Annotated in this window: 53 protein-coding genes, 2 tRNA genes and 2 pseudogenes (1 of these 57 only partly in view); 20 read left to right on the top strand and 37 right to left on the bottom strand. The window is 63.9% G+C overall.

Features of this window, described 5'->3' with window-relative positions; translation table 11 throughout:
- Positions 1 to 789: the 5' portion of a YihY family inner membrane protein gene (locus FUT88_RS07935; protein WP_147214512.1), read on the bottom strand. The gene continues 543 nt to the left of window position 1, outside the view; 789 of the gene's 1,332 nt are visible here — the first part of the coding sequence; the start codon lies at positions 787 to 789; the stop codon falls past the left edge of the window.
- 68 nt (positions 790 to 857) lie between these two features.
- On the opposite strand from FUT88_RS07935, the gene wrbA reads away from it, so the two are divergent.
- Genes wrbA through FUT88_RS07920 form a run of 3 tightly spaced genes read left to right on the top strand, consistent with a single transcriptional unit; the run spans position 858 to position 3,259 of the window.
- Positions 858 to 1,451 carry an NAD(P)H:quinone oxidoreductase gene (wrbA, locus tag FUT88_RS07930; RefSeq protein ID WP_147214511.1) on the top strand — a complete coding sequence of 198 codons (594 nt, stop codon included), beginning with the start codon at positions 858 to 860 and terminating at the stop codon, positions 1,449 to 1,451.
- Positions 1,448 to 1,840 carry a DUF2069 domain-containing protein gene (locus FUT88_RS07925; RefSeq protein ID WP_147214510.1) on the top strand — a complete coding sequence of 131 codons (393 nt, stop codon included), beginning with the start codon at positions 1,448 to 1,450 and terminating at the stop codon, positions 1,838 to 1,840. The genes wrbA and FUT88_RS07925 overlap by 4 nt, the downstream gene beginning before the upstream one ends.
- 6 nt (positions 1,841 to 1,846) lie before the next feature.
- Complete coding sequence (locus tag FUT88_RS07920; protein WP_147214509.1) at positions 1,847 to 3,259, top strand: FAD-binding oxidoreductase; 1,413 nt, start codon at positions 1,847 to 1,849, stop codon at positions 3,257 to 3,259.
- 20 nt (positions 3,260 to 3,279) lie between these two features.
- Here FUT88_RS07920 and FUT88_RS07915 read toward each other — a convergent pair whose 3' ends face one another.
- Entirely contained in the window at positions 3,280 to 3,483 is a 204-nt protein-coding gene (locus tag FUT88_RS07915; RefSeq protein ID WP_147214508.1) for a hypothetical protein, read from the bottom strand.
- A gap of 666 nt (positions 3,484 to 4,149) precedes the next feature.
- Here FUT88_RS07915 and FUT88_RS07905 point away from each other — a divergent pair.
- Positions 4,150 to 4,226 (top strand) — tRNA-Arg (locus tag FUT88_RS07905).
- A 176-nt stretch (positions 4,227 to 4,402) separates the two neighbouring features.
- Here the strand turns inward: FUT88_RS07905 and FUT88_RS07900 are convergent.
- From FUT88_RS07900 to FUT88_RS07880, 4 genes and pseudogenes are all read right to left on the bottom strand, one after another.
- Positions 4,403 to 5,662 (bottom strand): DotU family type IV/VI secretion system protein, encoded by a 1,260-nt coding sequence (locus FUT88_RS07900; protein ID WP_147214507.1) that lies wholly within the window; start codon positions 5,660 to 5,662, stop codon positions 4,403 to 4,405.
- Positions 5,611 to 6,303 (bottom strand): type VI secretion IcmF C-terminal domain-containing protein, encoded by a 693-nt coding sequence (locus tag FUT88_RS07895; protein WP_261797071.1) that lies wholly within the window; start codon positions 6,301 to 6,303, stop codon positions 5,611 to 5,613. The genes FUT88_RS07900 and FUT88_RS07895 overlap by 52 nt, the downstream gene beginning before the upstream one ends.
- 7 nt (positions 6,304 to 6,310) lie before the next feature.
- A pseudogene (locus tag FUT88_RS07890) lies at positions 6,311 to 6,460 on the bottom strand (type VI secretion system contractile sheath small subunit); the annotation flags it as partial.
- Between the two features lie 193 nt (positions 6,461 to 6,653).
- Positions 6,654 to 7,124 (bottom strand): Lrp/AsnC family transcriptional regulator, encoded by a 471-nt coding sequence (locus tag FUT88_RS07880; protein WP_147214506.1) that lies wholly within the window; start codon positions 7,122 to 7,124, stop codon positions 6,654 to 6,656.
- Between the two features lie 145 nt (positions 7,125 to 7,269).
- On the opposite strand from FUT88_RS07880, the gene FUT88_RS07875 reads away from it, so the two are divergent.
- Positions 7,270 to 8,748: an aminotransferase class V-fold PLP-dependent enzyme gene (locus FUT88_RS07875; RefSeq protein WP_147214505.1), complete on the top strand. Its 1,479-nt coding sequence runs from the start codon at positions 7,270 to 7,272 to the stop codon at positions 8,746 to 8,748.
- Between the two features lie 16 nt (positions 8,749 to 8,764).
- On the opposite strand, the gene FUT88_RS07870 is transcribed toward FUT88_RS07875, so the two are convergent.
- Positions 8,765 to 9,286, bottom strand: coding sequence for an Lrp/AsnC family transcriptional regulator (locus FUT88_RS07870; protein ID WP_027681186.1), 522 nt, complete (start codon positions 9,284 to 9,286; stop codon positions 8,765 to 8,767).
- Positions 9,287 to 9,431: 145 nt separating this feature from the next.
- Between FUT88_RS07870 and FUT88_RS07865 the strand changes: the two genes are divergently transcribed.
- Together FUT88_RS07865 and mdeB are read left to right on the top strand one after the other, a co-directional pair.
- Positions 9,432 to 10,448 carry a 1-aminocyclopropane-1-carboxylate deaminase gene (locus FUT88_RS07865; RefSeq protein ID WP_027681185.1) on the top strand — a complete coding sequence of 339 codons (1,017 nt, stop codon included), beginning with the start codon at positions 9,432 to 9,434 and terminating at the stop codon, positions 10,446 to 10,448.
- Between the two features lie 91 nt (positions 10,449 to 10,539).
- A complete protein-coding gene (gene mdeB, locus FUT88_RS07860; RefSeq protein ID WP_147214504.1) occupies positions 10,540 to 13,239 on the top strand; it encodes an alpha-ketoglutarate dehydrogenase in 2,700 nt (899 codons plus the stop codon).
- A gap of 82 nt (positions 13,240 to 13,321) precedes the next feature.
- Here the strand turns inward: mdeB and FUT88_RS07855 are convergent, their stop codons facing one another.
- On the bottom strand, positions 13,322 to 13,744 hold the full coding sequence (locus FUT88_RS07855; protein ID WP_147214503.1) for a hypothetical protein: 423 nt from the start codon (positions 13,742 to 13,744) through the stop codon (positions 13,322 to 13,324).
- Between the two features lie 8 nt (positions 13,745 to 13,752).
- On the opposite strand from FUT88_RS07855, the gene FUT88_RS07850 reads away from it, so the two are divergent.
- A complete protein-coding gene (locus FUT88_RS07850) occupies positions 13,753 to 14,172 on the top strand; it encodes a hypothetical protein (RefSeq protein ID WP_147214502.1) in 420 nt (139 codons plus the stop codon).
- Between the two features lie 21 nt (positions 14,173 to 14,193).
- On the opposite strand, the gene FUT88_RS07845 is transcribed toward FUT88_RS07850, so the two are convergent.
- Positions 14,194 to 15,027, bottom strand: coding sequence for an aldo/keto reductase (locus tag FUT88_RS07845; RefSeq protein ID WP_147214501.1), 834 nt, complete (start codon positions 15,025 to 15,027; stop codon positions 14,194 to 14,196).
- 90 nt (positions 15,028 to 15,117) lie between these two features.
- Complete coding sequence (locus FUT88_RS07840) at positions 15,118 to 16,353, bottom strand: NADH:flavin oxidoreductase/NADH oxidase family protein (RefSeq protein ID WP_147214500.1); 1,236 nt, start codon at positions 16,351 to 16,353, stop codon at positions 15,118 to 15,120.
- 88 nt (positions 16,354 to 16,441) lie between these two features.
- Here FUT88_RS07840 and FUT88_RS07835 point away from each other — a divergent pair, with 88 nt between their 5' ends.
- Complete coding sequence (locus FUT88_RS07835) at positions 16,442 to 16,900, top strand: MerR family transcriptional regulator (RefSeq protein WP_147214499.1); 459 nt, start codon at positions 16,442 to 16,444, stop codon at positions 16,898 to 16,900.
- Positions 16,901 to 16,909: 9 nt separating this feature from the next.
- Here the strand turns inward: FUT88_RS07835 and FUT88_RS07830 are convergent, their stop codons facing one another.
- Positions 16,910 to 17,260 carry an avidin/streptavidin family protein gene (locus FUT88_RS07830; protein WP_147214498.1) on the bottom strand — a complete coding sequence of 117 codons (351 nt, stop codon included), beginning with the start codon at positions 17,258 to 17,260 and terminating at the stop codon, positions 16,910 to 16,912.
- Between the two features lie 300 nt (positions 17,261 to 17,560).
- On the opposite strand from FUT88_RS07830, the gene FUT88_RS07825 reads away from it, so the two are divergent.
- The gene (locus FUT88_RS07825) at positions 17,561 to 17,791 is read left to right on the top strand and encodes a hypothetical protein (protein ID WP_147214497.1); all 231 of its coding nucleotides are present in this window, start codon (positions 17,561 to 17,563) and stop codon (positions 17,789 to 17,791) included.
- 37 nt (positions 17,792 to 17,828) lie between these two features.
- On the opposite strand, the gene FUT88_RS07820 is transcribed toward FUT88_RS07825, so the two are convergent.
- Positions 17,829 to 18,470 carry a LysE/ArgO family amino acid transporter gene (locus FUT88_RS07820; protein ID WP_147214496.1) on the bottom strand — a complete coding sequence of 214 codons (642 nt, stop codon included), beginning with the start codon at positions 18,468 to 18,470 and terminating at the stop codon, positions 17,829 to 17,831.
- Positions 18,471 to 18,544: 74 nt separating this feature from the next.
- On the opposite strand from FUT88_RS07820, the gene FUT88_RS07815 reads away from it, so the two are divergent.
- Positions 18,545 to 19,441 (top strand): LysR family transcriptional regulator ArgP, encoded by an 897-nt coding sequence (locus tag FUT88_RS07815; RefSeq protein WP_147214495.1) that lies wholly within the window; start codon positions 18,545 to 18,547, stop codon positions 19,439 to 19,441.
- Positions 19,442 to 19,444: 3 nt separating this feature from the next.
- Here FUT88_RS07815 and FUT88_RS07810 read toward each other — a convergent pair.
- Positions 19,445 to 20,304: pseudogene (locus tag FUT88_RS07810) on the bottom strand (MBL fold metallo-hydrolase).
- 100 nt (positions 20,305 to 20,404) lie between these two features.
- On the opposite strand from FUT88_RS07810, the gene FUT88_RS07805 reads away from it, so the two are divergent.
- From FUT88_RS07805 to FUT88_RS07785, 5 genes are all read left to right on the top strand, one after another.
- Positions 20,405 to 20,770: an ArsR/SmtB family transcription factor gene (locus FUT88_RS07805; RefSeq protein WP_147214494.1), complete on the top strand. Its 366-nt coding sequence runs from the start codon at positions 20,405 to 20,407 to the stop codon at positions 20,768 to 20,770.
- A gap of 2 nt (positions 20,771 to 20,772) precedes the next feature.
- Positions 20,773 to 21,594 (top strand): sulfite exporter TauE/SafE family protein, encoded by an 822-nt coding sequence (locus tag FUT88_RS07800; RefSeq protein ID WP_147214493.1) that lies wholly within the window; start codon positions 20,773 to 20,775, stop codon positions 21,592 to 21,594.
- 35 nt (positions 21,595 to 21,629) lie between these two features.
- Positions 21,630 to 21,706 (top strand) — tRNA-Pro (locus FUT88_RS07795).
- A 125-nt stretch (positions 21,707 to 21,831) separates the two neighbouring features.
- A complete protein-coding gene (sixA, locus tag FUT88_RS07790; protein WP_147214492.1) occupies positions 21,832 to 22,305 on the top strand; it encodes a phosphohistidine phosphatase SixA in 474 nt (157 codons plus the stop codon).
- Between the two features lie 128 nt (positions 22,306 to 22,433).
- Complete coding sequence (locus FUT88_RS07785; protein WP_027681170.1) at positions 22,434 to 23,267, top strand: GNAT family N-acetyltransferase; 834 nt, start codon at positions 22,434 to 22,436, stop codon at positions 23,265 to 23,267.
- Positions 23,268 to 23,346: 79 nt separating this feature from the next.
- Here the strand turns inward: FUT88_RS07785 and ppx are convergent, their stop codons facing one another.
- Positions 23,347 to 24,885: an exopolyphosphatase gene (gene ppx, locus FUT88_RS07780; protein WP_147214491.1), complete on the bottom strand. Its 1,539-nt coding sequence runs from the start codon at positions 24,883 to 24,885 to the stop codon at positions 23,347 to 23,349.
- Between the two features lie 171 nt (positions 24,886 to 25,056).
- Here ppx and ppk1 point away from each other — a divergent pair, with 171 nt between their 5' ends.
- Positions 25,057 to 27,228, top strand: a complete 2,172-nt coding sequence (ppk1, locus tag FUT88_RS07775; RefSeq protein WP_147214490.1) for a polyphosphate kinase 1 — start codon at positions 25,057 to 25,059, stop codon at positions 27,226 to 27,228.
- A gap of 81 nt (positions 27,229 to 27,309) precedes the next feature.
- Here the strand turns inward: ppk1 and phoR are convergent, their stop codons facing one another.
- The 11 genes from phoR to FUT88_RS07720 form a co-directional block, all read right to left on the bottom strand.
- The gene (gene phoR, locus FUT88_RS07770) at positions 27,310 to 28,638 is read right to left on the bottom strand and encodes a phosphate regulon sensor histidine kinase PhoR (RefSeq protein WP_147214489.1); all 1,329 of its coding nucleotides are present in this window, start codon (positions 28,636 to 28,638) and stop codon (positions 27,310 to 27,312) included.
- 86 nt (positions 28,639 to 28,724) lie between these two features.
- Positions 28,725 to 29,438: a phosphate regulon transcriptional regulator PhoB gene (gene phoB, locus FUT88_RS07765; RefSeq protein WP_004634238.1), complete on the bottom strand. Its 714-nt coding sequence runs from the start codon at positions 29,436 to 29,438 to the stop codon at positions 28,725 to 28,727.
- A gap of 24 nt (positions 29,439 to 29,462) precedes the next feature.
- Positions 29,463 to 30,176, bottom strand: coding sequence for a phosphate signaling complex protein PhoU (phoU, locus tag FUT88_RS07760; RefSeq protein WP_147214488.1), 714 nt, complete (start codon positions 30,174 to 30,176; stop codon positions 29,463 to 29,465).
- A gap of 40 nt (positions 30,177 to 30,216) precedes the next feature.
- Complete coding sequence (gene pstB, locus FUT88_RS07755) at positions 30,217 to 31,008, bottom strand: phosphate ABC transporter ATP-binding protein PstB (RefSeq protein ID WP_004634243.1); 792 nt, start codon at positions 31,006 to 31,008, stop codon at positions 30,217 to 30,219.
- On the bottom strand, positions 31,005 to 31,889 hold the full coding sequence (pstA, locus tag FUT88_RS07750) for a phosphate ABC transporter permease PstA (protein WP_027681165.1): 885 nt from the start codon (positions 31,887 to 31,889) through the stop codon (positions 31,005 to 31,007). The genes pstB and pstA overlap by 4 nt, the downstream gene beginning before the upstream one ends.
- A 38-nt stretch (positions 31,890 to 31,927) precedes the next feature.
- The gene (pstC, locus tag FUT88_RS07745) at positions 31,928 to 32,902 is read right to left on the bottom strand and encodes a phosphate ABC transporter permease PstC (RefSeq protein ID WP_027681164.1); all 975 of its coding nucleotides are present in this window, start codon (positions 32,900 to 32,902) and stop codon (positions 31,928 to 31,930) included.
- Positions 32,903 to 33,018: 116 nt separating this feature from the next.
- Positions 33,019 to 34,053 carry a phosphate ABC transporter substrate-binding protein PstS gene (gene pstS, locus FUT88_RS07740; RefSeq protein WP_147214487.1) on the bottom strand — a complete coding sequence of 345 codons (1,035 nt, stop codon included), beginning with the start codon at positions 34,051 to 34,053 and terminating at the stop codon, positions 33,019 to 33,021.
- A gap of 189 nt (positions 34,054 to 34,242) precedes the next feature.
- The gene (gene glmM, locus FUT88_RS07735; protein WP_147214486.1) at positions 34,243 to 35,586 is read right to left on the bottom strand and encodes a phosphoglucosamine mutase; all 1,344 of its coding nucleotides are present in this window, start codon (positions 35,584 to 35,586) and stop codon (positions 34,243 to 34,245) included.
- Between the two features lie 108 nt (positions 35,587 to 35,694).
- Positions 35,695 to 36,558, bottom strand: coding sequence for a dihydropteroate synthase (gene folP, locus FUT88_RS07730; RefSeq protein ID WP_147214554.1), 864 nt, complete (start codon positions 36,556 to 36,558; stop codon positions 35,695 to 35,697).
- Between the two features lie 146 nt (positions 36,559 to 36,704).
- Positions 36,705 to 38,591, bottom strand: a complete 1,887-nt coding sequence (ftsH, locus tag FUT88_RS07725; RefSeq protein ID WP_147214485.1) for an ATP-dependent zinc metalloprotease FtsH — start codon at positions 38,589 to 38,591, stop codon at positions 36,705 to 36,707.
- A gap of 131 nt (positions 38,592 to 38,722) precedes the next feature.
- Positions 38,723 to 39,388: an RlmE family RNA methyltransferase gene (locus FUT88_RS07720; protein ID WP_147214484.1), complete on the bottom strand. Its 666-nt coding sequence runs from the start codon at positions 39,386 to 39,388 to the stop codon at positions 38,723 to 38,725.
- Positions 39,389 to 39,496: 108 nt separating this feature from the next.
- On the opposite strand from FUT88_RS07720, the gene FUT88_RS07715 reads away from it, so the two are divergent.
- Positions 39,497 to 39,997 carry a YhbY family RNA-binding protein gene (locus FUT88_RS07715; protein WP_024972561.1) on the top strand — a complete coding sequence of 167 codons (501 nt, stop codon included), beginning with the start codon at positions 39,497 to 39,499 and terminating at the stop codon, positions 39,995 to 39,997.
- A 55-nt stretch (positions 39,998 to 40,052) separates the two neighbouring features.
- On the opposite strand, the gene FUT88_RS07710 is transcribed toward FUT88_RS07715, so the two are convergent.
- The 8 genes from FUT88_RS07710 to gloB form a co-directional block, all read right to left on the bottom strand.
- The gene (locus tag FUT88_RS07710) at positions 40,053 to 40,520 is read right to left on the bottom strand and encodes a DUF4149 domain-containing protein (protein WP_147214483.1); all 468 of its coding nucleotides are present in this window, start codon (positions 40,518 to 40,520) and stop codon (positions 40,053 to 40,055) included.
- A 20-nt stretch (positions 40,521 to 40,540) separates the two neighbouring features.
- Complete coding sequence (gene greA, locus FUT88_RS07705) at positions 40,541 to 41,017, bottom strand: transcription elongation factor GreA (protein ID WP_027681156.1); 477 nt, start codon at positions 41,015 to 41,017, stop codon at positions 40,541 to 40,543.
- Between the two features lie 195 nt (positions 41,018 to 41,212).
- Positions 41,213 to 44,458 carry a carbamoyl-phosphate synthase large subunit gene (gene carB / locus FUT88_RS07700; RefSeq protein ID WP_147214482.1) on the bottom strand — a complete coding sequence of 1,082 codons (3,246 nt, stop codon included), beginning with the start codon at positions 44,456 to 44,458 and terminating at the stop codon, positions 41,213 to 41,215.
- A gap of 16 nt (positions 44,459 to 44,474) precedes the next feature.
- Positions 44,475 to 45,149 carry a leucine efflux protein LeuE gene (gene leuE / locus FUT88_RS07695; RefSeq protein WP_147214481.1) on the bottom strand — a complete coding sequence of 225 codons (675 nt, stop codon included), beginning with the start codon at positions 45,147 to 45,149 and terminating at the stop codon, positions 44,475 to 44,477.
- Between the two features lie 21 nt (positions 45,150 to 45,170).
- Positions 45,171 to 46,307 carry a glutamine-hydrolyzing carbamoyl-phosphate synthase small subunit gene (carA, locus tag FUT88_RS07690; protein WP_147214480.1) on the bottom strand — a complete coding sequence of 379 codons (1,137 nt, stop codon included), beginning with the start codon at positions 46,305 to 46,307 and terminating at the stop codon, positions 45,171 to 45,173.
- A gap of 327 nt (positions 46,308 to 46,634) precedes the next feature.
- A complete protein-coding gene (gene prpE, locus FUT88_RS07685) occupies positions 46,635 to 48,551 on the bottom strand; it encodes a propionate--CoA ligase (RefSeq protein WP_147214479.1) in 1,917 nt (638 codons plus the stop codon).
- A gap of 145 nt (positions 48,552 to 48,696) precedes the next feature.
- Positions 48,697 to 50,247 carry a transglycosylase SLT domain-containing protein gene (locus tag FUT88_RS07680; protein WP_147214478.1) on the bottom strand — a complete coding sequence of 517 codons (1,551 nt, stop codon included), beginning with the start codon at positions 50,245 to 50,247 and terminating at the stop codon, positions 48,697 to 48,699.
- Between the two features lie 137 nt (positions 50,248 to 50,384).
- Entirely contained in the window at positions 50,385 to 51,224 is an 840-nt protein-coding gene (gene gloB / locus FUT88_RS07675; RefSeq protein WP_147214477.1) for a hydroxyacylglutathione hydrolase, read from the bottom strand.
- On the opposite strand from gloB, the gene FUT88_RS07670 reads away from it, so the two are divergent.
- Both FUT88_RS07670 and rnhA read left to right on the top strand, forming a co-directional pair.
- A complete protein-coding gene (locus tag FUT88_RS07670; protein ID WP_186829258.1) occupies positions 51,223 to 52,128 on the top strand; it encodes a class I SAM-dependent methyltransferase in 906 nt (301 codons plus the stop codon). The two genes, gloB and FUT88_RS07670, sit on opposite strands and share 2 nt — an antisense overlap.
- 39 nt (positions 52,129 to 52,167) lie before the next feature.
- A complete protein-coding gene (rnhA, locus tag FUT88_RS07665) occupies positions 52,168 to 52,614 on the top strand; it encodes a ribonuclease HI (protein WP_009240904.1) in 447 nt (148 codons plus the stop codon).
- Positions 52,615 to 52,629: 15 nt separating this feature from the next.
- Here the strand turns inward: rnhA and FUT88_RS07660 are convergent, their stop codons facing one another.
- The 4 genes from FUT88_RS07660 to FUT88_RS07645 all read right to left on the bottom strand — a co-directional run bounded on the left by FUT88_RS07660 (position 52,630) and on the right by FUT88_RS07645 (position 55,165).
- Entirely contained in the window at positions 52,630 to 53,139 is a 510-nt protein-coding gene (locus FUT88_RS07660) for a hypothetical protein (protein ID WP_147214476.1), read from the bottom strand.
- A 41-nt stretch (positions 53,140 to 53,180) separates the two neighbouring features.
- Complete coding sequence (locus FUT88_RS07655) at positions 53,181 to 53,633, bottom strand: lysozyme (protein WP_012762196.1); 453 nt, start codon at positions 53,631 to 53,633, stop codon at positions 53,181 to 53,183.
- Entirely contained in the window at positions 53,623 to 54,387 is a 765-nt protein-coding gene (locus FUT88_RS07650; protein WP_147214475.1) for a DUF2589 domain-containing protein, read from the bottom strand. Before FUT88_RS07650 ends, FUT88_RS07655 begins: the two co-directional genes overlap by 11 nt.
- 109 nt (positions 54,388 to 54,496) lie before the next feature.
- On the bottom strand, positions 54,497 to 55,165 hold the full coding sequence (locus tag FUT88_RS07645) for a DUF2589 domain-containing protein (RefSeq protein WP_147214474.1): 669 nt from the start codon (positions 55,163 to 55,165) through the stop codon (positions 54,497 to 54,499).
- Positions 55,166 to 55,272: the final 107 nt, after the last annotated feature.

The raw sequence follows: 55,272 nt of genomic DNA, 5'->3' as shown, positions 1-55,272 counted from the left end.
CAGCCAGCTCACGTAGATCCACGTCAGGAAGATCGGCAGCGTGGCAAACGCGCCATAGACGGCCGTGTAAGTCGGGATGTGGGCGACGTAAGCGCCAAAGACGCGCTTGGCGATTTCGAATGCCCCGGCCGCAATCAGGCCAGCAATGAACGCATCGCGCCGCTCCACGTTGGTATTCGGCACGAACACGTAAAGCATCGCAAACGCAATCGCCGACAGCAGAATCGGGATCAAGCTCACGATCACGCCGAGGCCGAACGGCAGCTTGTGCACATAGCCCGCCGAGATCGACACGAGGTACGAACTGACCGACAGGCTCGCGCCAATCAGCACCGGCGCGAACGTCATCAGCGCCCAGAACACCAGAACGCGCTGGGCCAGCGGCCGGCGATGACGCACGCGCCAGATGGCGTTCAATGCGTTTTCGACGGTGAGCATTGTCATCACCGACGTCACCACCAGGCCGATCAGGCCCGCTGCCGTCAGCCCCTTGGCGTTGCTGGAGAACTGGTTGAGATACGTCAGGATCGGCCGGCTGATGCTGCCCGGCACGAGGTTGCTGAACATGTAGCCTTCGATGTCCGCCCGGAAGCTCTTGAACATCGGGAATGCCGTGAACAGCGCAAACGCCACCGTCAGGATCGGGACTAGCGACAGCACCGTCGTGAAGGTCAGGCTGCCGGCCACTTGTGGCAGGCGGTCTTCGCCGGCGCGGCGCAAGGCGTAACGCGCCAGCGCACGCAGCTTGGCGGCATTCCATTTGCGAAGCGCACGGGTGTCAAAAAGCATGAAAAATAAGGCGGGACGCGGGGTTGGGGGGCGCAACTATAATACCGCGACGCTCTCCACGCTTTGTTATGAAAGATATCCTGGTCTTGTACTACAGCCGTCACGGCAGCACACGCGCATTGGCCGAAGCCATTGCGCAAGGCATTGAAAGTGTCGACGGCGCCCAGGCGCGGGTGCGCACCGTGCCGGCCGTCTCCACCGTCTGCGAAGCCACGCAGCCCGACGTGCCCGACGGTGGACCGCCCTACGTGGAGGTGCGCGACCTTGAAGAATGCGTGGGCCTGGCGCTGGGCTCGCCGACGCGCTTTGGCAACATGGCCGCACCGCTCAAGTACTTCCTGGATGGCACCACGCCGCAATGGCTGGCGGGCGCTCTGGCCGGCAAGCCGGCATGTGTGTTCACCTCCACGGGCAGCATGCACGGCGGGCAGGAAACCACCCTGCTTTCGATGATGCTGCCGCTGCTGCACCACGGCATGGTCGTCCTTGGCCTGCCGTATCAGCACAGCGAACTGCTTTCGACCGATGCCGGCGGCACGCCATACGGGCCGTCACACGTTGCGCATCGCGGCGATACGGCCCCGCTCACCGCTCACGAACGCACGCTCGCCACAGCCATGGGCCGGCGGCTGGCGCAGACCGCTATCAAGCTCGCCGCATGACTTCCGCCAACAACGTCGTCACCGAATCGCGGGCGCTGGCGCTGCTCAGTGCAGCCAGCCTCGTCGCATTGATCATTCTGTGTGCCGCGTGGGAGCTGTGGCTCGCGCCCGTGCGCCCGGGAGGCTCGTGGCTGGCGCTCAAGGCGCTGCTGCTGGCGTGGCCGCTGCCCGGCGTGCTGCGCAGGAATCGCTACACGATGCAATGGGCGTCGATGTTCATCCTGCTGTTCTTTACCGAAGGCATCGTGCGGGCAACATCGGACGTTGGGCTCTCGCGCTCGCTCGCATGGGGCGAGGTGGTGCTCAGCGTGGTGTTTTTCTCGGCGACCATCTTCTACCTGCGTCCATTCAAGCGTGCGGCCAAAGCCCGCGCCAGCCAGAGCACCTGACCCGCCATGACTCACGATGCCTTCTTGCAAGCCTGCGTTGATGCCATCGGTGCAACGCACGTCCTGACCGCACCGGAAGACCAGGCGCCTTACCTCACCGATTGGCGCAAGCGTTTCTCGGGCCGTGCACGCGCAGTATTGCGCCCCGCCAGCGCTGACGAGGTGGCTGCGCTCGTGCGCCTGTGCGGCGAACATGGCGTGCCGATGGTTCCGCAAGGCGGCAACACCGGCTTGTGCGGCGGCGCCACGCCCGACATGGAAGGCAGCGCGGTGGTGATCTCGTTGCAGCGCATGCAGCGCGTGCGCGCCGTCGATCCGATCAACAACACCATCACCGTGGATGCCGGCTGCATCCTTGCCAACGTGCAGCAGGCCGCCGCCGATGCCGACCGCCTCTTCCCGCTGAGCCTCGCTGCGGAGGGCAGTTGCACGATCGGCGGCAACCTTGCCACCAACGCCGGCGGCACCGCCGTCCTGCGCTACGGCAATGCGCGCGAGCTTTGCCTGGGCATCGAAGCGGTCCTGCCCAACGGCGAACTGTGGAACGGCCTGCGCGGCCTGCGCAAGGACAACACCGGCTACGACCTGCGTGACCTGCTGATCGGCGCGGAAGGCACGCTCGGCATCATCACCGGCGCGATGCTGAAGCTGTTTCCGCAACCGCGCGCCAAGGTGACGGCACTGGCGGCGCTGCAATCGCCGCGTCAGGCGCTTGAGTTTCTATCGCTGGCGCAAGGCCACGCAGGGACGCTGCTGACGGGCTTCGAGCTGATGTCGGCGTTTTGCCTGGAACTGGTGCGCAAGCATTACCCGCAGTTGCGCGTGCCGTTCACGCAGGCATATCCCCAATACGTGCTGCTGGAATTGTCCGATCTGGAAAGCGAAGAACACGCGCGCAGGCTGTTCGAAACGCTCATGGAGGAAGCGCTCGCGCGGGGCGTGATCGACGATGCGGCGGTAGCGGAATCGGTGGCCCAGTCGCGCGACTTCTGGAGCCTGCGCGAACATATTCCGTTGGCCCAGGCCGATGAAGGCAAGAACATCAAGCACGATATCGCCGTGCCCATCTCGCGCATTGCCGACTTCATTGACGTCACCGACCGCGCGCTGGCCGCCGCCTACCCCGACATCCGCATGGTGACGTTCGGCCACCTTGGCGATGGCAACCTGCACTACAACGTGTCGCCGCCGGAAGGCCATGCGCACGACGCGTTCCTCGCCAACCAGGACGGCGTCAACCGCATCGTGCACGACAGCGTGCATGCGCACGGCGGCTCGATCTCAGCCGAACACGGCATCGGCCAGCTCAAGCGCGAAGACAACGCGCGCTACAAGAGCCCGGTTGAACTGGCGGCGATGCGCGCGATCAAGCAGGCGCTGGACCCGCGCGGCCTGATGAATCCGGGGAAGGTGCTGTAAAGCGGCGAGCCGGCCTTGCGTCAGCCGAACAGCTTCAGCGTGTAATTCGCCACCGCGAAGAGGACCGTCGCGGCCAGCAGCCACAGCAGCATGCGCGGCACGCCGCTGGGCGGCAGGCGATGATCGCCGGCGTTGGAACGATCGCCGATGCGCCCGCTCTGGGCGCTACGGATGTAAGAGGTGCGTGACGACCCTGCCGGGCGTCGTGCGTGACGTGTGCTCATTCTGATTTCCTCCCTGCCCCATGGCTAGCGCATCGCCCGGCCCCCTGCAGCCATGGCAAAACGCAGCAGCCCCATGGATCGCTCCATGGCTGCCCAAACAAGACTCCCTCATTTCCCGTCTGGTCGGAACCGAAAAGGCTTCGTCACGCCCGTTTGGCGTGCGTAGGCACGGTGTTCCGCGTCATTGCGCGGAATTTCGAATGGAACGTTATTGTTGTGTGGCACTACCCGACGCCACGAAATGTACCAAAAATCCCCCCAATTGGGGGGTACGCATTTTGGGTATATGACCTTTCGGATGATGCGCAGGAACGACGCTTGCGGGCTCGATTAGGGCAAACCCCGAATTCGACCCATGTATGGAGGCAGCCCATGCCCGCTTCGCCCGATCTGACCAAGCGCGCCCACATCACGCCACCGCAGCCGCCCGAACAGCCCCCGCACCCGCCGCCGGAAATGCCGCCGCCCGATGAACCGGCCCACGACCCGGTGCACGACCCCGAACCACAAACGCCTCCAATCGAACTGCCACCCGGGGAGCTACCGCCGGAAATCCCGCCCCAGCATTAGCGCGGCGCAACATCCCATCTGTTAGAATCGCGGCCTCCCAGGCACCGGAGGCCGCACGTTTTTGGTATGCCTGGGCGGCCCTGCACATCTGCATATCTGCCCATAGCTCAGTTGGATAGAGCATCGGCCTTCTAAGCCGACGGTCGGGGGTTCGAATCCCTCTGGGCAGGCCAAAAACACCTTTGTGGATGAAGCAGCTGCGTTAAGCGTCACTGCGGCGGTTTAACAAGTGAGCGCGGGAAAGTGTGACCAAAGTTCATCCTTGGCACGTTTTCCACGATCTCGCTTGACCATCAACGCCACTGCTCCCCCTGCTCGCCCCACAGATTAGTCTCCTTGCCAGCTATCGCTAAGGGCTTGTTGGCTGCGAAGTCGGCGCGCTTTCAAGAACGATCTCCACGCGTCGGTTCAACGCCCTACCCGCGACGGTGCGATTATCTCCAACGGGATCTTTCACGCCACGGCCAATGATGGACAAGCGGTCCGAAGCGATCCCGCGCTCTTGCAAATGCCGCGCGACCCCCGCGGCGCGTGCGGTTGACAGCGCGAGGTTCGACTCCATGCGATCGCGCGGTCCGGGGGCATCGTCGGTATGCCCAAGAACGGTAATCTTGCCGCGCGTGTCCGCAAGCGCAGTAGCGAGCCGGTCGAGCTGACGCGCGAGCATCGGCATAAGGTCGGCTCGCCCGGAGGCGAAACCTTCGTCGCTATTGAAGGCGAGATAGATCCGATCCTCTTTTGTGCTGATGCCGACCGGGGCCGTCCCGGTCTCCTGGGCCAACGCGCGCGCAATGCGATCCGCCAACGTCTCACGCTGCTTGGCTAATTGCGCGGACAGTGCCTCCACCTTCGCAACCAGCGCTTGATTGTGTTGATGCTGGCGGCGGAGCATAAACGTCATGCCGAGCACGATCCCTGTCACGATGAGCCCGATGACGACAACAACTATAGGCAGCCAAGACCGTTCCGGAGGCGCTTCTCGCAGAAACACCACTTCAGGTAGAGGTTTGTTGACGGGCCCGGGCCATTCCGGTATCCAACGTTCATGGGTGATGTGGGGAATGTCCGCCGTCGTGGATGCGAGCTGGCGGCGCGCTGGCAGCGCGATCTTCGGTAATGGCAAGCCGCGCTCATCACGAAGGCCGCGCTCCGTCAGCTCGGCAATCACTTCCAGCGCGTTTGCGCTGGCGTTCGGTGTTTGCTGGAGTTTTTCGATCCATCCACGGCAGTGTTGACCGCAGGCGTTTTCGTAGTAGAACTCCGCGAGCAATCCATGTTGGAGCCAGACGCCACGCAGGCTGTTCGTGCGACCGCGCACTTGGCTCCCAGCTTGGTCGATGGCGGCGCAAAAGCAGTAATGCACCGCCTCGATGCTGTCGGCATGGATTGCTGCTGCCAGGGAGGCCTTCTTGAAGGTCCTCAACCGTGTGCGGGCCTCCGATCGGAGGGCATCCAGCCGCGCCGCCGACTCCAGCTCAGGCGACAGCTCAGCCAGCAACCAAAACAGCGGTTGGGCGAGGCGAAGGATGTGGTTCTTCGACTGTGACCGGTGATCCATCACCCCGACCTCCCCGGACACTGAAAGCCCTGCAGCAACCCAGTCGTCCACGGATTGGCCTGACTGCCGGTGTTGACATCAAGTTTTGCCTTACGCCCGTCGAAATCGTACTCAGCCACAAAGTGGCTGGGCGACGCCGAGTTGTCCAGCTTGCCCTTGGCAATCACGCGCATCATGGCCCACGGGCCGTTGGCGATGAGCGAGGACGTCTCGGGCCGAACACGCGGGTTGGCCGCGATTTCCACGCCCTGCCCGCCACGCGGCCCCGGCCACGTCACCTTGAGCGGAATCACTGGGCCGTGGACGTAGCGTTGGCTCTGGCCGTCGAAGTCCATCGTCAGCTCTACGATTTCCGGGTCCAGTTCGACCACCTTCAAATCGACTTTCCACGCCATCTTCTTGGCACCAGGGTCGCGAAAAAACATCTCGCGGATTTCCCTGGCGCGTTGGAACGGAACAAGGCTGGGGCCGGCAACCGGAGGTACATCCGGAGCAGTCAGTTTGTAGCGCCATGGCGAAATGGTGGTGTCCACATGCGGCGCCAAGACCTTCTGGAAAAAGTCATCCAGCACACCGCCGCTGGCGAAGACACGCGCAAAGTCTTCTGTGTCCACGTCCTGGTTCGACGTCGGCGTGAAGGGGTATTTGCCGTCGATGGCGCTGCGGCAGCTCTCGCCGATGACCGCATTCATCTGCCCGATCGAGCAGTTGCTTGAGCGCATCGACCTTGCCGGCCACGGCAGCGGGCGAGAAGTCTTCGATGCTCTCGAAGGTCATGTCGACCATCAATTGGCCTTCGCCCGTGAGCGTGTTGTTCACGGCAAACGCTACGCGCGGCTTCATCGCTTTTGGTTTGAGGCCCATGAGCCGAGCAGCCCTGTGGCGCTTCTGCTCAAGCAAGCCGAACGACTGACCGGCAAGCGCTTTGATGAGGTGTTTCAGGCGATTCCGGCGGAGCTTGTTGAACGCTGGATGCGGGAGCACTGAAGAGCCCCACGTTCAGCCGCGATACAGCCACCTGTCAGGCGCGCCACCCCAGCCCTCACTCCCCCTGCCCCCCATCCCGCACCGGCAGCGCTGTCGAATACTTGATCTGCTCCATCGAAAACGATGAACTCACATCCGACAGCGGCACGGACTTGATGAGGTGCTTGTACACGCGGTCGTAGTCTTCGATGCCGGCTACCGCAACGCGCAGCAGATAGTCCATCTCGCCGCTCATGCGGTAGACCTCCACCACTTCGGGCATATCGCGCACCACCTGCGTGAAACGCTGCGCCCATTTCTCGGTGTGTTGATCGGTGCGGACGGCCACGAACACCGTGGTGCCGACGCCCAGCTTGCGCGCGTCGCACAGCGCCACCTGGGCGCGGATGACGCCCGTGTCCTTGAGCCGCTGCACCCGCTTCCAGCACGGCGTTTGCGAGAGATTCACGCGCTGCGCTAGCTCTGCGATGGGCAGCGTCGCATCGGCCTGCAACAGCCTCAGTAGTTCGCGGTCAATGGCGTCCATTTCGGCATAGGAAGTTATTTCTATAGATGCCGAATTTTAGGGAATATTTCCCGTCACATCGAGGTTTTCCCAGGAAACTTTGAATTATTTTTCTGGGCTGTCCGCCGTATCATTTTCGCTGCCTCCACCGCAGCACAGAAACGAAATGAGCGACAGCAACACCCTGCACTATCTCGACTACGCAGCCACCACGCCGGCCGACCCGCGCGTGATTGCAGCCATGACCGCCTGCCTTGGCATGGAAGGCGCCTTCGGCAACCCGGCGTCGAGTTCGCATGCGACCGGCCGCGTCGCGCGAAACAAGGTCGAGCAAGCGCGCGAGCAAGTCGCCGCGCTCATCGGCGCCGATGCCGACGAGATCATCTGGACGTCGGGCGCCACCGAATCCAACAACCTCGCGCTGAAGGGCTACGCAGACGCCGCCACCGGCAAGCGCCACCTCATCACCAGCCGCATCGAACACAAGGCCATTCTCGACACGATGGCGAACCTGTCGACGCGCGGCTGTTCGGTGACGTATCTCTCGCCGACTCGCGACGGCGAAATGACGCCTGAAGCCGTCGCCACTGCCATGACGCCCGACACCGGGCTCGTCTCGCTCATGCTGGTGAACAACGAGCTGGGCACGCTGACCGACGTTGGCGCGATCGCGCAAATCGTGCATGCCGCCGGCGCGCTGTTCCACGTCGACGCCGCACAGGCACTCGGCAAGACGCCGATCGATGTGCGCGCGCTCGGCATCGACATGCTCTCGATGTCCGCGCACAAGGTCTATGGCCCCAAGGGAATCGGCGCACTGTATGTCCGCCGCGACATCGCCTCGCGCATTGCGCCGCAAATCCACGGCGGCGGCCACGAGCGTGGTTTGCGCTCGGGCACGCTGGCGACGCATCAGATTGTCGGGATGGGCGTGGCGTGCGAATTGGCTGCGGCAGAACTGGAGCACGAAACCGCCCGCATTGCTGCGCTGAGCCAGCGGCTGAAGACAGCGGTGCTCGCTCTCGGCGACGTGGTGCAGAACGCCGATGTGGCACGACGCATTCCGCACACCCTCAGCCTCACGGTCAACGCGCCCGGCTTCATGCCGATGATGCTGGGCGACGACCTCGCCGTGTCGTCCACCTCGGCGTGCAACTCTGCCGCGGGCACGCCCTCGCACGTGCTGACGGCCATCGGCCTGGATGCCGATGCCGCAGGCCGCACCGTCCGCATCAGCCTGGGCCGCTTTGCGACCGAGCAAGATGTCGACTTTGCCGCTGCATGCTTCCAGCGCGCGATCGAGCAGTGCCGCGCCACGGCATCGAGCGGGTTGACTGCATCGCGGCAAATCATGCCGGCCGATCTGAAGGCCATCCGCAATGCAGGCTTCCGCTCGGTCATCTGCAACCGCCCGGATGGCGAAAGCAGCGACCAGCCCGCCTTCGAGGACATTGCCGCTGCTGCGCGTGAACTTGGCCTGGAAGCGCGCTACCTGCCCGTCGAGCCGAACGGCATTGGCGATGCAGACGTTGCTGCATTCGGCGCATTGGTCGACACGCTGCCCAAGCCCATCCTCGCGTATTGCAGAAGCGGCAACCGGGCCGGCATGCTGTGGAACCGTCTGATGGAACAGCGCAAGGGCTGAGCCTCCGCCCGCTCGGCTACGCCACCGGCAGTTCCGTCGTCGACAGCACCTGCTTGAGCACCATGAACGTCCGGATCTGCCGCACGCCCGGCAGATACAGCAGCTGTTCGGCATGGAGCCGGTTGTAGCCTTCGTTGTCTTTCGTGCGCACGAGCATGAAGTAATCGAATTCGCCCGTCACGACGTGGCACTCCAGGCAGCCGGGCACCTTCTGCACCGCCTTCTCGAATGCGGTGAACGATTCCGGCGTCGAGCGATCCAGCACGACGCCGATCATCACCAGCGACCCCAGATCCAGCGCACGCGGATCCAGCAGCGCAACAATCCCCTTGATCAGCCCCAGCTCCTTGAGCCGTTCCACGCGGCGCAGGCAGGCCGGCGGGCTGAGGTTCACCTTGGCTGCCAGGGCCACGTTGGAGATGGACGCATCGCGCTGGAGCGCCCGGAGAATCGCGCGATCGGTGCGATCCAAGGCGTGGCGCGCCGAAGCTGCCGACGCGTCAGAATCTTCCTGCAATTTTGTTTCGCTCTTTTTCATTTTCAAGAAATAAAGAGATTCTTCATCTGATATACGGCCCGCTCCGTTCTGGATAGTAGACGATCTTTGCAACCTCATTTCGCGGCGTTCTGCGTACCATTGGTTTCCGACATCCCGCCATTTGCGGCACTGAAGGAGCCACCTCATGAACCTGCAGCGATTTCCCCGTTATCCCCTGACGTTCGGCCCGACGCCCATCCAGCCGCTGAAACGATTGAGCGCGCACCTGGGTGGCAAGGTGGAGCTGTTTGCCAAGCGCGAAGACTGCAACAGCGGCCTGGCCTTCGGCGGCAACAAGACGCGCAAGCTCGAATACCTGATCCCGGAAGCGCTGGAGGGCGGGTACGACACGCTGGTGTCCATTGGCGGGATTCAGTCGAACCAGACGCGCCAGGTGGCCGCCGTGGCCGCGCACCTCGGCCTGAAGTGCGTGCTGGTGCAGGAAAACTGGGTGAACTACTCCGACGCCGTGTACGACCGCGTCGGCAATATCGAGATGTCGCGCATCATGGGCGCCGACGTGCGCCTCGATGCCGCAGGCTTCGACATCGGCATCCGGCCCAGCTGGGAACAGGCCATGGAAGACGTGCGCAAGCGCGGCGGCAAGCCGTTCCCGATTCCGGCCGGCTGCTCCGAACACCCGCTCGGCGGCTTGGGCTTTGTCGGTTTTGCCGAAGAAGTGCGGCAGCAGGAAGCGCAGCTGGGCTTCAAGTTCGACTACATCGTCGTCTGCTCGGTCACGGGCAGTACGCAAGCCGGCATGGTCGTCGGCTTTGCAGCGGATGGCCGGGCCGACAAGGTGATCGGCATCGACGCCTCGGCCAAGCCGGAACAGACGCGCGCGCAGATCCTCCGCATCGCACAGCACACCGCCGAACTGGTCGACCTCGGCCGAAACATCACAGAGAAGGACGTGGTGCTCGACACGCGCTATGGCGGCCCGGAATACGGCCTGCCCAATGAAGGCACGCTCGAAGCCATTCGCCTGTGCGCACGCCAGGAAGCCATGCTGACCGACCCGGTGTACGAAGGGAAATCCATGCACGGCATGATCGACATGGTGCGCAACGGTGAATTTCCCGAGGGCTCGCGCGTGCTCTACGCCCACCTGGGCGGCGTGCCGGCGCTCAACGCATACAGCTTCATCTTCCGCAACGGTTGATGCGGCGCCGCCGCGGCGGCGCATCCGGGCGCGGGCGTGCATCGCATGATCACGGCCCGCCTTCCCATCCTTCCTTCAGGCAGGACCCGTCATGACGGATTTATCGACAGGCGCCGCGTCGATGCGCTCCCTCGCGCACCGCATCGAAGACAGCGACCCAGGGGAAACCGCCGAATGGCTCGACGCGCTGGAGGCCGTCGTCCAGCATGCCGGCACCGCGCGCGCGCAGTTCCTGTTCGACCGCTTGGCGGAGCGCGCCGCAAAGCTCGGCGTCGGCACCGCCCTTGCCCGCATTACGCCCTACGCCAACACGATCCCCGTTGAGGCGCAGCCGCCGTATCCCGGTGATGTCGATACCGAAGAGCGACTGGCCGCCGCGCTGCGCTGGAACGCGCTCGCCATGGTCGTGCGCGCCAACCAGGCCTACGGCGAGCTGGGCGGGCACATCGCCAGCTACGCATCGGCCGCCGATCTGTTCGAAGTCGGCTTCAATCATTTCTTCCGAGCAGACAACGCGGCGCACGGCGGCGATCTCGTCTACTTCCAACCGCACGCATCGCCTGGCGTCTACGCACGTGCGTATCTCGAAGGCTTCCTGAGTGAAACGCAGCTCGAACACTATCGGCGCGAAATCACCGGTCCGGGGCTGTGCTCGTATCCGCATCCGTGGTTGATGCCCGAGTTCTGGCAGTTCCCGACCGGGTCGATGGGCATCGGGCCGATCAATGCGATCTACCAGGCGCGCTTCATGCGCTACCTGCACAACCGCGGGTTGCTGCAGACCGCAGAACGCAAGGTGTGGGGCTTCTTTGGCGACGGCGAAATGGACGAGCCGGAATCGATCGGAGCGCTGTCGCTGGCGGCGCGCGAGCGGCTCGACAACATCGTGTTCGTCATCAACTGCAACCTCCAGCGGCTCGACGGCCCCGTGCGCGGCAACGGCCGCATCGTCGACGAACTCGAAGCGCAGTTCACCGGTGCGGGCTGGAACGTCATCAAGGTACTGTGGGGCTCGGACTGGGATGCCCTCTTCGCCCGCGACCATTCGGGGGCCTTGCTGCGGGCATTCGCGCAGACCGTCGACGGCCAGTTCCAGACTTTCTCCGCCAACGACGGCGCCTACAACCGGGAGCGCTTCTTCGGCCAGAACCCCGAGCTTGCCGCGCTCGTCTCGCATTTCACCAACGAAGACATCGACCGCCTGCGCCGCGGCGGCCACGACGTGCGCAAGCTCCACTCCGCCTACGCCCGCGCGCTGCAGCACAAGGGCCAGCCCACCGTGATCCTCGCCAAGACGATGAAAGGCTTTGGCATGGGCAGCGTTGGGCAAGGTCGGATGACGACGCACCAGCAGAAGAAGCTCGATGTCGATCAGCTCAAGGCGTTTCGCGATCGCTTCGGCCTGCCGCTGTCGGACACCGACGTCGAGCAATTGAAGTTTTACAAGCCAGCGCCAAACAGCCCGGAGATGCAATACCTGCATGCGCGCCGGGCTGCCCTCGGAGGCTATCTGCCCAGACGGCGGAAGGCGGCAACGCAGGCGCTGACCGTGCCTGCGTTGCCATCCTGGGGACAATTCGCACTGCAAGCCGAAGGCCGCGAGATGTCGACCACGATGGCGATCGTGCGCATGTTCGGCAACCTCCTGAAAGACGACACGCTGGGCCCGCGCATGGTGCCGGTGGTGGCGGACGAGGCGCGCACCTTCGGCATGGCGAGCATGTTCCGCCAGGTCGGCATCTATTCGCCGCTGGGCCAGCAATACGAACCGGAAGATCTGGGTTCGATGCTGTATTACCGCGAAGACACGGGCGGGCAGATCCTCGAGGAAGGCATCTCGGAGGCCGGCGCCATCTCGTCGTGGATTGCCGCCGCCACCGCCTACAGCACGCACGATCTGCCGATGCTGCCGTTCTACATCTACTACTCGATGTTCGGCTTCCAGCGCATCGGCGATCTCATCTGGGCAGCGGCAGACCAGCGCGCGCGCGGCTTCCTGATCGGTGCCACGGCGGGCAAGACAACGCTCGGCGGAGAAGGCCTGCAGCATCAGGACGGCGCGAGCCATCTTGCCGCATCCACCGTGCCGAACTGCCGCGCGTGGGACCCGGCCTTTGCCTACGAGGTGGCCGTCATCCTCGACGAAGGCATGCGCGCAATGCTGGAGCGCCAGGAGGACACGTTCTACTACCTCACGGTGACGAACGAGAACTACGCGCAGCCGTCGATGCCGGATCGTGACGTGCGCGAGGGCATTCTCAAAGGGATGTATCCGCTGACGCCGCAACGTCTGCCGACCGCGCGCGTGCAGTTGCTCGGCTCCGGCGCCATCCTGGGCGAAGTCATGGCCGCCGCGCAGATGCTCCAGGACGACTGGAACATCGACGCGGCCACCTGGAGCGTCACGAGCTTTTCCGAGCTGCACCGCGAGGCCATCGCTGCGGAGCGCGTCGCCCGCCTGGGCGAAGAAGCCGCGCCTTCGTACGTAGAGACCGTCTTGCGCGCATCACGCGGCCCCGTCGTCGCGGCCACCGACTATGTGCGCGCCGTGCCGGAGCTGATCCGTGCACATGTGCCGCGCCGCTACGTCACGCTCGGCACCGACGGCTTCGGCCGCAGCGATTCCCGCAGGGCGCTGCGCGCGTTCTTCGAAGTGGACCGCGCGTCCATCGTCATCGCCGCACTGAAGGCGCTCGCCGACGACGGTGAACTGGATCACGCCGTGGTGCGTGAGGCGGCTGCACGCTACGGCAAACACGCGACCATGGCCGACGCGCCGTGGATGCGCTGAACAATCTGCACTCGCGAAGCATTGAGCTCGGCTCACCGAGATCGAAGCTCGACGTTTGAGGCTTTTTTCTCGACGTGTGGAGCTAATTGCTTGGCGCGCCGAGCTTTTTGCTCGGCGTGTCGAGCTTTTTACTCCGCGCGCCGAGCTTTTTACTCCGCGTGCCGAGCTTTTTGCTCCGTGTGTCGAGCTTTTTGCTCGGCGTGCCGAGCTTTTTGCTCGACGGTTGAGGCTCAGAGCTCGACCCACGAGGCTTTTTGCTCGACAGCCCGAGCTTTTTGCCTCGCGCGTCGCGCTTTGCTGTCGGCGCGTGGTGCGCCGAATCGCGGCGGTGGCTGCGGCCGATGCATCGGCGCAGCGAAATACGCCCAGGCAGGGTCTTCTGAAATCGGTCGTGCGGCGGGTTGAGCCAGGGGCGTTTCGTCAGCGCCCTTTTTCGTTTCCAAATGTTACGGCGTGCATCCCGGTCGACTTCGCGTAGCGCAAGCAGCGAGGCCCTGCAGTACATTCCATGCCATGGAAAAAGCCCTGACTTGCTCGTCTCTTGTCCTGCTAGCCTTGCTCGGTGCGTGCGCATCGCACCCTCAACAGCAGCCCGTTGATTCGACCACCGCCGCCGCGGCCGCCACTGACGCCAGCGCAGACAACGGCTGGCAGGTGCTGCGCGCCAACTACATGGCGTGCGTGCAGCGCCAAGCCGATAGCGGCGTGCCGGGCACCACGCAGACGAAGTCCGTGGTCGCCGCCGCGCTCGACGCCTGCGAAGGCGACCTGCGCACCATGCACGACGGTTTCCGCGACCATCTCAGCGCGTCGATGTCTTCGTCCGGCGCGCGCAAGGCCGCCGACCGCGTCACCAAAGACACCCGCGAGAAGGCCCGCGTCTATCTGATCGGTTACGTCGACCACGCGCGCTACCTGGCGAAGTCGCGCTGAGCGCTTAGCGCGCTTGGCCGCTCAGAGCATCTCGAGCGCGCGCGGCCCCTTGGGCGGCGGGAAGATGCTGTCCAGCGTCGCAAGCTGCTCAGCCGTGAGCGTGTGCGACAGCGCCCCGATGTTCTCGCGCAAGCGGTCACGGTGGCCGGTCTTGGGAATCGCGATGATGTCGTCATTCGCCAACAGCCACGCGAGCGCCACCTGTGCCGGCGTCATGCCGGACTCCTGCGCAAAGCGCACCAGCTTCGGATGCCGAACGAGCCGCGCCTGCTCAATGGGCGAATAGGCCATCACCGGCACACGGCGCTCGCGCAGCCAGGGCAACACATCCCATTCGATGCCGCGCCGGCTGAGGTTGTAGAGCAGCTGGTTGACGGCGGTCTGATCGCCGCCGGGCGCGTCCCACCACTCCTCCATATCGGACAGGTCAAGATTGCTCACGCCGTACTGGCGGATCTTGCCGTCGCGCTGCAGGGCCTGCAGGCCTTCCAAGGTGTCTTCGAACGGCACATCGCCACGCCAGTGCAGCAGGTACAAATCGAGCCGGTCGGTGCCGAGGCGGCGCAGGCTGCGCTCGCACGCCGCGGCGATACCGCGCCGGTTGGCGTTGTGCGGATAGACCTTGCTGACGAGAAAGACCTCATCGCGCCGTCCGTCAATGGCCTCGCCAATCAATGATTCGGAGAGGCCTTCGCCGTACATCTCGGCCGTGTCGATCAGGCGCAAACCCAGGTCGAGGCCCAGGCGCAGCGTGGCGATTTCTTCGGCACGGGTGGCGCGGTTGTCGCCCATGTTCCAGGTGCCCATGCCGAGTGCAGGGACGCGTTCGCCGTTGGGCAGAGTGACGTGTTTCATGTCGTGCTTTCCGATCGGTCAGGCAAAACATGAATCTACAAGAGACGCGGCGCGCCGGTAAGGGCGCGCCCGTCCGCTCAGAAAATACGGCTAGCGCGCCTGACGTTGCGCCGCCCACCGGCGATAGCGCCGCGACTGGCAGGCCGCGGCCAGCTGCTGCTCGATCAGCGCCCGCAGGGGCGACACGCCAGGGGCCGTCGTGCGCCCCTTGCTCAACCGGCCGAGCTGAAACTTGACGACAGCCATGTTGGCGAGTGCGCCCAGCGCCTTGCTCTTCCACGTGATGGGCTGCAGCACCGGCGCGCTGTTCTTGCCGCCCGCCCAGTCGCGCGGCAGGTTCGGATCGATGGACAACGCCGTCGCAATGCCGACCATATCGACACCGCTGTCGACCACCTGCTCCGCCACGGCCCGGCGCCGGATGCCGCCCGTGACCATCAGCGGCATGCGGGCAATGCCGGCAATGTCGCGGGCGAATTCCAGGAAATACGCTTCGCGGGCGAGTGTGCGGCCATCGCGCGCCTGCCCTTGCATGGCCGGCACTTCGTAGCTGCCGCCGGAGAGTTCAACGAGGTCGACGCCCAGCGGATTGAGCAGCTCGACGACCTGCTTCGCATCGTCCGGACTGAAGCCGCCGCGCTGGAAATCGGCCGAGTTCAGCTTGACCGCCACCACAAACTCCGGCGACACGGCGGCGCGCACGCTGCGCACGATATCGAGCAGCAGGCGCGCGCGATTCTCGATCGGGCCGCCCCACTGGTCCTGCCGACGGTTGGAAATGGGCGACAGAAACTGGCTCAGCAGATAGCCATGCGCGGCGTGGATCTGCACGCCGGTAAAGCCGCTCTGCTCGGCCAGTTGCGCGCTACGCGTGAAGCGCTGCTGGACCTCGCGGATATCCGCCTCGGTCATCTCGCGCGGCACCGGAAACTGCTTGGACAGCGCGCCCAGCGCCAGCGGAACTGCCGAAGGCGCCACCGTCGGCTGCCCGAGCGATGCCGGCATCTGGCGCCCCGGATGGTTGATCTGCACCCACGCATGCGCACCATGCGCGCGCGCCGCCTGGGCCCAGCGGCGAAAGCGCTCGAGATGCGCGCCGTCTTCCAGCACGACGCCGTTGGGGCCGGTCATGGCGCGGTGGTCGACCATCACATTGCCGGTCAGGATCAGGCCGGCACCGCCTGCGGCCCAGGCCTCATACAGACGCAGCAACGCGTCGGAAGGCGCGTGATCGGCATCGGCCATGTTTTCTTCCATGGCGGCTTTGGCCAGGCGGTTTGGAATCACCGCGCCGTTGGGCAGAACGAGGGGCGTGAAGAGCTTCATGGTGGCATCCGCGAGGGATTTGACATTTGACGACACCTGAACCCTAAGCTTAAAGTCAACTTGAATGTCAAGCCTGCGGAGCACGCACATGAAGATTGGTGAACTGGCCCGCCTGAGCGGCGTGGCCGCCTCCCGCATCCGGTTTTATGAAGCCAGCGGCCTGTTGCAGCCGGCGGAGCGCCAATCCAATGGCTATCGGGAGTACGCGCCGGAATCGGTGACGCGGCTGCAGATCATCCTGCGCGCGCAAAGCGCGGGGTTCTCGCTGGAAGAGATTCGCGCGCTCTTGCCCGGACACCAAGGCGCGTGGCCACGCGAGGACCTGCTGCAAGCGCTGCGCAGCAAGGTCGCGGAAATCGATGTGCTTGAACAGCGCCTGGCGCAAAACAAGCGCGACCTGCTTGCGCTCATCCGCGAAGTGGACCACGAGCCCGACGGCGAAGACTGCGCCGACCGCGCCCGCCGCGTGTTCGACAAGATGAACCTCCGGCCGCTGGAACAACCTGCCGCCGAACCGCAGGTGCGCGCCACAAGAAAGCGCGGCTGACGCCGCAGCCTATTCCGAGACACGCTCGAACGTGTCGGCGTTGGTCATGACCGAGTGCGGCCACGCGCGCTTGCCCTCGCCATCTGCGGCTTGGTCCGACACGACGTGCCACACCGTCTCCAACTTGCCTGCACGCAGCACGCCGGTGAACGCGCACACCATGTCGCCCTTGGGCGTCGCACCGGCAAAGGCGAATGCGATGCAATCGCCGTGGCAGGTTCCGACCACGTCGTAATCCCGCCCAAAGAAGCCGCTGTCGTGCAGCGCCGTGCGGAATGTGCCGGACAGCCGCTCGCCCTCTTCTTTCAATGTCACGACGGAGCCGTACTGGTTCCGCCAACTGCCCGTCCAGGTTGCCATTTCGCCTCCTCGCATCTTTCTCGTGCTGAACGTATGTCGGCCAGCAGGACACATACCGCTCTGCCAGCACCGCAGTGCTGAGTCGGGAATGGCAATTGCGTCCTCCCCCGCGCGCGATGTCGCAAACGCCGGCATCGAGACCAAAGGAAACGCACTTCAGATCGCCTGACAGCACATCGCAGAGCGACCGTTCGCGCCCCCGGTGCAGGCCATGCAGTAACGCTTACGCACGGCTTTGTACAAAGGCCATCCGCGCGACGAAACAAGCACCGTCCCTTACAAAACACGCTGGAGACAACGATGCTGAGCCCACACGAAATTGCGACGCTGGTTCTGCTCTGCGGCGACTCGCACCCACGGGATCTGGATACGCTCGATATGGAAACGCTGCTGGCGCTCCAGCTCATCACGCTGGAACGCCCAAGCCCCGGCGTGAGCGAGCCGCGCGTCACGCTGCAGGGGCATGCGTTGTTGAAGTCGTTGGGCGTGCTGCGGGCGCGCCGCAAGGGGATGCTGGCGGCGGTGGCATAACGGGCACGAGCCGGCACGAAGCGGGCACGGAACCGAATCAAAAACCGCCCAGGGCGTGACGCAGCAGCAAGGCAGACAGCACCAGCATCGTCACGCCAATCAACCCATCCAACACCTGCCACGCCTTCGGCCGGGCAAACCATGGTGCGAGCCAGCGCGCGCCAAAGCCCAGCGACACAAACCAGAAGAGGCTGGCCGACCCTGCGCCCGCCACAAACCAGCCCCGCAATGCCGAGGCTTGCTGCGCGCCAATGCTGCCCACGAGCAGCACCGTATCCAGATAGACGTGCGGATTGAGCAGCGTAAAGGCCGCCGCCTGCGCCAGCGCCGCGCGCCGGCTGAGACCGTCTCCGCCTGCGGACGCCCGTAACTGGTTGGAATGCCGCGCCCGCCGCAGCGCCTGCACGCCATACAGCAACAGGAACGCGGCGCCCGCCAAGGCCAGAAATCGCGCGACGCTGGGTCGTTCGCCCAACGCCTGCGCCATACCCAGCACGCCCACCAGGATCAGCACCGCATCGGCCATCGCACAGAACAGCACGACGCTGCCCACATGCTCACGGCGCAGGCCCTGACGCAGCACGAACGCGTTCTGCGCGCCGATGGCCACGATCAGGCCGAAGCTCAGGGCCAAGCCCTGCAGGAAGACGGAAGAGGAAGTTGCAATCGAGGTCGTCATGCGCGCAGCTTGCCGGCCCGATTGAATGAAGACAAACTATCTTTTCTTCATTCAATTCAGTTTCTCTAATTTACGTGCTGGATTATTCCGCCCTGGCAGCGTTGGCCGCCGTCATCCGAGAAGGCAGCTTCGAGCGGGCAGCCCGCGCCCTGCACGTCACGCCGTCGGCCATTTCGCAGCGCATCCGGCTACTGGAAGAACGCGTGGGCTGCGCGCTGGTCGTGCGCGACCAGCCGTGCCGCCCGACCGAAACCGGCCGGCGGCTTTGCCAGCACGTCGATCGCGTGCGGCTGCTCGAACAGGAACTGCAAGGCGCGCTGCCAACGCTGGCGCCGGAAGGCGTCGCGCGCGTTGCGCTGCCCATTGCCGTGAATGCCGACAGCCTGGCGACGTGGCTCGCGCCGGCCATCGCCACATTCGCTGCGGCCCACCCGGTGTTGATGGAGGTCGCCGTGGACGACCAGGATCACACCAGCGAGTGGCTGCGCAGCGGTGCCGTGCTGGCAGCCGTTACCGCCACCGCGCGGCCGGCCACGGGCTGCAACAGCCGTCCTCTTGGCGCCATGCGTTATCTGGCTGCGGCCAGCCCTGCTTTCGTTCAACAATATTTCGCGGACGGTGTCGGTGCAGGTGAACTGGCGAAGGCGCCCTGCCTCGTGTTCAACACCAAGGATGCGTTGCAGGCCACGTGGGCGCGGCGCCTGTGCCATCGGCATGTGGAATTGCCGCGCCATCTGCTGCCCTCGTCACAGGCGTTTGTGACTGCGGCCGTGGCGGGCATGGGCTGGGGGCTGCATCCGCATGCGCTGATTGCGCAGCATCTTGAAGACGGTTCGCTGGTCGAGCTGGTGCCGGATACGCCGTTGGACGTTCCGCTGTATTGGCAGCACGCGCGGGCGGCCTCCGCGCTGCTCGACGAACTCAGCCGCGAGGTGCTGACGGCGGCGCGGGCCGCGCTACTTGCACCTTGAGCGTTACAGCGCGTTCAACGGAATCTTGAGGTACTGCACGCCGTTCGGCTCCGCCGGGGGCAACATGCCCGCGCGAATGTTCACCTGGATGGCCGGCAGCATCAGCGTGGGCATGCTGAGCGTGGCATCGCGCTTCGTGCGCATCTCGACGAACTCGGCCTCGGTCACACCGTCGCGCACGTGGATGTTGGCGCGACGCTGCTCGGCCACTGTGGTTTGGCACACGGCTTCGCGGCCAGCGGGCGGATAGTCGTGGCACATGTAGAGGCGCGTCTCCGGCGGCAAATCCAGCAGACGGCGAATCGACTGGTACAGCGTGCCGGCATTCCCACCCGGAAAGTCACACCGCGCGTGCCCACATCGGGCATGAACAGCGTGTCGCCCACAAACACCGCATCGCCCACCTGATACGCCATGTCTGCCGGCGTGTGGCCCGGCACAGCCAGCGCCTTGGCTTCCAGTTGGCCGATATGGAACACCTCGTCCGGCGCGAACAGGTGGTCGAACTGCGAGCCATCGAGCAGGAACGCGGGTTCGAGATTGAAGATCGGCTTGAACACGCCCTGCACGACGCGAATGCGCTCGCCAATGGCGATGCGCCCGCCGAAACGCCCACGCAGATACGGCGCGGCCGAGAGGTGATCGGCGTGCGCGTGCGTCTCCAGCAACCATTCGATGCGCAAGTCCTGCGCCTCGATGAATGCCGCAACGCGGTCGGCCGATCGCGTCGTCGTGCGGCCCGATTTCGGGTCGTAGTCGAGTACCGAGTCGATCACGGCACACGGCGTGCCGGGGCCGGCGTGCACCACGTACGTCATGGTGCAGGTATCGGGGTCGAAGAAGGATTCGATCTGGGCGTGCATGGCGGGCTTTCCCGAACAATCTATATTTTTATAGAATATCGCCTGACATTCTGTCTGCCAATAGCCGAACGACGCGAATAGAACTCCGCACCACGCCCCGATGAGCCATTCCGCTGCCACTCCCGACGCTGTGCCGCTGCCTGAGGCGGCCATTTCCATGCTGCGCGCTTCGGCGTCGCAGGCGTGTGCCGTGCTCAAGGCCATGGCCCACGAAGACCGCCTGCTGCTGCTTTGCCAACTGACGCAGGGCGAGCGCAATGTCGGCGAGCTCGAAGCGCTGGTCGGTCTGCACCAACCCAGCCTCTCGCAGCAGCTGGGCGTGCTGCGCGACGAGGGCCTCGTCACCACGCGCCGCGAAGGCAAATACATCTACTACCGGCTCGCCAGCTTCGAGGTCATCCAGATCATGCAGACGCTCTCGGAGCTGTACTGCGGCAAGGTCTTGAAAAAGATGGCGGGACACTGACCATGTCGCCCATCGAAGCGGGGTGGATCATCAGCGCGGGATTGGGCTCGGTGGTGGGGCTGATCCTCGCGCTCACGGGCGCGGGTGGCGCCATTGTCGCGGTACCGCTGCTGATTTTTGGATTGCATCTGTCGGTGCCGGAAGCCGCGCCGATTGCGCTGCTGGCAGTGGGGCTATCCGCGGGGCTGGGCGCGATGCTCGGCTTGCGGGAAGGCAAGGTGCGCTACAAGGCTGCCGGGTTGATGGCGCTGTGCGGCGTGGTGATCTCGCCGTTCGGCATCTGGGTTGCGCACCGCGTGCCGAACACACCGCTCACGCTGCTGTTTGCCGTGGTGCTCGCCTACGTGGCGCTGCGCATGTTCCGGCAGGCGCGCGCAGCGCCATCCACTGACCCGCAGCCCAGGCGAACCGCACCGCCCTGTCACCTCGACACCACCACTGCCAAACTTGTGTGGACGTTGCCGTGCGCGCGCGCATTGGCGGCGTCCGGCGTGGGCGCAGGCTTCCTGTCGGGGTTGCTGGGCGTGGGCGGCGGCTTTGTCATCGTGCCCGCATTGCGCCGCGCGACCGATCTGCCGATGCAAACCATCGTCGCCACCTCGTTGGCGGTCATTGCGCTGGTATCCACGGGCGGCGTGGTCGCCTCGGCCATCGGCGGGCATGTTGATTGGCATATCGCGCTGCCGTTTGCGGCCGGCGCGTTGACCGGCATGCTGGTGGGCCGGCGCTTTGCGCAGCATTTGGCAGGGCCGGCGCTGCAGCAAGGCTTTGCCGCGTTTGCGGGCGTCGTGGCGCTTGGGATGATCGCCCGAACTCTGATTTGACCGGCGTGTTGCGAAAGCGGTACAATCGCGGTCTTCGGGGCGTAGCGTAGTCTGGTAACGCGTCCGGTTTGGGACCGGAAGACCGCGGGTTCAAATCCTGCCGCCCCGACCAGAATTAAGCAGCAAACAGAACGGCTTACGTTGACCACGTAGGCCGTTTTTGTTTGGAGCGCGTGGCGTCATCCGACGATGCTATAAAGACAGCATCCGCATCACGCAATGCCGCCAACCTTCCCCATGAACCTTATCCTGTGGCGCCACGCTGAAGCCGAAGACGTGGCCGCATCGCTGCGCATTCAGCGCAGCACCGATCTCCAGCGAGAGCTCACCAAGCGTGGCCACAAGCAGGCCGAGAAGATGGCCGATTGGCTGCGCCCTCGCCTACCGGACGACACACTCGTACTCGCCAGCCCGGCCGTGCGCACGCAGCAGACCGCCCGCGCCCTCACCCAGCATTTCCAGACGCTGACCGCACTTGCGCCCGGGGCGGATGTCGGCGCGATCCTCGATGCACTGGACTGGCCGTCGAATACGAACCTGCTGCTCGTTGGCCATCAGCCTTGGCTCGGCCGCCTCGCCAGCCTGCTCATCGCGGGCACGGAGTTGGACTGGAGCGTGAAGAAAGCCGGTGTGTGGTGGCTCTGCCGCCGCATGCGCGAAGACGAAGCGCAGACGGTGCTGCGGGCGGTGGTGAATCCGGATCTCGTGTGACACATCACCCTGGTCACAAGATCGCCACGCAAAATTCACGCAATGGTCACGATTGACACGCTTTTGTCGCGGATCTGTCATGCAGCGTCTCTAGAATCGCCCCGAAATCCACCCTTGGGGATGCACGAATGCGAGACCTGCCCACGCCCACCCAGCCGTTGATCGACGCACTGCCGAGCCTGAATCTGGGCAACGCTCGGAGGGGCCTTCCTCGCTCACCCGAAGCTGTTCCGGCGCGTGACAAGCCTGTTCTGGCCGTTTCGTGGGCGCGCCATCAGGATGAAGTAACGGAAGCACAGCGCCTGCGCTACAAGGTGTTTGCCGAAGAAATGGGCGCCCGCCTGCCCTCGGCCCACACCGAACTCGACGTCGACATGTTCGACGCCGTGTGCGACCACCTGATCGTGCGCGACCAGAAGACGCTGCGCGTGGTCGGCACCTATCGCGTGCTGCGTCCGGACGCCGCCAAGCAGATCGGTTGCCTGTACTCCGAATCCGAATTCGACCTCGTGCGCCTGGCGCACCTGCGCCCGAAGATGGTGGAACTCGGCCGCTCGTGCGTGCACCGCGACTACCGTTCGGGCAGCGTCATCATGGCGCTGTGGGCCGGTCTGGGCGAATACATGCAGCGCCACGGCTTCGAATCGATGCTGGGCTGCGCAAGCGTGTCGATGGGCGACGGCGGTCACTTTGCTGCAAGCCTGTATCGCAGCTTCGTTGACGATGGCTCCCTCGCGCCGATCGAATACCACGCATTCCCGCGCGTAGCGCTGCCGGTGGATGAACTGAACCAGGATCTGGAAGTCGAGCCGCCTGCGCTCGTGAAGGGTTATCTGCGCCTGGGCGCCCGTATCTGCGGCGCACCGGCATGGGACCCTGACTTCAACGTCGCCGACTTCCTCACGCTGCTGCGTCTGTCGGACATCAACCCGCGCTACGCACGCCACTTCCTGCGCGGCTGATATCACGCCGAACAGCTCGCCGCAAAAGAAAACGCCCGGGTCGCTCCGGGCCGTTTTGCTTTGGATGCGGCGAGACGCTTTACACGTACACCACCTTGTAGCGGCGGCCGATGCGCTGCCACTCGTCGGCTTCCTTCATCAGGCTGTATTCGACCAGCGGGTTCTGCTCGATCCAGCTCTTCGGCAGCTCGACTTCGAAACCGCCTTCGTTGAGTTCCCCTTCGCTGTGGCGCACGCGCAAGGCCGGCAGCTGGATGGCTCCCCGCCGGCGGCACAGCACAAATGCCAGACGCAGGCTGAACAGCATCCGCCAATCGAGAAACTTGCCGCCGCCAGAGAGCTTGCCCAGCTTGCCGGCATGGCCCAGCAGCAGCGTCGCGAGGCGCGCCTGATCGGTCTTTGAAAAGCCCGGCATATCGGCATGGCTGGCGATGTACGCCGAGTGCTTGTGATATCCGCTGTGCGAGATGCTCATGCCGATCTCGTGCAGGTTGGCGGCCCAACCCAGCAACGCGAGATTGTCTTCGCGGCGCTCATCGGGCGGATCGGGAAACTGCGACAGCAGCGCCGTCGCCGCATCGCGGACGCGGCTCGCCTGCGCGCGGTCGACGTTGTAACGGCGCATGAACTGTTCGATCGTCACCGTGCGCATGTCTTCGTGATGCGTACGGCCAAGCAGGTCATACAGCACGCCCAGGCGCAAGGCGCCATCGGTCACGTCCATTCGGTCGACATCAAGTTCGGCAAACACGCCGAGCATGATCGACAGGCCGCCCGGCAGCACCGGAATCCGGTCCGCCTTCAGTCCGTTGAGCTTCAGACGGTTGGTGTTCTCCGACTTGACGAGGGCGCGCTTCAGGCGCTCCAGCCCTTCGCGGGTGATGCCGTGTTCGTTGCTCTTGTCATTGAAGCCGTTCAGCTCGATCAGCTCGGCCAGCGCACGTGCCGTACCCGATGACCCGACGGCCTGATTCCAGCCAGCCGTGCGGTACTGCTGCACGAGCACCTGGATCTCGCGACGCGCGGCAAGCTCGGCCTGCTTCATCGCGTATTCGTCAACGTTGCCGTTTGGAAAGAAATGCCGGCTGTGCGAAACGCAGCCGATGTACAGCGACTCCATCAGCTTGGGCTTGTAGCCGTTGCCGATGATGAACTCCGTAGAGCCGCCGCCGATGTCGACGACAAGCCGATTGCCCTGGCACGCCGGTGCGTCATGCGATGCACCGAGATAGATCAGCCGTGCCTCTTCGCGGCCCGCAATCACTTCGATGGGAAACCCCAGCGCGGCTTCCGCCTCGATCAGGAATTCCTGCGCATTCTTGGCCACGCGCAAGGTGTTGGTGGCCACGGCGCGGACATGCTCGGGCGGGAAATCACGCAAGCGGTCGCCAAAGCGGCGCAATGCATCGACGCCGCGCCGGCGTGCGGGCTGATCCAGGTATTTATCTTGCGTAAGCCCGGCGGCCAAACGCACCGGTTCGCGCAATGCATCGACCTGGAAGATCTGGGTACTGCTGGCACCGTTGGCACCGAGGGTTTCGTCAACGCGGCCGATCATCAGCCGGAAGCTGTTGGAGCCCATGTCGACAGCAGCCAGCAGACGGGGGGTGGGACTCATGAATGAAAACGGGAGAGGAGCAAAATCAGGGGGGCGCGGAGTATTGTCGATCGAAACAATGCGCAACAAAATATGTCTTTATTGTGTCCCGAACGTGACAAATCCGATGTGTCACAAATTTGACACTGAACTATGAAAAAGTGGCCGGATCGTCATCCGTCTGAACGCAACATGTCGACATTGCCCGCGGGCGATCTGCTCAATCGCGAACTGGGCATCCTGGAATTCAACGCCCGTGTGCTCGCCCAAGCCGCTGATCCGGGTGTCCCGCTGATGGAGCGGCTGAAATTCATCTGCATCGTGTCGAGCAATCTCGATGAGTTCTTTGAGATCCGCATTGCCGGATTGAAGGAGCAGATGCGCGACAACCCTTCGTCGGTCACGCCCGACGGCTTGTCGGTGCAGCAGGCATTTGGCGTGGTTTCGGAGCGGGTGCGGCAACTGGTCGCGCAACAGTATGCCATGTTGCAGGACGAGATCCTGCCCCTGCTGGAGAAGGAAGGCGTCTTCTTCCACATGACCACCAACTGGAACGAAGCCCAGCGCGCCTGGTGCCGCAGCTTCTTCCAACGGGAACTGGTGCCCATCCTGACGCCGATGGCGCTGGACCCGGCTCACCCCTTCCCGCGCGTGCTGAACAAGAGCCTGAACTTCATCATCGAGCTGTCGGGCAAGGATGCCTTCGGCCGTGAGGCTGAACTGGCGATCGTGCAGGCGCCGCGCGCCCTGCCCCGGCTTGTGCAGATGCCGCCGGAGCTGTCGGGCTACCCGTATGGGTTCGTGCTGCTGTCGTCGTTCATGCAAGGCTTTGTGCATGAGCTGTTCCCGCAGATCGACGTACATGGCTGCTACCAGTTCCGCGTGACGCGCAACTCCGACCTGTTCGTGTCGGAAGATGAAATCACGGACTTGCGCGAAGCGCTGCAGGGCGAACTGTCGACGCGGCACTTCGGCGATGCAGTGCGCCTGGAAATCGCGCACGACACATCGCCGGCATTGGCAGTACGTCTGTTGCAGGAGTTCGGCCTGACGGAAACGGACTGCTATCGCGTCAAGGGCCCGGTGAATCTCGTGCGCCTGCTGCAGGTGCCCGATATGGTCGACAAGCCGGTGCTGAAGTACCCACCGCACGTGCCGGCCACCGTCAAGCAGATCGCCAACAGCTCGAACGTGTTCGACGCCATTCGCCAGGGCGACATCCTGCTGCACCATCCGTACGAAAGCTTCACGCCCGTGCTGGAGCTGCTACAGCAGGCTGCGCGCGACCCCGATGTGGTCGCCATCAAGCAGACCGTCTACCGTACGGGCAACGAATCCACGGTGATGGAAGCGCTCATCAAGGCGGCGCACAACGGCAAGGAAGTGACCGTCGTCGTCGAACTGCTCGCGCGGTTTGACGAAGAGACGAACATCAACTGGGCGGACCAGTTGGAATCGGCCGGCGCACATGTCGTGTATGGCGTGGTCGGCCACAAGTGCCACGCGAAGATGCTGCTGGTGGTGCGCCGCGAGGTGTCCGGCAAGGGCAAGACCGTCAAGCTGCGCCGCTACGCACACCTCGGCACGGGCAACTACCACCCCAAGACCGCCCGCCTCTACACCGACTTCGGCCTGATGACGGCCAACGAGCAGATCTGCGAAGACGTGCATCACGTGTTCCAGCTGCTGACGGGCACGGGCGCGCAGGTCAAGCTGCATCATCTGTGGCACTCGCCGTTTACGATGCACGACAACCTGATCGAGCACATCCGAGCCGAGGCGCGTGCCGCTCGTGCGGGCAAACGTGCGCGCATCATTGGCAAGATGAACGCGCTGCTGGAGCCGGCCATCATCGACGAGCTGTACAAGGCGTCGCGTGCGGGTGTGAAGGTCGATTTAATCGTGCGCGGGGTGTGCGCGCTCAAGCCGGGCGTGCCGGGGCTGTCGGAGAACATCAGCGTGCGCTCCATCGTCGGGCGCTTCCTGGAGCATCACCGCGTCTACTACTTCCATGCCGGCGGCGAGGAAGTCGTCTATCTCTCCAGCGCCGACTGGATGGATCGCAACTTGTTCCGCCGTGTGGAAGTGGCCTTTCCCGTGCTCGATCGCAAGCTCAAGGCGCGCGTCATCAGGGAAAGCCTGCAGGTGCATCTGCGCGACAACGCATCGGCATGGGTCATGCAGCAGGACGGCCGCTACGTACAGCGCCAGACGCGCGGCAAGCACGTGCGCGTAAGCCAGCTGGAACTGCTGAACCACTTCTCGCCGCAAGCTGCTGCAGCGGCCGAGACGGCTGCCGCAGTAGCGGCGGCAACGGCGGCGGAACCCACGGTGCGCGCCCCGGTGGAGATATCGGCAGGCTGATCCACCAACCGGGAGGCAAACGAAAACGCACGCTCAACAGCGTGCGTTTTTCATTGGCTCAGTGGCGGGAAGAAGTTCGAGTCAGGCAACGCGCTCGTCGGTCACGGTGGCGCTGCGCACGACCGTGCGCTCCGGCGGAAACACGGCGCGGAACGTGCTCCCCTTGCCATGCTCGCTGGTCACCTGCAGCTCTCCGCCGTGACGCGACAGCACGTGCTTCACAATGGCCAGGCCCAGCCCGGTGCCGCCGGTGTCGCGTGAACGGCTGCGGTCCACGCGATAGAAACGCTCGGTCAAACGCGGAATATGCTCGGGTGCAATGCCGATCCCCGTGTCGGTAACGGAGTACACCGCGTGGCCGTCGCGCACGCCCCAATCGAGGCGGATACTGCCGCCATCCGGCGTGTAGCGCACCGCGTTGGACGCGAGGTTGCTGAACGCGGAAAGCAGTTCTAGCTCGGCGCCGCACACGCTCACGGCCGGGTCGCACGTCATGCTGACCGTGTGCCGGCCCGCAGACAGCGCTTCGATGTCGTGCTGGAGCTGCAGCATCATGCGCTGCATCGGCACCGGCGCCAGCGATGGCGGTTCGGAGTTGCCTTCCAGCGTGGCGAGCGCCAGCAAGTCTTCCACCAGGTGCTGCATGCGCATGGCCTGCGTATGCATCATGTCCAGGTAACGCCGCTTGTCTTCTTCGGGCAACGGAAGGTCGCGCACCGTCTCGAGAAAGCCCGAGAGCACCGTCAGCGGCGTCTTCAGCTCGTGCGAGACGTTGGCCACGAAATCGCGGCGCATCGCTTCGGTGTTCTCCAGCTTGGTGATGTCCTGCGACACCAGCAGCTTGCGGTCTTCGCCATACGGCAAGATCTGGGCGGAAACGATGCTTTGCTTGTGCGGGCCCACGTCATGCATGGTGAGCGGCTCCTCGAACTCGCCGCGCGCCAGGTAGCGCACGAACTCCGGTCGGCGGATCAGGTGGGTAATGCGTTGGCGCAGGTCACGCTTGGCGGACAGGCCGAAGTGCTCTTCAGCTACCGCGTTGCACCATTCGATCTGGTCTTCACCGTCAAGCATCAGCACGCCGTTGGGCGATGCCTGAATGGCCTGGATGAAACGGCTGTGCTGTTGCTCGACCTGCAGCACCTGGGTGCGCCAGCCTTTCATCAGCCGATGCAGGCGGTAATAGACCTCGCCCCACAGGCCGAGCGCGCTGGGGATCTCGCCATAGGCCGGCGAATCCAGCACGCGCCACAGGCGCTGGATCTGGTAGATGTAATAAAGCAGCATCGCAAGCAGCATTGCGCTGAGCACGCCCAGCGCAACGACAGGAGCGACGAAGAGGTACAGGCATGCCGTGACGATGCCCATGAGGACGGCAAAGACGGCAAAGCGGGTCCAGAAGACGTTCATGAAGGCATTCTAAGCGCTGGACCGCGACGGGCGTGTGAACGCGCGATTGAAAAAAGCCTCGCGCGCGCGTCTGTCTGACGGATGCGTTATTGCCCCGGATTGCGGGCCAGGCGGTAGCCGCTGCCGCGCACGGTTTCGATCATGTTGCTGTAGCCGCCGGGAGCGAGCGCTGCGCGCAGGCGCTTGATGTGCACGTCCACCGTGCGCTCTTCCACGAACACGTGGTCGCCCCACACCTGATCGAGCAGTTGCGAGCGGCTGTGCACGCGCTCCGGATGCGTCATCAGGAAATGCAGCAGGCGGAACTCCGTCGGGCCCAGATCCAGCTTGATCGGATTTTCTGCCTCAACGTTCGTGGCCGTCACACGGTGCGTGGCCGGGTCCAGCTTCAGGCCGTTGATGGCCACCACGTCGTCGGTCAGCTGCGGCGCGCGGCGGCGCAGCACGGCCTTGATCCGCGCCAGCAATTCCTTGGGCGAGAACGGCTTGGTGACGTAATCGTCCGCACCGCTGTCCAGACCCATGATCTTGTCCTGCTCTTCGCTGCGGGCCGTCAGCATGATGATCGGGATTTGCCGCGTGCGCTCGTTGGCGCGCAGCTCCTTGGCGAACATCACGCCCGACTTGCCCGGCAGCATCCAATCGAGCAGGACAAGGTCGGGCAACACATCGCTCATCAGCGACAGCGCCTGCTCGGCGTTGTACGCGCGGATCGGGTAGTGCCCTGCGTGCTGCAGGTTGACGGCGATCAGCTCAGCGATCGCCGGTTCATCTTCCACCACCAGAATACTGCTCGGCATACTCACGTCTCCAATCCTGCCTGCTTATTCGCCCTGGCCCTGGATCTCGCGCTCCAGTGCTTCGCGCCCGGCATGCCGGACGTCGGTTCCCTTGACGATGTAGATAATAAACTCGGCGATGTTCTTGGCATGGTCGCCGATACGTTCGATCGCCTTGGCAATGAACAGCAGATCCAGCGCCACCGAAATCGTGCGCGGGTTCTCCATCATGTAGGTGATGAGCTCGCGCATGAAGCCGCGGAATTCCTCATCGATGGCCTTGTCTTCCTGCAGGATCGACACGGCGGCGGCGGTGTCCAGGCGCGCGAAAGCATCCAGCGCGTGGCGCAGGATGGTCGCAGCCATCTCGCCCGAGCGTTCGACACCGGCGTAGTTCAGCGCGTGAGCCGACGGGTCTTGCATGAGGCGCTTGGTGCGCTTCGCAATCTTCGCGGCCTCGTCGCCGGCGCGCTCCAGATTGGTGATCGTCTTCGAGATGGCCATGACCAGACGCAAGTCGCGGGCGGTCGGCTGGCGGCGCGCAATGATGTTGTTGCAGTCGCCGTCGATCTCGATTTCGAGCGCATTGATCTCCTGCTCCACTGCGAGCACCTGATCGCACATCGCGGTGTCGAAGTTGGCCAGCGCGCGCATCGCGCGGGCAATCTGTGCTTCCACCAAGCCGCCCATCTGCAGCACCTTGGTGCTGATGGAGGTCAGGTCGGTATCAAACTGCGATGACAGATGTTTCTCAGACATCGATTTCTCCTTGTCGCTTCAGCTTCAGCGTTGTTGCAGGTCAGCCGAAGCGGCCGGTAATGTAGTCTTCCGTTTCTTTGCGCTGGGGCTTGATGAAGATCTTTTCGGTATCGCCGAACTCGATCAGCTCGCCCAGGTACATGTACGCCGTGTAGTCGGAGCAGCGCGCCGCCTGCTGCATGTTATGCGTGACGATGACAACCGTGTAGTCGTCCTTCAGTTCAGCGATCAGCTCTTCGATCTTGCCGGTGGAGATCGGGTCCAGCGCCGAACACGGCTCGTCCAGCAGCAGCACTTCGGGGCGGATGGCAATGCCGCGCGCGATGCACAGACGCTGCTGCTGGCCGCCCGACAGGCCGTAGCCGGACTGGTTGAGCTTGTCCTTCACTTCGTTCCACAGCGCGGCCTTGGTCAGCGCCCATTCCACGCGATCGTCCATCTCAGAGCGCGACAGGCGCTCGAACAGCTTCACGCCAAAGGCAATGTTGTCGTAGATCGACATCGGGAACGGCGTCGGCTTCTGGAACACCATGCCGACCTTGGCACGGAGCAGCGCGATGTCCATGCGCGAGGTCAGCAGGTTCTCGCCGTCCATGTTGATCTGGCCTTCGGCACGCTGCTCCGGATACAGCGCGTACATCTTGTTGAACGTACGCAGCAGCGTAGACTTGCCGCAGCCCGACGGGCCGATGAACGCCGTCACCTGCTTCTCGGGAATCTGCAGCGAGATGTTCTTCAGCGCGTGGAACTTGCCGTAGTAGAAGTTCAGGTCGCGAACATCGATCTTCGGGCTTTGCGTGCGCACTTCGAGGGACGTAGCAGTCATGGTCATTTCTTGGTGAACAAGGCACGCGCGAGGACGTTCAGCCCCAGCACACCCAGCGTAATCAGGAACACCCCGGCCCAAGCCAATTGCTGCCACTCGGGGAACGGGCTCATCGCAAACTTGAAGATGACGGTCGGCAGCGTGGCCACCGGCTGATTCAGATCCAGGCTCCAGAACTGGTTGTTCAGGGCGGTGAAGAGCAGCGGCGCGGTTTCGCCTGCAATGCGGGCCACGGCCAGCAGCACACCGGTAATCACGCCGGCATACGACGCCTTGAGCGTGATCGACAGGATCATCTTCCACTTGGGCGTGCCGAGCGCCATGGCGGCTTCACGCATCGCGTTGGGCACCAGGTTCAGCATGTTCTCGGTGGTGCGCACCACGATCGGAATCTGCAGCAGCGCGAGTGCAAGCACACCCGCAATACCCGAGAAGTGCTGCACGCGTGCCACCACGACGGCGTACACGAACAGGCCAATCACGATCGACGGGGCCGACAGCAGGATGTCGTTGATGAAACGGGTAGCGCTCGCCAGCATCGACGTCTTGCCGTACTCGGCCAGATAGATGCCGGCCAGGATGCCCAGCGGCGTGCCGATCAGCGTGGCCATGCCGACCAGCAGGAACGACCCTGCGATGGCGTTGGCGAGACCGCCTCCCGGCGTGTTGGGCGGCGGCGTCATCTCCGTGAAGAGCGACATCGACAGGCCGCCCACGCCCAGCGAAAGCGTGGTCCACAGGATCCACGCCAGCCACACCAGGCCGAAAGCCATGGCGGCGAGCGACAGTGCCAGCGCAATCCCATTGACATTGCGGCGGCGGGCCTGCAGGCGTGCCTTGATCTTTTCAGAGTCGGCGCGGACCGCAGGAATGGAAGACGTACGCATGGTATTGGGTCTCATAGCGTCAGGCAGATCGCGTTGGTTCACTTTTGACCCTCGCTCTTCTGCAGGCGCAGAAGCAGCAACTTGGACGCCGCCAGCACGATGAACGTGATGACGAACAGGATCAAGCCCAGCTCCATGAGCGCCGCGGTGTGCAGGCCTTGGCCCGCTTCCGCAAATTCATTGGCCAGCGCCGAGGTGATGCTGTTGCCCGGCGAGAACAGCGACGCATCGGACAGCAGGTTCGTGTTGCCGATCACGAACGTCACGGCCATGGTCTCGCCCAGCGCGCGGCCCAGGCCCAGCATCACGCCACCGATTACCCCCGCCTTGGTGTACGGCAGGACCACGTTCCACATGACTTCCCACGTCGTGCAGCCCACGCCGTAGGCGGATTCCTTGAGCAGCGTCGGCGTGATTTCGAACACGTCGCGCATCACCGCCGAGATGTACGGAATGATCATGATCGCCAGGATCACGCCCGCGCACAGCAGGCCGATACCGATCGGCGCGCCCTGGAACAGCGCCCCGATGACGGGAATCTTGCCGACGGTCGCGGCCAGCGGCTTTTGAAAGTACTCGCCGAAGATCGGCGCAAACACGAGCAGGCCCCACATGCCGTAGACGATGGACGGCACTGCAGCGAGCAGCTCGATGGCGGTACCGAGCGGTCGGCGCAGCCAGGCCGGCGACAGCTCGGTCAAGAACAGGGCAATGCCGAAGCTCACAGGCACGGCAATGATGAGCGCGATCAGCGACGTGACCAGGGTGCCGTAGACGGGCACCAGCGCGCCATAAATGTCGGAGGGCGGATCCCACTCCGAATTCCACAGGAACGACAGGCCGAATTTCTGGATCGTGGGCCAGGAACTGATGATGAGCGAAATGATGATGCCGCCCAGGAGCAACAGCGTCACGATTGCGGCAAGGCGGGTCAGGCCGCCAAACACCAGATCGCCAAGGCGGCTGGGTGCGCGCATACGGGAAGCGCCGGAGGAATCAGAGAGCGTGGCCATGAGGGAAACCGGTCAGCCGTGAAAGAAGCTTTTGGAATGATGCGGAGGGCCGTTCTTACTGCCCCTCCGCACCTTGTGCTGCACCTACTTACGCATCGCTATGCAGCTGGCAACGATCATTGGTTGTAGACAACCTTGCCCGAAGCATCCTTCACGCTCGACTTCCAGGTTGCGCGGATCTGGTTCTTCACAGCGTCCGGCAGCGGCACGTAGTCCAGGCTCTTGGCAGCGTCATCACCACCCTTGTAGGCCCAGTCGAAGAACTTCATGACTTCAGCGCCCTGCTCCGGCTTGGCTTGCGTCTTGTGCAGCAGGATGAAGGTTGCGCCGGCGATCGGCCATGCGTCCTTGCCCGGCTCGTCCGTCAGGATCTGGTAGTACGACTTGCTCCACTCGGCGCCGGCAGCTGCGGCCTTGAAAGCTTCAGCGGTCGGTTGCACGGTGGCGCCTGCCTTGTTCTGCAGATTCACGTACGTCATCTTGTTCTGCTTGGCGTAGGCGTACTCAACGTAGCCAACTGCACCGCCCAGACGCTGCACGAATGCGGCCACGCCCTCGTTGCCTTTGCCGCCCGTGCCGGTCGGCCAGTTCACGGTCGTGCCTTCGCCAACCTTGCTCTTCCACTCCGGGTTCACCTTCGACAGGTAGTTCGTGAAGATGAACGAGGTGCCCGAACCGTCAGCACGGCGCACCACCAGGATGTCCTGGTCCGGCAGCTTGGCCTTGGGGTTCAGCTTGGCGATGGCCGGATCGTTCCACTTCTTGATCTTGCCCAGGTAGATGTCACCCAGCAACTGGCCGTTCAGCGTCAGCTCGCCCGGCTTCACGCCCGGCAGGTTGATCACGGGCACCACGCCGCCGATCACGGTCGGGAACTGGATGAGGCCATCCTTGTTCAACTCTTCGTCCTTCAGCGGCATGTCCGATGCGCCGAAGTCGACGGTCTTGGCGGTGATCTGCTTGATGCCGCCCGACGAGCCGATGCCTTGGTAGTTCACCTTGGTTTGGGTCGCCTTGTTGTAGTCGGCCGCCCACTTGTTGTAGACGGGTGCCGGGAACGTTGCGCCAGCGCCAGTGATGTCAACAGCAAATGCGGCACCAGCGAAAGCCAGTGCAGCCACGCCAGCGATTGCGGTTTTGACCAATTTCATGAGTTCTCCGAGGAGCGGTTGAGCGATGACAGATTTTTGACATCCGAACTTTAGGCCGCTCAAATGACACTTCTGTGACAACACGGAAACTTCTCATAACTGACCTGCAAGGCATGAAAGTCGGCACGCGCGCATAGAAAAAGCGGCTCGCAGGCCGCTTTTGGACTTACCACTTGACTGGACAAGAGTTCACTGCAACGTCGCAGCAAGCCGCTCCGCATGCTGGTTGGCGAGTTCAGCATCCTGCGCCTCCACCATCACGCGCACGACCGGCTCTGTCCCCGAGGGGCGAATCAGCACGCGCCCCTTGCCATCCAGCTCAGCCTCGCTGGCCTTCAGCGCAGTCTGCAAACCTGCATGCGATTTCCAGTCAAAGCCCTTTTCAACGCGCACGTTGATGAGCTTCTGCGGGAACAGGCGCACGCCGTCCAGCATCTGATCCAGCGTCTGACCGCTCCGACGCAATGCCGCAAGCACCTGCAGCGCCGAGATGATGCCGTCGCCGGTGCTGTGCTTGTCGAGGCAAAGCAAGTGACCCGACCCTTCGCCGCCGAGCAGCCAACCGTTCTTCTTGAGTTCTTCCAGAACGTAGCGGTCGCCCACCTTGGCGCGTACAAACTCGACGCCCTGCGCCTTGAGCGCCAACTCCACGGCGAGATTCGTCATCAGCGTGCCAACTGCACCGGGCACGGTCTGGCCCGCTGCACGGCGCGCCTGCACCATCACGTAGAGCAGCTCGTCGCCGTTATAGAGGCGGCCATTGCGGTCCACCACCTGCAGGCGGTCGGCATCCCCGTCGAAGGCCAGGCCGATGTCGGCGCCATGCTCGCGCGTGGCCTCGACCAGCTTGCCCGGCGCCGTCGCGCCATAGCCGTCATTGATGTTGCGACCGTTCGGCTGGTTGCCGATCGACACCACGTCCGCGCCCAGCTCATGGAACACGTGTGGTGCGATGTGGTAGGCCGCGCCATGCGCGCTGTCCAGCACGACCTTCATGCCGAACAGGTTCAGGTCGCTCGGGAACGTGCTCTTGCAGAACTCGATGTAGCGGCCCGCGGCATCCTCGATACGGCGGGCGCGGCCCAGCGCATCGGAGGCGGCATACGCCATCGGTTTTTCCAGCTCCGCCTCAATCTGCAGCTCGGTTTCATCGGGCAGCTTGTCGCCCGTGGCCGAGAAGAACTTGATGCCGTTGTCGTAATACGGATTATGTGACGCAGAAATCACCACACCAGCCGACAGCCGCAGCGCACGTGTGAGGTACGCCACGCCTGGCGTGGGCAGCGGCCCGCTCATCAGCACGTCAACGCCGGCTGCCGTAAATCCCGCTTCCAATGCGGCTTCCAGCATGTAACCCGACAGACGCGTGTCCTTGCCGATCAGCACGGTGGGACGGCCGTGACCATGCGTTTCGCCGCCGTGGGCCAGCACTCGGCCCGCAGCATACCCAAGGCGCAACACGAAATCCGGCGTGATCGGGGTTTCACCGACACGCCCGCGGATGCCGTCGGTGCCGAAATACTTCCTGGACATTGGGAGTCTCTCCTGGAGAATGTTTCTTTCTTTGTTTGTAAGGCGCCGGCCATCGCCGGGCAATCCTCTGTTCGCTTGACCCCCAGCCGCGTGAGGCTGGGGCGGCTGTCAGTCCAGTGGGGGATTTACGCGCTCATGACGCATGGCCCACCAGAGTTGGATCGCTTCCACGGTCGGCTGTACGTCGTGCACCCGTACGATGAACGCGCCCCGCTCCACGGCCAGCAGCGCTGCCGCCACACTGACCGTCACGCGTTCGGCTGGCGGTTTCCCGCCCAGCACGGCGCCCAGCGTCGATTTGCGCGACAACCCGGCCAGCAGCGGCAGACCGATCCGCTGGAACTCGGCCAAGCGATTGAGCATGGTGAGATTGTGATCCGGCGTCTTGCCAAAGCCAAATCCCGGATCAAGCGAAATACGCTCAGGCGCCACGCCGGCGGCCAGCAGCGCCTCCGTTTGCACGCGGAGGAAAGCCTCCACCTCGCCCATCAAATCCGCATAGCTGGGCGCTTCCTGCATCGTTTCGGGATCGCGCTGCATGTGCATGACACACAGGCCCGCATTGCCCTTGGCCACTGCCTCAATGGCGCCCAGGCGGCGGAAGCCCCAGATATCGTTGATCAGATCGGCACCTGCATTCAGCGTGGCGCGCATCACCTCGGGCTTGTAGGTATCGATCGACAGCGGTTTGCCGCAATCACGCAGCGCCTCGACGATGGGCATCACGCGGTCCAATTCCGCTTGCAGGCTCAGCGGCTCGGCACCAGGCCGGCTCGATTCGCCACCGATGTCAATCATGTCGACGCCTTCGGCGATCAATTGCTCCGCGTGGCGCAAGGCCGCATCGCGGGTGGCGTGCTGCCCGCCATCAGAAAACGAGTCGGGCGTAACGTTAAGAATGCCCATGACCAGCGGGCGCCGATCACGCGCGTAAAGAAAACGTCCGCACTGGAAGTGTGTGGTGGTCGGAATGGAGGCAGACAAGATATAGATAGACGGAAATGCTGCGCAGGACCGGAATGCTACGCCAGGCACGCCAGAAAGCGCCAACAAAAAAGCCGGTGCGCTTGCACCGGCTCTTCCGCGCCGCCCCGAGGCGACAAACTAACGAAGCATCATCATGCCGTGGCAGGCACGTTGCCCGGACTCACGCCAGCCGGCGTACCGCCACCCGGAGGGGTGCTACCGCCACCGGTCGAGCCGTAGCGCGGGGGGCGCGGCGGCTTGCCGTCCATGATGTCGTTGACTTGGTCGGCGTCGATGGTTTCCCACTCGAGCAGCGCCGCAGTCATCGCTTCGACCTTGTCGCGATTCGCTTCGAGGAGACCCTTCGCCAAGGCGTATTGTTCATCAACGATACGGCGAATTTCCGAATCCACCTTCTGCTGAGTTGCCTCAGACACCGTCTTCGATGCCATGCGGCCAAAGAAGCCGTCCTGTTCCGTATCAACGTAGACCATGGTGCCGAGCGCGTCGCTCATGCCATAGCGCGTCACCATGTCGCGGGCCATCTTGGTGGCACGCTCGAAGTCGTTTGAGGCACCGGTGCTCATCGCGCCCAGGAATACCTCTTCTGCGGCACGGCCACCGAACAGGATCGCAACCTCTTCGAGCATCGTGTCCTTGTAGGCGTAGTGCTTGTCGTGCTCCGGCAGCTGCCAAGTCAAACCACCAGCCCAGCCGCGCGGCATGATCGTAACCTTGTGCACCGGATCAGCCTTCGGCAGCAGCTTGGCGACAACCGCGTGGCCCGACTCGTGGTACGCCGTAGCGCGGCGCTCCTCTTCCCGAATCACGGCCGACTTGCGCTCCGGACCCATGAAGATCTTGTCCTTCGCATCTTCGAAGTCCTGCATGTCGACCACACGCTTGTTACGGCGTGCAGCAAACAGCGCTGCTTCGTTAACCAAGTTGGCCAGATCGGCGCCCGAGAAGCCCGGCGTGCCACGCGCCAGCACCGATGCATCGACGTCGTTGCCGATCGGCACCTTCCGCATGTGGACCTTGAGAATCTGCTCGCGGCCACGGATGTCGGGCAGGCCCACGTAGACCTGACGATCGAAGCGGCCCGGACGCAGCAGCGCCTTGTCGAGCACGTCAGCCCGGTTGGTGGCCGCGATCACGATGACGCCCGAGTTGGCCTCAAAGCCGTCCATCTCCACCAGCATCTGGTTCAGAGTCTGCTCGCGCTCGTCGTTGCCGCCGCCCATGCCAGCGCCGCGATGACGACCCACTGCATCGATTTCATCGATGAAGACGATGCAGGGTGCCTGCTTCTTGGCGTTCTCGAACATGTCGCGCACGCGGGCTGCGCCCACGCCGACGAACATTTCAACGAAGTCCGAACCGGAGATGCTGAAGAACGGCACCTTGGCTTCGCCAGCAATGGCGCGAGCCAGCAGCGTCTTACCGGTACCCGGAGGGCCGACCAGCAGCACGCCGCGTGGAATACGACCGCCGAGCTTCTGGAATTTCTGCGGATCTTTCAGGAAGTCGACCAGTTCGACGACTTCTTCTTTCGATTCGTCACAGCCTGCCACGTCAGCAAACGTGACGCTGTTGTTGTTCTCATCAATCAGCCGCGCCCGGGACTTGCCGAACGAGAAGGCGCCGCCTTTCCCGCCGCCCTGCATCTGCCGCATCATGTAGAACCAGAACACGATGATCAGCAGCGTGGGGCCGAGGTAGTAAAGCGCGGTAAGGAGCACACCTTGCTCTTCTTCCGCCTTGCCGGTCACCTGCACGCCGTACTTCATCAGGTCGCCGACCATCCAGATGTCGCCCGGCGAGATGATCGAATACTTGTTGCCCTCGTTGGGCGTGACCAACAACGTACGGCCCTGGACTTCAACACGCTTGACCTTGCCGGCCTTTGCGTCGTCCATGAATTGCGAGTAAGTCACACCTTCTTGGGTGCGCGGCTTGTCGAACTGCTTGAAGACGGTGAACAGCACCAAGGCAATCACCAGCCAGATGGCCGCCTTCTGAAACCAGTTGTTATTCAAGGCGAGACTCCTTTAGAAATGCCTTGACGGGATGCTTGGCATTGTAATGCACGGACACCGCCGCGGGTTGATTGCCCGCAAGACCGACGGACCACCGTGCCAGCCGACGGCCCCTTCCTGAGTATCGTCCGTCAGCCCGGATGCTTGAGCTGGCGGCCCAACAGGAATGTCTCGGACGATTTGTCCCGGGAGGCTTTGGGCTTGCGCGGCGCCACGATCTTGAAATGACGCTTGAACATCTCGACGATCTGACTATAGCCGCTGCCGTGGAAACATTTGATCAGCAGCGCGCCCTCAGGTTTCAGGTGCGCCATGGCAAATTCGACAGCCAGCTCGGCGATGTGCTCCATGCGCGCGGCGTCTGCCGACGCCACGCCTGAGAGATTGGGGGCCATGTCGGACAAAACAAGGTCCACTTTGCCCCCGCCCGTGGCTTCCAGCACGATTTCTTCCAGTTGCCGGAAAACGTCGTCCTCGCGGAAGTCACCTTGAATGAAGGTGACGTCGGCGATGGCTTCCATCGGGAGGATGTCGATGGCGACGATCGCCCCGTCAATCCGGCCGTCCTTGGCGCGCGGCGAGGCGGCCAGCTTGTTGCGTACGTACTGGCTCCAGCTGCCGGGCGCGGCACCCAGATCAACGATGACCTGACCCGGCTTGATGAGCCTGTCCTGCTCGTCGATCTCTTTGAGCTTGTAAGCAGCACGTGCGCGATAGCCTTCGCGCTGCGCCAGCTTTACGTACGGATCGTTGATATGGTCGTGCAGCCACGACTGGTTGAATTTGTTCTTTGCCATCGAATTGGTTGCAATTTCGCCCGGATGTAGCGCCAAACATGGCGGCCAGGACTGGTTTTGGCGGATAATACGCGCCGTTTGTCTATTTGCGCGATTCCGCCCTCATTTATGCCCGCCCTTACCCTCACCCCTGCCCAACGATCGGAACTGCGCTCCGAAGCGCACGCGTTGAACCCGGTCGTCATCATCGGTGCGGAGGGTCTGACGAAGGCCGTTCTGGCTGAAATCGACCGCTCGCTGGCGGCCCACGGGCTGATCAAGATCCGCGTCTTCGGCGATGACCGCGAAGCACGCATCGAACTCTATGACACCATCTGCGCTCGCCTGCAGGCAGCTCCCGTACAGCACATCGGCAAGCTGCTGGTGATCTGGCGCGAAGGCCCAGCGTACCTGAAGGAAAACCAGCCGCGAGACCTCAAGCCGCCGCGCAAGACCACGGTGGGCGCCGGTCCACGCTCGGTTACCGTGCGCAAGCCGAACCCGAATAGCGCGCGCCGCCCGAAGCCGGTGCGGCTGAGCGTCCTTGGCAACGAACGCGTCACGGCCGGCGGCAACGTCAAGCGTGCAAAGCCGCGTCAAACCAGCCAGAAAAAGAAGGCGCTGTCCTGATCCAATTCGGGGCTGCACAGAAAACGACCGGCTTTTCAGCCGGTCTTTTTTTGCCTCAGGCGGTTTGCCGAATGCCCGCCGCCTTCCAGATCAGGGCCACCCCCAGAAGGCTCTGCACCAGATAGAACACGCTCGATACGCCATGCAGCATGCCAAACTGTGCGCGGTAAGGCGAATCCCCCACCGCCACGCCAAGCGCATCGGCCTGTTCGCGCAGCGAAGCCATGAACGGCTGCAGGCCGAAATAGCCCACCAGCACACATAGCAGCATCGCCAGCACAAGCCAGCGCAGCCGCCGGTAACCGACCTCACCGCGGCGCACGAGCGCCGTGGCAGCCAGCAGCAGCAAACACCCTGTCGCCAGGCCGATCCACGCTTGCGCATGAAACAATCGGCCGGCAATGGAGCCGGCCAACTGGCGATCTTCTAGCATCGCAAACAGCGTCGGCGCGACGATGTAACCGATGGTCCAGAGCGAACCGCACCATACCGTGGCAAGCAACTGGAAGAAGCGCTGCGGCATGGTGGTTGCCTTGGATCTGGTTAGAGGTACTTGACGGCCAGGACTTCGTATTCGCGTTCGCCACCGGGAGCAACCACGGTAGCGACATCGCCTTCGAACTTGCCGATCAACGCGCGTGCGATCGGCGAGCTGATCGAGATCTTGCCCGTTTCCAGATCGGCTTCATCATCGCCGACGATCTGGTATGTGACGGGCTTGCCCGAATCCAGATCTTCCAGATCGATGGTGGCGCCAAAAACCACGCGACCGTCGGCGTCCAGCGAAGCCGGATCGATGATCTGCGCAGCAGACAGCTTGCCTTCGATTTCCTGGATGCGGCCTTCGATGAAGCCCTGGCGCTCCTTGGCGGCATCATAGTCGGCGTTTTCGGACAGATCGCCCTGGGCTCGCGCCTCGGCGATGGCGTTGACGACGGCCGGACGCTCCTTGGTCTTCAGACGTTGAAGCTCCTCTTTCAGCATCTCGGCACCGCGCTTGGTAATCGGAATGGTGCTCATCGTAAGTAATTCGGAATCACAAAAAAATCAGCCGCTGCGAAGCGGGAGGGCGCGTAGCGCACACCCGCCTGACGGCGGCTGTCGTTGTTTTGACACGGACGCTCTAGTTTAGGCGAACCGTCCGGAGGCGGCAACTGCTCCTCTCCGGCCGGTTCACCGCGACGCTATGCCGCGTCGCGGGCGCTGACGATGGGCTTACAGCGTGGCGTGCAGGCCCTGCAGGTCATACACATCGAGGTGCTGCATGTGCTTCAGACCTTCCACCGCGGCGCGCGCACCAGCGATGGTTGTGTAGTAAGTCACGCGCTGCGCCAATGCAGCCTGGCGGATGGAACGCGAGTCGGCAATCGCGGCACGTGTCTCGTCGACGGTCGTGAAGACGAGCGCGATCTCGCTGTTCTTGATCATGTCGACAATGTGCGGACGGCCGTCCTTCACCTTGTTGACCACCCGCACCGGAATGCCAGCGGCCTCGATGGCCGAGGCGGTACCGCGCGTCGCCACGATCGGGTAGCCGAGCGTATGCAGCGCGCGAGCCACTTCCACGGCTTGCGGCTTGTCGCTGTCCTTGACGGTCATCAGCACGGTACCCTTCTCGGGCAGGCGCGAACCGGCGGCGAGCTGGCTCTTGAAGAGCGCCTCGCCAAACGTCTTGCCGACGCCCATGACTTCGCCGGTCGAGCGCATTTCCGGTCCGAGCACCGGATCAACGCCCGGGAACTTGTTGAACGGGAACACCGCTTCCTTGACGCTGTAGTACGCCGGCACGACTTCCGTCTCGACGCCCTGCGAATCCAGCGACTGCCCTGCCATGCAGCGAGCCGCAACCTTGGCCAACGAGACACCGGTCGCCTTCGAAACGTACGGCACCGTGCGGGAGGCACGCGGGTTCACTTCCAGCACGTAGACGATGTCTTCGCCGCCCTTCTGCTGGATGGCGAACTGCACGTTCATCAGACCAACCACGTTCAGCGCCTTCGCCATCGCGGCGGTCTGGCGCTTCAGTTCGTCGACGGTCGCCTGCGACAGCGAATACGGCGGCAGCGAGCAAGCCGAATCGCCCGAGTGCACGCCGGCCTGCTCGATGTGCTCCATCACGCCGCCGATGAACACGCGCTTGCCGTCGGAGAGGCAATCCACATCGCATTCGATGGCGTCGTTCAGAAAGCGGTCGAGCAGCACGGGGCTGTCGTTCGACACCTTCACGGCTTCGCGCATGTAACGCTCGAGGTCGCGCGGCTCGTGCACGATTTCCATCGCGCGCCCACCCAGCACATACGACGGACGCACCACCAGCGGGTAGCCGATTTCTTCGGCCAGCTTGAGGGCTTCGTCTTCGGCACGCGCGGTGCGGTTGGGCGGCTGACGCAGGCCCAGCTCGTGCAGCAGCTTCTGGAAGCGCTCACGGTCTTCGGCCGCGTCGATCATGTCCGGCGACGTACCGATGATGGGCACGCCGTTGGCCTCCAGATCCAGCGCGAGCTTCAGCGGGGTCTGGCCGCCGTATTGCACGATCACGCCAACCGGCTTTTCCTTGTCGACGATTTCGAGCACGTCTTCCAGTGTCACAGGCTCGAAGTACAGGCGATCGGACGTGTCGTAGTCGGTCGAGACGGTTTCCGGGTTGCAGTTGACCATGATGGTCTCGTACCCGTCTTCGCGCAGTGCCAGCGCGGCGTGCACACAGCAGTAGTCGAACTCGATACCCTGGCCGATCCGGTTCGGGCCACCGCCCAGAACCATGATCTTCTTGTTTCCGGTCGGCTCGGCTTCGCACTCGCCATGCTCGGCTTCGTACGTCGAGTACAGATACGCCGTGTTGGTCGCGAATTCAGCGGCGCAGGTGTCGACGCGTTTGTAGACGGGGCGCACCTTCTCGGCGATACGCTTTTCGCGCACGGCCTTGGCGGTCGTCTTGGTGAGCTTGGCGAGGCGACGGTCGGAGAAACCCTTCTGCTTGAGCAGACGCAGCTCGGCAGCCGACAGGCTTTCCAGCGTGCGTGCCTTGACCAGTGCTTCCGTCTTGACGATGTCTTCGATCTGCGCGAGGAACCACGGGTCGATGGACGTCTCGGCGTAGACCTCGTCGATCGACAGGCCCAGGCGGAATGCATCGCCCAGATACCAGATGCGGTCCGGACCGGCTTCGCCGATCTCTTCGATGATCTCGTCGCGGTCGGTGGACTTTTCGTCCAGACCGTCCACGCCGACTTCCAGGCCACGCAGCGCCTTCTGGAACGATTCCTGGAAGGTCCGGCCCATGGCCATCACTTCACCGACCGACTTCATCTGCGTGGTCAGGTGGCTGTCGGCCTGCGGGAATTTTTCGAACGCGAAGCGCGGCACCTTGGTGACCACGTAGTCGATCGACGGCTCGAACGACGCCGGGGTCGCACCGCCGGTGATTTCGTTCTTCAGCTCGTCCAGCGTGTAACCCACGGCCAGCTTGGCAGCGACCTTGGCGATCGGGAAACCGGTGGCCTTCGACGCCAGCGCCGACGAACGCGACACGCGGGGGTTCATCTCGATCACGATCATCCGGCCATCCTTCGGATTGATCGAGAACTGCACGTTCGAGCCGCCGGTATCCACGCCGATCTCGCGCAGCACGGCCAGCGAGGCATTACGCAGGATTTGGTATTCCTTGTCGGTCAGGGTCTGCGCCGGGGCCACGGTGATGGAGTCACCGGTGTGGATGCCCATCGGATCCAGGTTCTCGATCGAGCAGACGATGATGCAGTTGTCGGCCTTGTCGCGCACGACTTCCATCTCGTATTCCTTCCAGCCGAGCAGCGATTCTTCGATCAGCAGCTCGTTGGTCGGCGAGAGGTCGAGACCGCGTTTGCAGATCTCTTCGAATTCTTCACGGTTGTAGGCGATGCCGCCGCCCGTGCCACCCAGCGTGAACGACGGACGGATCACGATCGGGTAGCCGCTCGTGCCGGTTTCCTTGGCGATCTGCGACTGCACGGCCACGGCCTCGTCCATCGAATGTGCGATGCCGGACTTGGCCGAACCGAGACCAATCTTGGTCATCGCGTCCTTGAACTTCTGGCGGTCTTCTGCCTTGTCGATGGCCTCGGGCGACGCGCCGATCAGCTCGACGTTGTACTTCTTCAGCACGCCGTGGCGATGCAGGTCCAGCGCGCAGTTCAGCGCGGTCTGGCCGCCCATCGTCGGCAGGATCGCGTCGGGGCGCTCCTTGGCGATGATGCGCTCGACGACTTCCCAGGTGATCGGCTCGATGTAGGTCACGTCGGCCGTGCTGGGGTCGGTCATGATCGTGGCCGGATTGCTGTTGACCAGGACCACCTTGAAACCTTCTTCACGGAGCGCCTTGCAAGCCTGCGCGCCGGAGTAATCGAATTCACACGCCTGGCCGATGATGATCGGACCCGCGCCGATGATCAGGATGGTTTTGATATCTGTACGTTTTGGCATAACCCGCTCGATTCGATTAATTCAGTGTGGCCGTCGCCAGCTTGGCGGAAAAGCCGATAAACATGGCGCCGACGCCGCTGCTCATACCGGCAGACAAACGTCGTCGCGCGCGGAACGCCGCGGCCAGCCGCGCGCCCACGAAGATGATGGTGGTCAGGTACAGGAAGCTGCAGATCTGGCAGACCAGCCCCAGCACGACAAACGACACCACCGGCAGCGCGTAGTGCGGATCGACGAACTGGATGAAGAACGAGATGAAGAACAGGATCGCCTTCGGGTTCAGCAGGCTGATGATCAGCGCCTTCTTGAACGGGTGCGATTCATCAGCCGGGGCCGCGTCTTGTGCGCCGGACTCACCAGCCTTGCGCGCGCGCCAGTTGCGCACCGCGCCGCGCAACATCTGCAGGCCGATCCAAGCCAGATACGCCGCACCGATGTACTTCACGACGTAGAACAGCGCCGGACTCGCCTTCAACAGCGAAGCCACGCCCGCCGCCGACAACACCATCAGGATGGCATCGCCCAGGAACACGCCGCACGCGCCCTGGTAGCCCGCGCGCACACCGCGACGGGCCGCCACCGACAGCACGTACATCGAGTTCGGCCCGGGCAGCAGCACGATGAAGATCGTGCCGAGCAGGAAGGTCCAGAACTCGGTGATGCCGAAGTGGGCGAGCATGAAAGCGTTCATGGCGATGCGATCTCGATTGCTTTACTGCTTCGCTGCGTCCATCGCCGCAGTGAAGCGGTCGAACAGATACGCGATGTCGTGCGGACCGGGCGACGCTTCCGGGTGACCCTGGAAGCAGAATGCCGGACGATCCGTCAGTTCGAAGCCCTGCAGCGTGCCGTCGAACAGCGAGACGTGCGTCACGCGCGCGTTGGCCGGCAGCGATTCCGGATCGACTGCAAAACCGTGGTTCTGCGAGGTGATGACCACGCGGCCGTCCTGCAGATCCTTGACCGGGTGGTTGGCGCCGTGGTGGCCGGTCTTCATCTTCAGCGTCTTGCCGCCGACAGCCAGGCCCATGATCTGGTGACCCAGGCAGATGCCGAACGTCGGCAGGCGGCGCTCCAAGAACTCCTTGGCAGCGGCGATGGCGTAGTCGCACGGTTCCGGATCGCCGGGGCCATTGGAGAGGAAGACGCCATCCGGGTTATGCGCCAGCACGTCGGCTGCGCTGGTTTGCGCCGGCACCACCGTCACGCGGCAGCCGCGCTCGGCCAGCATGCGCAGGATGTTGAACTTGACGCCAAAGTCGTATGCGACCACGTGGTACTTCGGGGCTTCCTGCTTGCCGTAGCCGCGACCCAGCGCCCATTCGGTCTGGGTCCACTCGTACGGTTCGGTCACGGACACGACCTTGGCCAGATCCATGCCCGACAGGCCCGGGAACGAGCGCGCCAGGTCGATGGCCTTCTGCACGTTGTCTTCGCCGGCGAGAATGCAGCCGTTCTGGGCGCCCTTCTCACGCAGGATGCGGGTCAGCTTGCGGGTATCGATGCCGGCAATGGCGACGACCTTCTCACCCTTCAGGTAATGCGAGAGCGAGTGCTCCTTGCGGAAGTTCGACGCGAGGATCGGCAGATCCTTGATGATGAGGCCGGCGGCATGGACTTTCGTAGCTTCGACGTCCTCACGGTTCACGCCAACGTTACCGATATGCGGGTACGTGAGCGTGACGATCTGGCGCGAGTAGCTCGGATCGGTGAGGATTTCCTGATAGCCGGTGATCGCGGTGTTGAACACCACTTCGCCGATCGTATGACCGGCCGCACCGATGGAATAGCCACGAAAGACCGTGCCGTCTGCAAGCGCGAGGATGGCGGGCGGGAAAGACGGCAACACGGGTAGCTCCTGCTGGATTCACCCTGTGCCGACCTGATCACCTTGGCGCCAAAGCGGAATTCCGGCTGCGCGGAATCCGGCCGTTTGCGCGTCGAGTCGGGACTGGGACAGAACTCACCAGAAATCACCGAGGAACGAGGCAGACGGGGCGGTAGGCGGGAGGTAGGAAGCGGTTGGCGCTAGGGTGATGGGTTTCTGAACTCAAACCCGACAAGTATACCCCGGCGCCGCAAAAAACTCAATGAAAGGAAGGACTTAACGGCGCATGCCCGCCGAATTGTGACGCCCCGCCATGCCAGCAAACGCCACTCCTGACTGGCTGGAACGTCACTTCTCGTGGCCCTGCTCACCGCGCATGGCCGCCTGCACCTGAGCGAGCGCCGTGGGGTCTTCAATGGTGGTCAGATCGCCCGGATCCCGCCCTTCCGCGACGGCCTGCATGGCCCGCCGCAGCAGTTTTCCGGAGCGCGTCTTGGGCAGCGCCCCGACAAAAAACACGCGCGATGGCCGCGCCACGGCTCCAAGCTGCGCCTCGACCGTGCGCATCAACTCGCCCTCCAGCGCCAAGCGCCCCGCCGGATCCGCAATGCGCGAGGCGTCACGCACGATGGCAAACCCCATCGCCACCTGGCCCTTGAGCTGATCGGCCACGCCCACCACCGCCACCTCGGCGATGGCGGGATGCGACGACAGGCTTTCTTCGATCTCGCGCGTTCCGAGGCGGTGGCCGGCCACGTTGATCACGTCGTCGGTGCGGCCCAGGATGGTCACGTAGCCCTCCTCGTCGCGCACACCCCAGTCGAAGCTCGAATAAATGTGCCGACCCGGAAACGCCGACCAGTACGTCTGCAGGAAGCGGGCGTCGTCGCCCCAGACGGTGGTCATGCAGCCCGGTGGCAGAGGCGCCGCAACAGCCAGCAGGCCTTTCTCGCCCGGGGCACACGGCTCGCCGGTGGCCTCGTCCAGGATGTCGAGCTTGTAGCCATAGACCGGGAAGCCCGGCGAGCCGAGCTTTTGCATGGACGGCTCGACCCCTTGCGGAATCGCCAGCATCGGCCAGCCCGTCTCGGTCTGCCAGTAGTTGTCGACGATGGGCTTGTGTAGCGCCTCGCCGATCCAGCTGGCGGTGGGTTCGTCCAGCGGCTCGCCGGCAAGGAACAGGCGGCGCAGGCTCGACAGGTCATGCCGCTGCAGCAGCGCAGGATCCTGCTTCTTGAGCACGCGAATGGCGGTCGGCGCGGTAAACATCACGTTCACGCGGTATTGCTCGACGATGCGCCACCAGACCGCGCCGTCGGGGCGGATTGGCGTGCCTTCGTACATGACCGTCGTCAGGCCCGCGAGCAGCGGCGCATAGACGATGTAACTGTGCCCCACCACCCAGCCCACATCGGATGCGGTGAACATCGTGTCGCCAGGCTGGGCGCCGAAAATCAGCGGTATCGACGCCGCCAGCGCCACCGCGTAGCCGCCCGTGTCGCGCTGGACGCCCTTCGGTTTGCCGGTCGTACCTGATGTGTAAAGGATGTACGAGGGCTCGCTGGATTCCATCCATTCGCACGGCACATCAGCGTTGGCATGCTGTGCGGCGAGCGTTGCGTAGTCGACATCGCGGGCGTTGTGCTGCATGGGCGCGAGTTTGCGATCGACGAGCAGCACGCGCTCGGGCTTGTGCCCCGCCAGCTCGATCGCAGCGTCGAGCAACGGCTTGTACTCGACCACCTTGCCCGCTCGCGAGCCCGCATCCGCACTGACGATCACGCGAGGCGTAGCGTCGTCGATGCGCGTGGCAAGACTGTTGGAGGCAAAACCACCGAACACCACCGAGTGGATCGCGCCGATGCGTGCACAGGCCAGCATGGCGAACGCGGCCTCGGGAATCATCGGCAGATAAATCAGCACGCGATCGCCCCGCTTGACGCCCAGCGCCTGCAGGCTCGCCGCCATGCGGTTGACCTCGCGATGGAGCTGGCGATACGTGTACGTCGTTTCCACGCCGGTTTCGGACGAGACATACACCAGCGCCGCTTGTTCGCCACGCGTGGCGAGATGCCGATCGACGGCGTTGTGGCATAGGTTGGTGCGTCCGCCCACGAACCACTTGGCAAACGGCAGGCGCGAATCGTCGAGGACGGCGGAATACGGCGTTTGCCAATCGATGCGCTGGGCCTGCTCGCCCCAAAAGCCGACAGGGTCGTCAATGGAACGCTGATACAGCGCGCGATACGCGGCGGACATGGGCATGACGTTGTCTCCTGGCCATCGTCTGCGACGGCTCGATCTTCGATGTACTGTATGCGCCTACTGTGCGTCGGCCAACTTACGCAGGTCTTACCGCCGTCCTCAAAAACAAAACGGCGCCCCGCAGGACGCCGTTTTCTTGCCAACCTCAGCGCTTCTTGCGCTTGGCCGAACTGGATGAGGTTGCCACCGGTTTCGCCTTGACGACGGGCTTGCCGGCCACCTTTGCAGTCGGCACGCGCGTGGTTGCCGCTGTGGCGCGCGACGTTGTGGTCGATACCCGCATCACACGCACATGCCCGCCACGACTGCCACCGCGGGCTTGCGGCAGCATCAGCACAACGCTGTGCCCCTTGGGGATGGCGTCGCCTGGAAGCTGATTCCACGCGCGAATCTGGGCAACCGACACGCCGTAGCGTCGCGACAGACCTGCAACCGTATCGCGCTTGCCCGCGCGCACCACCACCTTTCTCAGATCCGGCATGTCGGGTTCGACCGCCATGGTGGCGTTCTCGGCCAGCTCGGGGCTGATGTCGGGTGCGTTTTCCTGGGCGCCGTCGGCACGCGGTACGACCACGGTGGAGCCGGCCTTCAGACGCATGCCCTTCGGAATGCGGTTGATCTCACGGATGGTGTCCGGGTCGACCTTGAGCCGGGCCGCGAGCGCTTCCACACGCTCGCGGTTGCCAACCGTCACGGCCGTCCAGCTGGAAAGCCCGCCGCGATAGGTGTTCAGGTTGTACTGGAACGTTTCTGCGTTGTCGTACGGCAGAAGAATCTGCGGGTTCGACGCCCCAAGGATGACCGGCCGGTTGAACGACGGGTTCAGTGCCTTGAACTCATCCATCGGCAGATTCGCCAGCTTGGCCGCCAGCGTCACATCAATATCGCGTGACGTGGTGACGGTGACGAAATATGGATGGTTCGGGATATCCGGCAGCGTAACGCCGTAGCGCTCCGGGTTGGCGATGATGTTCTTCACCGCCTGGAGCTTGGGCACGTACATGCGCGTCTCTGCGGGCATGTTCAGGTTGACGTAATCGGTCGACAGCCCCGCGGCCTGGTTGCGCGCAATCGCCCGCGCCACCGCGCCTTCACCCCAGTTGTAGGCGGCCAGCGCGAGTTGCCAGTCGCCAAACTGGTCGTGCAGCTTGGAAAGATAGTCGAGCGCAGCGTCGGTCGAGGCCAGCACATCGCGGCGCTCGTCCTGGAAAACGTTCTGCTTGAGGTTGTAGGTTCGGCCGGTGCTCGGGATGAACTGCCACATTCCGGCAGCCTTGGCGCTCGACACCGCCTGCGGGTTGAACGCGCTTTCCACGAACGGCAGCAGGGCCAGCTCGGTGGGCATGTTGCGCCGCTCCAGCTCTTCGACGATGTGATACAGGTAGCGGTTGGAGCGATCCACCATGCGGCGGAAGGCGTCCGGGCGCTGCGCATACCAGTCGGTACGATCATCCACGGCCGAGCTTTGCAGGTCGGGCATGGAGAAACCTTGGCGAATGCGCGCCCAGAGGTCCTTGGCCGGCCCTTTCAGGGACGCGACGGGCTGCTGATCGACATTGACGACCGGCGCGGGGGATTGGCCGGTGGCGGAGGAGGCACTGGTGCTGGCCGTGTCGGCATTCGGCCCGGGAGCCGTTGCACAGGCCGCAAGGAGCAGACTGAGCACAGTTGCCGCAAGAAGTCGCACGGATCGCATCAAGTTCTGTGGGGTTAGGGCTAAAAATTGCCCCAGATAGTAAGAAACGCATCCGACCGCGTCAACCCGCGTTCACCCGGCCGGGCGCCGGCTGGAGGCATCACATGGGCTGCGTCATCGCCGCGCGCCGAGGTTTCTCAACGGAAATCGTTCTTCCACTCGCGCAACGCAGCGAATACCGCAACCGGATCATCGGCGTCGATACCCGCATGGCGTGCCACCGCCCGCGTCACATTGGCGTCATCTGATCGCATGAATGGGTTGGTCGCCCGCTCGTGGCCAACGGTAGTGGGTACAGTCGAGCGGCCCTCGGCCCGCAACGCCGTTACCTCATCCTCCCAGGCTGCCAAGTCGGCGTTGCCAGGCTCGACTGCACGCGCAAAGCGCACATTCGATGCCGTATATTCATGCGCGCAATAGACACGCGTATCGGGCGCCAGCGCCGCCAGCTTGGCCAGCGACGCGCGCATCTGCGCAGGCGTCCCTTCAAAAAGCCGGCCGCAACCGGTGGCGAAGAGTGTATCGCCACAAAACAGGCTCGCCGATGCGGCATTACCCTGAAGGTGTCCCACGTAGGCGACATGACCGCTGGTATGCCCGGGCACATCGAGCACCCGGAAGGTGGCGGCCGGCTGCGTGAGCGTGACGACATCGCCTTCGCGCACGGCCTGCGTGCGGCACGGAATCGATTCGTTGGCTGGGCCGATGACCGGCAGCGGCGCTCCTTCGGGATTCTCCGGATACGCCGCGAGCAGTTCGCGCACCCCGCCGACGTGATCGCCATGATGATGTGTGATTACAATGGCACCGAGCGCGAGCCCGCGCTCCTTCAGGAAGCGCAGCACCGGTTGCGCGTCGCCCGGATCGACGACAGCAGCCACTCGGCCATCGTGTAGTGCCCAAATATAATTGTCGGCAAACGCAGCGATCGCCTCCACCTCAAGCGCTACACCACGCGGCACACCACCCTGGACCATGTCCGACTCCTCTAACGATCGTCGCATTATAGATTGGCACCACTGGCTCGCTTCGCCGCCCGGGCAATATGTCCTGCGCTGGGAGCAGGCTCAATTCGATCGCACGGTGGCCGACATGTTCGGCTATCACGCGCTGCAGCTGGGCCACCCCGGCTTTGGGGCACTGCGCGAAAACCGCATCCCGCTGATCGCCCGCGTGGTTGACGACATTGACCCGACGGCCCCCATCGAAACGCTCGACCCGATGGACGGCAACCCGGCAGAATCCGCCGATGCCGCCGACGCAGATCCGGACGCCAACACGCCGCAGCGCCAGGCCACGCCCCGCGTAATCTGCCGCTATGACGAGCTGCCCTTCGCCTCGCAGAGCATCGACCTGGTCGCCTTGCCCCACGTGCTGGAATTTACTGACGATCCGCACGAAGTGCTGCGTGAAGTGGCGCGCGTGCTGATGCCGGAGGGGCGTCTCGTCATCACCGGTTTCAACCCGCTCAGCCTATGGGGCATGCGACAGGGCATGCGGCGCCTGGGCACGGAATCGTTTCTGCCCGCGCAGAGCCAGATGATTGCGTTCACGCGCCTGAAGGACTGGCTCAAGCTGCTTGGATTTGATATCGTGCGCGGCCGTTTCGGCTGCTACTGCCCGCCCAATCGCTCGGACAAATGGCTGCAGCGCACCGCCTTCATGGAAAAGGCCGGCGACCGCTGGTGGCCGATCTTCGGCGCGGTGTACATGCTGCAGGCCGTCAAGCGCGTGCGCACCATGCGCCTGGTCGGCCCGGCATGGAAGACACGCAAATCGCCGGCGCTGGTGCCGGCCGGCACCCCGGTCGCGACACCTTCGGGCTCGCATTCGACCAAGGCGCCATCGGCGACCGCGCGTGACGGCAAACCGGGCGTCTGAGCGCGCCCGTTCCACTCACTGATCACCCATCGTTTCTCAATGCAGGAAGTCACCGTTTATTCCGATGGCGCGTGCAAGGGCAACCCCGGCCTCGGCGGCTGGGGCACCGTGCTCGTCTCGGGCAGCCACGAAAAAGAACTCTTTGGCGGCGAAGCGCTGACCACCAACAACCGCATGGAATTGATGGCCGTGATCGAAGCGTTTCGCGCGCTGAAGCGGCCATGCCGGGTGCAGGTTTATACCGATTCGCAGTACGTCCAGAAAGGCATCAGCGAATGGCTGGCCGGCTGGAAGGCGCGCGGCTGGAAGACGGCCGACAAGAAGCCGGTCAAAAACGACGACCTCTGGCGCACGCTGGATGAACTCGTCGCTGGACATGAGGTGAGCTGGCATTGGGTCAAGGGCCATGCCGGCCACCCCGGCAACGAGCGCGCCGATGCGCTGGCCAACAAGGGCGTCGAAATGGCGCGCCAGGCAAAAGCCTGACGCGGCCGCGCGCGCTCACTTGCCCGCGCAACGCTGCGTCGGGATCTGCGGTGCATTGGCGGCGGTGGTCGTGACGTACTGCGGCTTGCCGTCCTGCGCATAGACGAGCCGCAGCGGGCCACGCTTCGAAAGGCCATCGTCGATATCCGCCTGCAGCAGGCCGGTCTGCGCCCACCAGTCACCACCGATGCTGCGCTTCTGCATCATGACGGGGCGATTCGCGCCCGGCTCCCAGTTGGCTTGGCGGTCCGGCACGTAACGGTTGGGCAGCGTGCCGTAGGCGTAGAGCTGATTCAGCGTGTCGGCCAGGTAGCGCCCGGCTTGATCGTTGAACGTCGGAAGATCCTGGCTTCCGAGTTCGACGCGGATGCGCTGCACCTCGGCCGTACACGTAGAGGCTCCGGCGTCGGCTGCGCGGGCGTAGGACATGCCAATCGCGACGGCAGCGGCGGCAAGCCATGTCAGCACGCGATGCAAGCGGCGCGGACGGGTGGTGGGAATCACGGACATCGGTTCGGTATGCATGCGAGCTTCTCCGTTGAACGTTGAAGTAACGTGGTGATGAATCAGGACAGGAACAGCTTGCGTTCGGCCTGACGACGCTTCGTCAGCCCTTTGAGCGGCTTGCCGCCGGCCTTGTCCCACAGCAGGAACTGGTTGGCTGCGCCGGCGTAGTCGCCCGCGTTGAGCTTGCGCAGCAGCGTCGACGAGCGCAGCCGCCCCGCCCCCAGGTTGAAGACGAATGACGCCAGGGCGTCGAACTGCCCTTGCGTGATCGACACGCGCACGGCCTTGGCAATGCCCTGCTCGGTGTCGGCCAGGTCCTTGCGCAGCAGCGCTTCGGCCTGTTGCTGAGAGATCGGCCCGTTGAAGGTCTCGCCGGGCCGAATCAGGTGGCCGTAGCCGATGGTCGGTTTGCCGACCGCATCCAGATACGTCGACAGACGCAGCCCTTCCGATTCCTTGATCAGCGCGAGGCCTCGCTCGCCTGTGGTGCGCGGGTTGTGCTCAGTGCTCATCGCTTTTCTCCTGGGGCGTGCTGGTGGTGCCGGGGCCGTCGGAACCCGCGGCATTGGGCTGCAGGGGCCTTGGCACCAGCCGATTCGTGTATTCGTCGATCACGCGCATCACGGCTTCCGGCGGCTGCAGCGCGGTGAACTTCATTTCGATGTCGATGTGCTCGCTGTCGCGGCCGATCTCACGCTGGGAATGCGGCGCAAGCGAAACGTAGAACCGGCCAACACCGCCGGCGGCCGCGCCGTGCAGGGGCAAGGCCTCGGCGAGGTCGCTGCGCACGGTCATGTTCACCGTCATTTCGTCGAGTGCGAGACCGCGCGGCATCGCCAGCGATACCAGCGGCAGCGCCAGCCGGTGCTGACTGTCGAGCGCGAGCTCCACCTCGCGGGCGACCAGCGTGCCGCTCTCGTCGGCGTCGAAAAACTGGTCGAGCAGCGTGGTGTACTGCTGCGCGAGCATCTGGTTGGCGGAGGCTGCGGCGTGCTGCATGCCGCGCGTGATGTCGTCCAGCGTCAGGCCATTCAAGCCCGGATGACCGTGGCTATTGCTGTTGCTTCCCCCGCCGTTGCGCCCGCCAGGCGGAGACGAACCCGGTGGCGGCGGCGGAGACGCATCGGACGCCGTCTCGGGAAACGGTGCGGCATCGGAAGAGACAGGTGGCGTGGGTGGCGCGCTGGCGGCGGGCGCTGGCGGTGTGGCGGGCGCTGACGACGCACGGCCATCGTCACGCCCGCGGCGGCTGAAGAGATTGAACATGGTGTCGGGTCGGTCGGATCGATGAGATCAATGGGCGGCGCGCGGCGGGCGCGCACCGATCAGGACACCGGCCGTGGGGAGGCCGGCCGGTGTCCACCGCCGTGGGGGCTTACGGATTTGCCGGAGCCGGGGCCGGCGCATTGCCGCCAGCCGGCACCTTTTCGCCGATCATCGTGCCGTCGGTCGGCGTGGCCGGCAGCGGCTTGACGTCGTTCTCCTTGCCCTTGACGACCACCGGCTTGGTTGCCGCGTCAGTCAAGAACTCCATCACGCGCATCAGCGCTTCCGGCGGGTTCTGGCGCTTGACCTGGGTGTGGAAGGAGTACTTGGCGCGCGTATCGGTGCTGCGTGTCTGCTCCGACTTGTGCGAAGCGCGGCCCGACACCGACACGCTGAACGGGCCCCAGCCCAGCTTGGCCTGGAACGACCCTTCCGCCTCGGTGGTGGACGACGATTTCTCCGACTGCGAAATCTCCAACTCGAAGTCGATCGTGCCTTCCTCGATGGCGATCACCGGATGCACGACCGCGCACAGCAGCGGAATGCGCATCGTCTTCTGGATCGTGCCCTGCGACACGCCCTTCTCGTCGACGATGGTTTCGTCGTAGTCAAATTGCACCGCAACGGCTTTGCCGTTCTGAATACAGACCTGCAACAGAAAATCCGCATAGGATTTTGCCGCCGAGGTTTGCGCTGCGATCATGGCCTGCAGCGGCGCAGAGATCATCTTGTCGATCGGCAGCGCATTGATAACCGACCCGATAAGTCCGTTGTCCATTTAAAACTCCTCACATTGAATTATTTCGACGCACAGGTTTGTGCGCCCGAATCCAAAGTAAGAGTTTTCCCGCCAAGGTTCGATGCCTCGAAAGTCCCAGCCAAGGC

Source organism: Ralstonia sp. TCR112 (genome assembly GCF_007997035.1).
GTDB lineage: Bacteria > Pseudomonadota > Gammaproteobacteria > Burkholderiales > Burkholderiaceae > Ralstonia > Ralstonia edaphi.
Note: the sequence above shows the minus strand (reverse complement) of the source record. Positions and strands in the feature narration are given on the sequence as shown.

What these genes read in the sequence shown, in the direction of transcription:
- wrbA (WP_147214511.1), top strand. Translation starts at nt 858, where the DNA reads ATGAAAGATATCCTGGTCTTGTACTACAGCCGTCACGGCAGCACACGC.
- FUT88_RS07925 (WP_147214510.1), top strand. Translation starts at nt 1,448, where the DNA reads ATGACTTCCGCCAACAACGTCGTCACCGAATCGCGGGCGCTGGCGCTG.
- FUT88_RS07920 (WP_147214509.1), top strand. Translation starts at nt 1,847, where the DNA reads ATGACTCACGATGCCTTCTTGCAAGCCTGCGTTGATGCCATCGGTGCA.
- FUT88_RS07915 (WP_147214508.1), bottom strand. Translation starts at nt 3,483, where the DNA reads ATGAGCACACGTCACGCACGACGCCCGGCAGGGTCGTCACGCACCTCT.
- FUT88_RS07895 (WP_261797071.1), bottom strand. Translation starts at nt 6,303, where the DNA reads ATGAATGCGGTCATCGGCGAGAGCTGCCGCAGCGCCATCGACGGCAAA.
- FUT88_RS07880 (WP_147214506.1), bottom strand. Translation starts at nt 7,124, where the DNA reads ATGGACGCCATTGACCGCGAACTACTGAGGCTGTTGCAGGCCGATGCG.
- FUT88_RS07875 (WP_147214505.1), top strand. Translation starts at nt 7,270, where the DNA reads ATGAGCGACAGCAACACCCTGCACTATCTCGACTACGCAGCCACCACG.
- FUT88_RS07870 (WP_027681186.1), bottom strand. Translation starts at nt 9,286, where the DNA reads ATGAAAAAGAGCGAAACAAAATTGCAGGAAGATTCTGACGCGTCGGCA.
- FUT88_RS07865 (WP_027681185.1), top strand. Translation starts at nt 9,432, where the DNA reads ATGAACCTGCAGCGATTTCCCCGTTATCCCCTGACGTTCGGCCCGACG.
- mdeB (WP_147214504.1), top strand. Translation starts at nt 10,540, where the DNA reads ATGACGGATTTATCGACAGGCGCCGCGTCGATGCGCTCCCTCGCGCAC.
- FUT88_RS07855 (WP_147214503.1), bottom strand. Translation starts at nt 13,744, where the DNA reads ATGTACTGCAGGGCCTCGCTGCTTGCGCTACGCGAAGTCGACCGGGAT.
- FUT88_RS07850 (WP_147214502.1), top strand. Translation starts at nt 13,753, where the DNA reads ATGGAAAAAGCCCTGACTTGCTCGTCTCTTGTCCTGCTAGCCTTGCTC.
- FUT88_RS07845 (WP_147214501.1), bottom strand. Translation starts at nt 15,027, where the DNA reads ATGAAACACGTCACTCTGCCCAACGGCGAACGCGTCCCTGCACTCGGC.
- FUT88_RS07840 (WP_147214500.1), bottom strand. Translation starts at nt 16,353, where the DNA reads ATGAAGCTCTTCACGCCCCTCGTTCTGCCCAACGGCGCGGTGATTCCA.
- FUT88_RS07835 (WP_147214499.1), top strand. Translation starts at nt 16,442, where the DNA reads ATGAAGATTGGTGAACTGGCCCGCCTGAGCGGCGTGGCCGCCTCCCGC.
- FUT88_RS07830 (WP_147214498.1), bottom strand. Translation starts at nt 17,260, where the DNA reads ATGGCAACCTGGACGGGCAGTTGGCGGAACCAGTACGGCTCCGTCGTG.
- FUT88_RS07825 (WP_147214497.1), top strand. Translation starts at nt 17,561, where the DNA reads ATGCTGAGCCCACACGAAATTGCGACGCTGGTTCTGCTCTGCGGCGAC.
- FUT88_RS07820 (WP_147214496.1), bottom strand. Translation starts at nt 18,470, where the DNA reads ATGACGACCTCGATTGCAACTTCCTCTTCCGTCTTCCTGCAGGGCTTG.
- FUT88_RS07805 (WP_147214494.1), top strand. Translation starts at nt 20,405, where the DNA reads ATGAGCCATTCCGCTGCCACTCCCGACGCTGTGCCGCTGCCTGAGGCG.
- FUT88_RS07800 (WP_147214493.1), top strand. Translation starts at nt 20,773, where the DNA reads ATGTCGCCCATCGAAGCGGGGTGGATCATCAGCGCGGGATTGGGCTCG.
- sixA (WP_147214492.1), top strand. Translation starts at nt 21,832, where the DNA reads ATGAACCTTATCCTGTGGCGCCACGCTGAAGCCGAAGACGTGGCCGCA.
- FUT88_RS07785 (WP_027681170.1), top strand. Translation starts at nt 22,434, where the DNA reads ATGCGAGACCTGCCCACGCCCACCCAGCCGTTGATCGACGCACTGCCG.
- ppx (WP_147214491.1), bottom strand. Translation starts at nt 24,885, where the DNA reads ATGAGTCCCACCCCCCGTCTGCTGGCTGCTGTCGACATGGGCTCCAAC.
- ppk1 (WP_147214490.1), top strand. Translation starts at nt 25,057, where the DNA reads ATGTCGACATTGCCCGCGGGCGATCTGCTCAATCGCGAACTGGGCATC.
- phoR (WP_147214489.1), bottom strand. Translation starts at nt 28,638, where the DNA reads ATGAACGTCTTCTGGACCCGCTTTGCCGTCTTTGCCGTCCTCATGGGC.
- phoB (WP_004634238.1), bottom strand. Translation starts at nt 29,438, where the DNA reads ATGCCGAGCAGTATTCTGGTGGTGGAAGATGAACCGGCGATCGCTGAG.
- phoU (WP_147214488.1), bottom strand. Translation starts at nt 30,176, where the DNA reads ATGTCTGAGAAACATCTGTCATCGCAGTTTGATACCGACCTGACCTCC.
- pstB (WP_004634243.1), bottom strand. Translation starts at nt 31,008, where the DNA reads ATGACCATGACTGCTACGTCCCTCGAAGTGCGCACGCAAAGCCCGAAG.
- pstA (WP_027681165.1), bottom strand. Translation starts at nt 31,889, where the DNA reads ATGCGTACGTCTTCCATTCCTGCGGTCCGCGCCGACTCTGAAAAGATC.
- pstC (WP_027681164.1), bottom strand. Translation starts at nt 32,902, where the DNA reads ATGGCCACGCTCTCTGATTCCTCCGGCGCTTCCCGTATGCGCGCACCC.
- pstS (WP_147214487.1), bottom strand. Translation starts at nt 34,053, where the DNA reads ATGAAATTGGTCAAAACCGCAATCGCTGGCGTGGCTGCACTGGCTTTC.
- glmM (WP_147214486.1), bottom strand. Translation starts at nt 35,586, where the DNA reads ATGTCCAGGAAGTATTTCGGCACCGACGGCATCCGCGGGCGTGTCGGT.
- FUT88_RS07720 (WP_147214484.1), bottom strand. Translation starts at nt 39,388, where the DNA reads ATGGCAAAGAACAAATTCAACCAGTCGTGGCTGCACGACCATATCAAC.
- FUT88_RS07715 (WP_024972561.1), top strand. Translation starts at nt 39,497, where the DNA reads ATGCCCGCCCTTACCCTCACCCCTGCCCAACGATCGGAACTGCGCTCC.
- FUT88_RS07710 (WP_147214483.1), bottom strand. Translation starts at nt 40,520, where the DNA reads ATGCCGCAGCGCTTCTTCCAGTTGCTTGCCACGGTATGGTGCGGTTCG.
- greA (WP_027681156.1), bottom strand. Translation starts at nt 41,017, where the DNA reads ATGAGCACCATTCCGATTACCAAGCGCGGTGCCGAGATGCTGAAAGAG.
- carB (WP_147214482.1), bottom strand. Translation starts at nt 44,458, where the DNA reads ATGCCAAAACGTACAGATATCAAAACCATCCTGATCATCGGCGCGGGT.
- leuE (WP_147214481.1), bottom strand. Translation starts at nt 45,149, where the DNA reads ATGAACGCTTTCATGCTCGCCCACTTCGGCATCACCGAGTTCTGGACC.
- prpE (WP_147214479.1), bottom strand. Translation starts at nt 48,551, where the DNA reads ATGCCCATGTCCGCCGCGTATCGCGCGCTGTATCAGCGTTCCATTGAC.
- FUT88_RS07680 (WP_147214478.1), bottom strand. Translation starts at nt 50,247, where the DNA reads ATGCGATCCGTGCGACTTCTTGCGGCAACTGTGCTCAGTCTGCTCCTT.
- FUT88_RS07670 (WP_186829258.1), top strand. Translation starts at nt 51,223, where the DNA reads ATGTCCGACTCCTCTAACGATCGTCGCATTATAGATTGGCACCACTGG.
- gloB (WP_147214477.1), bottom strand. Translation starts at nt 51,224, where the DNA reads ATGGTCCAGGGTGGTGTGCCGCGTGGTGTAGCGCTTGAGGTGGAGGCG.
- rnhA (WP_009240904.1), top strand. Translation starts at nt 52,168, where the DNA reads ATGCAGGAAGTCACCGTTTATTCCGATGGCGCGTGCAAGGGCAACCCC.
- FUT88_RS07660 (WP_147214476.1), bottom strand. Translation starts at nt 53,139, where the DNA reads ATGCATACCGAACCGATGTCCGTGATTCCCACCACCCGTCCGCGCCGC.
- FUT88_RS07655 (WP_012762196.1), bottom strand. Translation starts at nt 53,633, where the DNA reads ATGAGCACTGAGCACAACCCGCGCACCACAGGCGAGCGAGGCCTCGCG.
- FUT88_RS07650 (WP_147214475.1), bottom strand. Translation starts at nt 54,387, where the DNA reads ATGTTCAATCTCTTCAGCCGCCGCGGGCGTGACGATGGCCGTGCGTCG.
- FUT88_RS07645 (WP_147214474.1), bottom strand. Translation starts at nt 55,165, where the DNA reads ATGGACAACGGACTTATCGGGTCGGTTATCAATGCGCTGCCGATCGAC.